The following is a 56,350-nucleotide window of genomic DNA, read 5'->3' as shown; positions in this document are numbered from 1 at the left end:
GTGGTGTAGATGATGACGTTTTTGCCCAACGCACGGTCCAGCAGCACGCTCATGTAGTACTCCTTCGGCTCCGAAGCGCCGGGGTAGTACACGTCCTGCGCCACCAGTATTTTGTTTACCAAACGGCCTTCGGGGCCGGTTTGCTTGGTAACGAGCTGCATGCCGATGATGTCGGTGGCAATGTCCTTCACCTTGTCAATGCCTTTGGCGAGCTTCACTCCGCCCCCTTTGCCCCGGCCCCCGGCGTGGATTTGCGCCTTGATGACGTACCAGCTGGTGCCGGTGTCGGCGGTCAGTTTCTCGGCGGCAGCCACGGCCTCCTCGGGAGTATCGGCCACGATGCCTTCCTGCACGCGGACGCCGTATTTTTTCAGGATTTCTTTGCCCTGATATTCGTGAATGTTCATAAAAACGGGTAAGGGGTGGTTTTGAGCTACGCGACCTTGCGGTTGGTGGCACGAAAGTACGGCGGCCGGCCCTGATTGTAGCAAACGAATGCGCGTAGTGCGAACTTACTGCCCGTACCAGCGGGCCAAAACGGCCTCGGCGGGCTTGTGCTGGGGCGTGAAGTCGGCGTGGCGGCGGGCCGGGCCGTCGGCTTGCAGGCCCGGATACCACTTCCAGATGAACGTGCCCTTCAGCCACGGCAGGCCCCAGCAGGCCCGGAACAGCGCCTCATAGCAGCGGGCCTGCATGGCCTCGTCGGGCGTTTGCAGGGCGGCCGTGCGCTCGGGCCATTCCCAGGGCCGTGCGGCGGCATCGGGCGTGGTTTTGTAGCCCACTTCGGTGAAAACTACGGGCTTTTTGATTTTTTTCTGCCACCGGGCTAGCTTTTGCAAATGGGGCTGCCAGCCGCGCAGCAGCGTATCGAGCGAAGGGCTGGCAGTTGGGCTCAGCGGGAAATACGCCTGAATGCCCACGTAGTCCAGCGCGTCCCAGAATTTGATTTGCTCGTACTCGCCGCTCCAGTTGGCGGCGTAGGTGAGCGGGCCGTGGTACACCCGCCGAATCTGCTTGATGAGGCCGCGCCAAGCCTTTTCGTGGGCGGGTTCGGTGGCGTGCTGCAATTCGGTGCCAATGCACAGGCCGTCCAGGTGCGCCGCCTCGGCCAGCGCGGCGTAATGCAGCATAAACGTGGCGTAGCTGGCAAACCACGCATCCCAATCTTCGGGGCTGTTCATCTTAATATCACCGGGCCAGGTGCTGCGGCCCCGCACCCACAAGTGCGGCTTGAGCAGCGTGCGGATGCCGTGCGCCCGGGCCAGCCGGGCCGTGTAGGCCAGGCCGGCGTCGCTTTCGCCCCACAGGCCGAAGCGGCCACCGGGCCGAGCGGTGTGCAGCTGCACGGCCGGCTCGGCAGGGCCGGCCTGCCAGCCGAAGGGCATCTGCGCAATCCAACTGATGTGGTCGCGCAGCAGCGGGGCCAGCTCGGCGGCCGTAATGGAATCGCCGCCCACCCAGCTCACACCGCGCAACCGCAGGATGTCCGCCACCACCGTGCCCTGGCCGCGCGGTGCAAAGGCCGCCCCTAAAGCCGATGGAGCAGTGGCCAGCTCCCGAGCTTGCCGGGCGGTTTCGATGGGGCTGGCGGCACGGCGCGGCCAGCCCCAGAGGGCTAGTAGCGGCACCAAGGCCAGCAAAGCCAGCGGCCACCAACGCCGCGCCGAAGAAAAGGAAAGCGGCATGGAAAAGAAATGCGTCAATGCAAAGAATCGGTTTACGCTTAATTGGCTGGCTACGTATAGGACGCGGCACGGCACCGCCCGGATTGTGCGTAGCTTTGCCACTACTGCTTCATTCACGTCTATCGCTGCCCGCCGTTGCTGCAAGCTATCAACATTCATAAGAGCTACAATTCCCTGAACGTACTCAAGGGCATCGATTTGACGATTGAAAAGTCGGAAATCGTGAGCATTGTCGGTTCCTCGGGGGCGGGCAAGAGCACGCTGCTGCATATTCTGGGCACGCTGGACACGCCGGATTCGGGCGATATCCTGTTCGATGGCGAGTCGGTGAGCTCGCTGGGGCGCAACGATTTGGCCCGGTTTCGCAACCGGCACATCGGCTTCATTTTCCAGTTTCACAACCTGCTGCCCGAGTTCACGGCCCTCGAAAACGTGTGCCTGCCCGCCTACCTGGCCGGCCGCTCCGAAAAAGAGGTGCGCGTGCGGGCCCGCGAACTGCTCGGGATGCTGAACATGGAATTCCGGGCCGACCACAAGCCCAGCGAGATGAGCGGCGGTGAGCAGCAGCGCGTGTCCGTGGCCCGCGCCCTGATTAATTCGCCCGAAATCATCTTTGCCGACGAGCCCAGCGGCAACCTCGACACCAAAAACGCCCAGGAGCTGCACCAGATTTTCTTCCTGCTGCGCAAGGAGTTGGGCCAGACCTTCGTTATTGTGACGCACAACGACCAACTGGCCGAGATGGCCGACCGCAAGATTGTGATGCGTGACGGGCACATTCTGGAAGGGGGGTAGTTTTTCTCACCGCAGAGGGCGCAGACGCTTACGCAGAGGGGCCGCAGAGGAATTGTTCTTCTGCGTCCCTTCTGCGTAAGCGTCTGCGCCCTCTGCGGCAAAAGCTTCTCGGGCCATTTCGGCGTCAAAAGATTATATTATCCAATCTAATTAGCCACGCAATTTTTCATTAACGAATATAACACATTGATATACAAGGATAAAATTTACCAATATTTTTGGCAATTCTGGCACGTTTCTTTCTAGCTTTGGGTTATTAACCCGAACATCAGTTGGACACATTACTAAAGAACAAAGCCATGAACGAGGCCCTCAAAACCACCAAGGAAGTTACCAAAAAAGTTAAAGTCGAGAGCTACGACATTGCCCGCTCCGATGAAACGCTGGATTTGGCGAAGGACCTCGCTAAGTTCATCAAGGATAACAAGCTCACGACCAACGTACAAGGCAAGGAGTTTGTGAACGTAGAGGGCTGGCAGTACGCCGGTTCGCGCTTGGGCATCGTGCCCATCGTGGAGCACGTCATCAACGTGAGCAGCCCCGAGGAAATGAAGTACCAGGCCAAAGTGACGCTGTTTGACCTGCGCCACGGCACCACGGTGGGGGCCGGCTTCGCGGTGTGCTCCAACAAAGAGAGCGGCAAAAAATTCTACCAGGAATTTGCCATCATGAGCATGGCCCAGACCCGGGCCATCGGCAAGGCCTACCGCAACTGCCTGGCCTGGATTATTCGTGCCGCTGGCTACGAGCCCACGCCCGCCGAGGAAATGGACTATAACACCAATGCCCACGCAGTGACTGCCACCCCGGTTGCTGCCGTGGCCCCTGCCGGGCCAAGCTTGCCTGTGCCCACCATGCAGGTAGTGCCCGCCGAAGCCCCGGCTGAGACGACTGCTGCCGTGCCCGTGCAGTACGCCACGGCCTCGCAGAAGGAGGAAATTATTCGCCTGCTAAACCACCCGGTGATTACCCGCCCGGAAAAGACCAAGATGCTGCTCAACATCAATCGCCTCGATGAGGAGCGCGCCATCCAGGCCATCGCCAAGCTGCGCAAGGCCATTGATGACCGTGAGAACGGCGAGAAGGCGGCTGCTTAATTTTAATTCGCTTCTATTTCTGCCAGCCCGGTGCCGCAAGGTACCGGGCTTTTTTGTTGGCTATTGGCTTGCCCTTTTTATTGAAGCTGTTTAAAGCGATGGTATCGAAGCGGACAGCCGGCAAAAGCCGGCAACCCAGCTGGAAAGCCACCGAATCCGACTTCCTAAACTGCTTCATTAATTGAGAAGTGATAAAATGATTCCAGCGCTGTTATTACTGAATCCGAATCTTTCAAAAACCTACTGAGTTGCCTTGTAAGGAGGCATAAGCAGGCTGTCCTGGACTCCGCCTTGCCCATTGGGAGAAACAGTTAGCCCCCGCATTACCGGGTGGAAGTTGCGGTATTCATGTAGTGGTTGTCGCTGTCTTCGCCCAGTTCGACGGTGCCCTGCTTGTGTGGGGTGAGTTTGGTCACCTCACACAAGCAGGGCACGCCCGTGGCCGGCACGCCGTCAAGCTATTGCTCAAAGCCTGGCCTTTCTGGTTTGAACAGGTGACGGCGGACAGGGCAGCCACCGAACGGCAGAAACCTACGGCCTAGCCGGTGGGAAACTGGCGCTGGAAGTGCAGCTTAAGGATGGTGTCGACCTTCTCCTTGGTGAGGGGCTTGCTGACGAGCCCGGCGATGGGCAGGGCATCAATGCGGCCGAGGTCGACGGAGTTCATCGACGCGGTGTGCATCACGATGACGACGGCCTGCTGCTGGGCTTCGGGCAAGCGCTTGTACGCTTCGACGAAGGCCATACCGTCCATGCCCGGCATTTTCACGTCGAGCAGCACCAGAACGGGGCTGCTGGGGTTGGCCTCGGCGCTGAGCCGTTCGAGGACGACCAGGGCTTCGGCGCCATCATTGGCCGACAGGTATTGGTCGGCTACGCCGTGCTGCTTGAGCAGGCGCTCGTTGAGGTGGTTGGTGGCGGGGTCGTCATCGACCAGCAGCACGCTGGAGAGCTTAATCATGCGGGAAAGAGGTTGGGACAGCACATAAGCTGGCTACGCCCGGAAGGTTTTGGGAAAACAACAAGTCCCCAAAGGTACGGTCGCGCCGGACAGGTTGGGGGTCAGTCCGCAACCGGCACGAGGCCGGGCAGGGTTACGGTGAACGTGGTGCCCACGCCGGGCTGGCTGCGCACGGCGATGGTACCGCCGACGTTTTCCACGATTTTCTTGACGGTGTAGAGGCCCACCCCGGAGCCATCGACGTGGGTGTGCAGGCGCTGAAACAGGCCGAACAAGCGGGTTTGCTGGCCGGCATCAAGGCCGAGTCCGTTGTCCTCCACTTCGAGCACGATAGTCGCTTCCGAGGAAAAGCAGCGCACGTACACCACGAGCGGACGGGTCGGGTCGCGGTACTTGAGGGCGTTGCTGAGCAGGTTGTAGACGATGCTGCGCAGATTGCGCGGGGCAAAGGAGAGGTGGGGGCAGCCGGCCACGTCCACTTGCAGCCGGGGCTGGGCAGTGGCCAGCATGGGGGCCAGGTCGAGGCGGATGCCGTCGATGAGGGCGGCCAGGTCCACCGACTCGGCAGGCTGGTCCTGGGCGGCCTGTTCGCGGATGACGTCGGTGAGTTGGCCGAGAGTACGCTGGAAACGCTCGATGGCCCCCTGCATCAGGTCGAGCAGGGGACGCACGTCGGCGGCCTGGCGGGCGGCGGGCGGCAGCTGTTCTTCCAGGGCGTGCAGCAGGCCTTCGAGGTTGGCCAGCGGGGCGCTCAGGTCGTGCGAGGCGGTGTAGGTGAAGGCGTCGAGGTCGGCGTTGACGCGGGTGAGCTGCTGGTTAGCGGCCGTGAGCTCCTGGGCCAGGGCTCGGGCCTGCTGCTCGTTGGCCAGCACCAGCTGCCGGGCGCTCACCGGCTCGGTCACGTCGTGGGCGAACACGCGCAGGCCGTCGACGGCGCCCTGCTCGTTGCGGCGGGCCTGATAGGAGAAAGTCCAGAAGATTTCCTCCAGCGGGTCACCTTCGTGGCGGGCCATCATCAGGGGCATTTCCTGGGCCACGTAGGGCGCGCCGGTGGCGTACACCTGCCGCATGAGGCCGGGAATGGGCGTGTCGGCCAGCTCGGGCAGGGCCACGAGAAGCGGCTTGCCCACCAAGTCGCGGCCGGGAAAAATCTGCTGATAGGCCGGGTTCACTAGCTGAAATACCAACTCCGGCCCGTCCAGAATCACGATGGGGGCCGGGGCCTGCATAAACAACTGCTCCAACTCCAGCTGCTGGGCGGCGCGCTGCTCGCGGGCCCGCACTTCGCCGGTCACGTCGGTGGCGAAGATGGTGACGCCCGCCGTACGGCCGCTCTCTTGGTAGGCCTGGTAGGTGAAGGTGAAGTACGTGGTTTCGGGGGCTCCCCCGCCGGGCAGCACCAGCTCGAAGGCCACTTCGGGCTCGATGCGGGTTTCACCCTTGTTATACACGTGGTCGAGCCGCTCGACAAAGCCCTGTTCGGCCAGCTCGGGGGCCACCTCGGCCATGGTGCGGTTGATTAGCTCGCGGCCCGGCAGCAGCCGCTGAAAGGCGGGGTTGTGGTACTCGATGCGGTGACTGGGCTCGCGCAGCAAGGCAATGAGAGCGGGGCTTTGCTCGAACACCTGGTAGAAGGCCTCGCGCTCCTGCACCTGGCGGCGGGCGGCGGCCAGCACCTCGGCCTGGGCCGCTATGGCAGTGCGGGTACGGGCGACCACGCGGGCTTCGAGCTGCTCGTTCAGCAGCTGCAGCTGCTGGCGGGCCAGCACCTGCTCGGTTACGTCGTAGGCGAAGATGAGTACGCCGGCCACGGCCCCGGCGGCGTCGCGGGTGGCCTGGTAGGTGAAGTTGAAGTACCCGTCGTCGAGCCGGCCCGAATTGGTGCGGTCGAGGCGGGTGGGCACTTCGTTGCCGTAGAAGGTGTCGCCGGTGCGGTACACGCCGTCGAGCCAGTCGAAGAAAGACTGCCCGGCCAGCTCTGGAGCGGCTTCGCGGTAGGGCCGGCCCACCAGTTGGCGGTGGCCAAAGGCCTGACGGAACGCATCGTTGGCCAGCTCGATGACGTGGTCGGGCCCGGTGAGGCGGGCAATGAGGCCGGGAGCTTCATCGAACACGGAAAACAGGCGCTGGCGCTGGCGCAAGGCGTCGGCCAGGGCATCGCCTTCGCGGGCCTGGCTCTCGCGCAGGGCGGCCTCCACGCCGCTGCGGTCCTGGTCGGCAGTGTCATTAAAGCTTACCACCAGCAGCGGGCCGCTGCGCCGGGCGGCCAGGTGGTAGTAGTTATCGAGGCCGTCGGCCTGGTAGTTCACCTCGAAGCGGCCGGCCTCGCCGGATTCAAACACCTGGCTGTAAAAGCCGAAGACGCCCGTGTCCAGCGTGTGCGGGAAACGCGTGCGCATGGTGCCGCCGGGCCGCGCCGGCAAATCGAGCATCCGCTGGCCGGCGGGGTTCAGGTATTCGAGGGCGAAATCCACCAGCGCATCGCCGGACCCGTAGATGGGGCGCCAGAGCTGAAGGGCGGTGAGCGAGACGTCGAGCACGCTTTCGAGCAGGGCATCGGCGGCGGGCAGGGGAAGGCGGGGCCCCGTGGTGGGGGCGGCGGAGAGAAACTCCATAAGCAGCGCGTAACGTGCGCCAAAGGGGTAAGCGGGGCCAGGGAAGCAGCGGCAGAGTCTGCGGGCGGTGTGTACCGACGGCCGCGCTGAGGCGGTGGAGGGGCCCCCGGGGACGGGGGGCATGGCCGGACGGCTGTCCAAGCGGGGCCGGCTAAGCAGCTATACGGCGTGAGCCGGGTAGTGAACGGAAAGCATTGAAAATTAGGCAGATTTAAGGAGGTAATAAGCAGCTTAAATTATGCCTGCGCAGAGCTTAATGACCAAATAAAAACAAGAACGTCATGCTGAGCGTAGCCGAAGCATCTCTCCCGCAGTAGTAAACCAATTATCAGGGTTTAGTTACGCGGGAGAGATACTTCGGCTACGCTCAGCATGACGTTCTTTTATCGTGACGTTCTGGTTCGTTCAAACGGCTCCCCTTTCCTACGCCTGGCTAAAATGGGCTTGCATGATGTCGTTGACTTTGGCCGAGCTTAGAGGCTTGCTAAGGAAGCCAGCGACGGGCAGGGCTTCCAGGCGCTGGATGTCGCGCGGGTGCATGGAGGTGGTGAGCATCACGATGACAATGGCCTGCTGCCTGGCCAGGGGCAGCAGCTGGTAGGCGGATAGAAAGCCAAAGCCGTCCATGACGGGCATGTTCACGTCGAGGAAAATCAGGGCCGGGCAGGTGGGGCTGGCCTCGGTGCATTCGGTGGCCAGCACCTGTAGCGCTTCCTGGCCGTTGAGGGCCACTAGCACCTGCTCAGTGACTTCCAGTTTTTCAAGCAGCTTGCGGTTGAGGTAGTTGGTGGTGGAGTCGTCGTCGACTAACAGGGTGCAATGGAGCTTGGGCATGGCCGATGAACGCAGGAAGTGGGCCGTGGGTTAGCGGGGAAGCAGGCGGCGAAGGGGGAATGGGTCCTCGGCAACGCTTACCAGGCTGAACGCGCACGCGAATCCTGTCCAAAAATAAAAGCCCTCGCTTTACCAAAAGAGACAACGGTGCGCCTGCTGACACAAGCGAAGCCTGGCGCAAACAGAAAAGAAGGTGGTTGGCGTTCAAGCAGCTCGTTCCCCTGTTAAGGTTCGCAAAATTTCATTTTGGGGTTGAATTCCGTGAAGTCTCACCCAAAGCGTCTTCCCGGGCCCATGGCTATCGGGATGGACAATACAGGGGAAGCCAAATTTGCAACCATTGGTTAACAACACCCGGCCGTAACTTCGCCCCATGTCCTCCGCTCCTACCGAAACCTCGCCCCTGGTGCTGCTGCGCGAGCATTGGGGCCACACGGCGTTCCGGCCAGGGCAGGAGGAAATCATCAATTCGGTGCTGGCGGGGCACGATACGCTGGCGCTGCTGCCCACCGGCGGCGGCAAGAGCATCTGCTTTCAGGTGCCGGCCTTGGCGCGGCCGGGCATCTGCATCGTGGTGTCGCCGCTGATTGCGCTGATGAAGGACCAGGTGGACAACCTGCGCAAGCGGGGGTTGAAAGCGGAAGCCATCTACGCAGGCATGAGCCACCAGGAAATCGACCACGCGCTGGACAACTGCGTGTATGGCCGCAGCGTGAAATTCCTGTATGTGAGTCCCGAGCGGCTGCTCACGGAGCTGTTTCAGGTGCGGGTGGCGAAGATGAATGTGGGCCTATTGGCCGTGGACGAGGCCCACTGCCTCTCGCAGTGGGGGTACGATTTCCGGCCGCCCTACCTGCGCATTGCCGAGCTGCGGGAGAAGCTGCCGCCGGGGACGCCGGTCATCGCCCTCACGGCCACGGCCACGGCCCAGGTGCAGGCCGACATTGTGGAGAAGCTGAAGTTTGGGCCGGGCTCAGGCGTGTTTCGACAGAGCTTTGCGCGGCCCAAACTCTCGTATTCGGTGCTGCACACCGAGGACAAGCTGCGCCGGCTGCTGGAAGTGGTGCGCGGCGTGGGGCCGAACAAAACCGCCATCGTGTACGCCCGCACACGGCGGCAAACGGAAGACACGGCGGCTTTTCTGCAGCAGCATCGGTTTGCGGCGGCGGCCTACCACGCGGGCCTGCCGTCGGACAAGCGCACCCAAGTGCAGCAGGACTGGATTGCCGACAAAGTGCGTCTGATAGTGGCCACCAACGCCTTCGGTATGGGCATCGACAAGCCCGACGTGCGCCTCGTGGCCCACCTCGACGCGCCCGATACCCTGGAGGCTTATTACCAGGAGGCCGGCCGCGCCGGCCGCGATGGCCAGTACGCCTTCGCCGTGCTGCTGGCCGGGCCGAATGATGCCGACGAGCTGCGCCGCCGCACCAGCCAGTCGTTTCCGCCGCTGGATACGGTGCGGCGCGTGTACCAGGCGCTGGCCAACTACTCCAGCACAGCGGTGGGCGGCGGCGAGCTGGCGGCGTTTGAGTTCGATATTCAGCAGTTTGCCGAAACCTACCGCATCAAGGCGGTGGACGCGCACAACTCGCTGAAGATTTTGCAGCGCGAAGGCTTCGTGCAGTTGAATGAGGCCGTGAACCAGCCGGCGCGGGTGCATTTGATTATGAGCCACCAGGACTTGTACGCCTTCCAAGTGGCCAATGCGCAGCATGATTTGCTGATAAAGTCACTGTTGCGGCTGCACGGCGGCGAGCTGTTTTCCGATTTCCAGACCATTTCGGAGAATTCGCTGGCCACGCACCTGCGCCGTAGCGTGGTGGAAGTGCGCCAGCAGCTGCGCTACCTGCACACGGCCGGCATTCTGCACTACCAGCCCAAGCAGGAGTCGCCGCAGGCCATGTTCACCACGCCCCGCTTCGATGCGCCCAAGCTGCCCATCGACCAGGTGCGGATGACCGCCGCCCGCGACCTGGCCCGCGCCAAAACCCACGCCGTGGGCCAGTACCTGAGCGGCACCCGCTGCCGCCAGGTTCTGCTGCTCACGTATTTTGACGAGGCCGACCCGGCCCGCTGCGGGGTGTGCGACATCTGTCTGGCCGAAAAGAAAGCCGCGCAGGCCGCCGCCCAGGCCCCCTCGCTGCGCGAGCCGCTGCTGGCGCACCTGCGGCAGGCGGCGCTGTCGCCCCGGGAGCTGCTGGCCGCTTTTCCGCCCAAGGATGCGGCGGCCATTACGGCGGCCGTGCGCGAAATGGTGGACCGGGGTGAGCTGGCGTATGCCGCCGATGGGAGGTTACAAGTAAATGCCTAATTTTTCGGCAGGCTGTGTTGTGGGAAAGGCTGGTGCCGAAGTCTGATTTTACGCATAAAATTCTTTGATAGTCAGCCGGTTAATTTCAATTTATCAAGAATGTAATATCCGTTGTTGCCCACATTTGATTTGGGGCACCCGCAGCAAGCCCGCACCTTTACCGGACCAAGCAGCACCTGAAACGCTTCAGCTGTTGCTGCCGCCGCACCTTCCTGCCGCTGGTGGTTTACCCAACCTGCTACTACAATGACCGAACCTGCTGAATCGATTACCCAACGCCTGCAAATTGGCCAGGGCTACATCAGTGGCTATGCCTCTGTTTTTTTGGCCGTGCTGGCCATGTGCGCGGTGCTGTGTTTTCATTACCCGGAGTACCTCACCACGCCGGAATTTCGCGAGCTGTACACTGGTGAGATGATGAAAACGGTGCTGATGGCCGTGATTGTCGCGTCCTTCCTGTTTGCCACGGTCAGCTTCCTGCTGAGTCAGAAAAAGAAGCTTTCCGTCACGGGCATCGTGATTTCGGCCATGGCGGTGGTCACGGGCGGGTTTGCGGTGCAGGCCCGGGCGGTAGAAAAAACGGCGTGGCACGTGGGCCTCGACTGGCTGCTGATTGACCTGCTGCTCATGTCGGTGATTTTCATTCCCATTGAAATGGCGTTTCCCCAGAACAAGCGGCAGTCGCGCTTTCACGCCGAGTGGCGCACCGACTTGGTATACTTCACCGTGAGCCACTTGTTTGTTCAGTTTTTTGGCGTGATTACCCAGGCCCCAGCCAAACTGATGTTCGGCTGGATGGGGCTGGCCCCGTTTCAGCACTGGGTGCAGCAGTTCCCGTTTGTGGCGGGTTTCCTGCTGGCGCTGTTCGTCACCGACTTGTTTCAGTACATGGCCCACCGCCTGTTTCACTCGCACATGTACTTGTGGCGCTTTCACTCGGTGCATCACTCTACGCAGGCCATGGACTGGCTGGCGGGCTCGCGCACACACTTCGTGGATGTTTTCGTCACGCGCTCCATCTCGTTTATCCCGCTCTACGTCTGCGGTTTTTCGTCCCTCACCTTCAATGCCTACATCCTGTTCGTATCCATTCACGCGGTGCTGATTCACGCCAACACGAGCATCAACTTCGGCTTTGTGAAGTACCTGCTGGTCACGCCGCATTTCCACCACTGGCACCACTGCGAGGACCCGGCCCACTACGGCAAGAATTTCGCCATCCACTTTCCCCTGATTGACCGGATTTTCGGCACCTATTACCTGCCCGGCAAGGCCTGGCCTAAGGCCACCGGCGTGCGGGAAGGCTCCTACCCCAAAGGCTACTGGAAGCAGCTGAAACATCCCTTCACCAAGAGCCCTTTCGACAACGACCTGCAAATGGAGGAGCCCAGCAGCCGCTGAGCGTACGGCCAATAAGAACAGCCCCCCGGGCCAACCCAGTAAATCCTGGAGTGGCCCGGGGGCTATTCTTGTTTAACTTGTTAGGCACAACTTAAAGCGGATTCCGTTTGCTGGGCTAGGCTATTTCCCCTCAGCCGAATACTCGGTGAAGCCGCCCAGCAGGTTGCGCACGTTGCGGAACCCCTGCTGGGTGAGGTAGGCTTTGGCCTGCGAGGAGCGGGCACCGCTCTTGCAATGCACGATGACTTCCTGGTCCTTCCAGGCGTCGAGGTCGTCGAGCTTGTCGGGCAGGGAGCTAAGGGGGATGTTCTGGGCGGTGGGGATGCGGGCTTCTTCGTGTTCCCAGGGCTCGCGCACGTCGATGAGGTGGGGAGTTTCGCCGGCTTGCAGGCGCTGGCGGAGTTCGGTGGTGGTGATGTCGGCCATGAGGTGAGGCGGGGTGGATTGGTGGGAATTGGTGGGGCGAAAGTACGGCCGAAGTCTTCTTGGTTTCGTAATGCGCGGAGCCTCAGCCGCCCGGTTTGAATCCCTTATCTTTACTGCTTCCCTCTGCCCCCGTGCTTATTCACCATCCCATTATCCCCTTCTCCGGTTTCGTATGAAACAATTTTTCGCTTCGCTGCTGGTAGCGCTGGCCCTGGTGCCCGCCGCGCTGCAAGCCCAGGTTTTTCCGGCCGTGCCGGCCGCTCCGCCCACCAACCTCCAGGGCCAGGCCCTGCGCGACTGGCTCCGCACCAACTGGTACGACGGCAAGCGCACGGTGCTTTCCTACGCCGGAGCCCGGGCCAAAATGTATAATTACGCCGACAACTACAACAACTCGGTGACCTGCGTGTACTCGGGCTACAACACCCCGAACCCGCTCAACTTCAACAGCAGCAGCACCACGTCGGCGGCCAACATCAACTGCGAGCACACCATTCCGCAGTCGTTCTTTAGCTCGGGGGCCCGCATGGTGTCCGATATGCACCACCTCTACCCCACTTATATCCAGTGGAACTCGAACCGGGGCAACAACCCCTACGCCGACATTCCGGACGCTACCACCACCCTCTGGATGCGCAACACCAGCAGCCAGACCACCATTCCCACCACCAACATCGACGAGTACAGCGAGGACACCAACACCACGTTTGAGCCCCGCGAAGACCACAAGGGCAACGTGGCCCGCACGGCCTTCTACTTCTACACGATGCACGACACCCAGCCGGAGCTTATCGCGCAGGGCAAGCAGAACATTACCTCGGTGGCCCCGCTGGCCACCCTCTACGCCTGGCACCTGGCCGACCCGGTGGACGCCCATGAGATTGAGCGCAACCGCCGCGTGGCCGCCAGCCAGGGCAACTACAACCCCTACATCGAGCACCCCGAGCTAGTGGCCCTGGCCTACGGCCTGGCCCCGGCCGGCCCGGTGTTCACGTTTGCCAGCGCTACGGGTGCCATCATCGAAGGCAACACCGGCACCAGCACCTACACGTTTACCGTGAACCTGGCCCCGGCCGCTACCACGGCCACCACCGTGCAGGTGGCCTTCGATGCCATGAACTCGACCGCCACCAGCGGCACCGATTTCACCTTCGCCTCGCCCGCTACCGTGACCTTCCCGGCCGGTAGCACCAGCCAGACCGTGACCCTGACCGTGACCGGCGACACCCAGCCCGAAGCCGACGAGACGGTGGTGCTCAACCTGACCAACCCCGCCACCGGCACCAACCTGGGCGGCCCCAACGTGCATACGCTCACCATCACCAACGACGACGGTACGCCGGCTACGGTGAGCTTCGCCTCGGCGGCCGGCTCCATCATCGAAGGCAATACCGGCACCAGCACCTACACCGTGAACGTAGCCCTGACCGGCGCAGCCATCACCAGCGCCCTCACCGTGCCGGTGAGCGCGGACGTGGCCAGCAGCACCGCCACGTCGCCCTCCGATTATACCTTGAACACGGCCAGCGTGAGCTTTGCCGTGGGCGGGGCCACCACCCAGGCCGTGACCGTGACCGTGAACGGCGACGTAACCTTTGAGCCCAACGAAACCGTGCGCCTGCGCCTGGGCACGCCCTCCACCACCACCGTGCTGCTGGGCCAGCCCAATGCCCATGTCCTCACCATCAGCAACGACGACGCAGCCCCGGTGGGCGCGCCCTGCACCAAGCCCTACTTCACGCAGTACACCGAGTCGAGCACGGGCAACACCAAGGTGCTCGAAATCTACAACCCCACCAACGCGCCCATGCCTCTGGCCGGCAAGAGCGTGGTGCTGTACGCCAACGGGGCCACCACCCCCACCACCACCCAGGCCCTGACGGGTACCATTGCCCCCTACGACGTGTTCGTGATTGCCAACACCGGCGTGACCGATACCGGCGTGGCCGCCCAGACCGACCTGCAAAGCGGCGTAGCTTTCTTCAACGGCGACGATGCCATTGCCCTTTTTAATGGCACCGATACCCTCGACGTGATTGGCGTGATTGGCCAGCGCCCCACCGAATGGACGGTGGGCGGCAACGGCTCGACCCTGAACAACACCATGGTGCGCCTGCCCAACACCAACCAGGGCGGCCGCTGGAACGGCCCCTACGGTGCCGCCACTTGGACCGGCAACGGCGTGGACAACTACGCCGGCGTGGGCAGCTACACCAGCACCGCCTGCGGCCTAGCTACGGCCACCCGCACCGCTGCCGGCCTGCGCACGGCCCTCGAAATCTACCCTAACCCGGCCACCGCCACCGTGCAGGTGCGCCTGCCCGGCCAGTCAGCCGCCCTCTCTGCCACGGTGGAAGTGCGCGATATGCTGGGCCGCGCCGTGCGCCAGCGCACCGCTCAGCTCAGCGCCACCGAGGCCGCTTCGATGGACCTGCGCGGGCTGCCCGCCGGCCTCTACGCCGTGCGCGTGCGCTGCGCCGGCGTGGAGTACACCGGCCGCGTGGTGGTGCAATAGTCCCAGTGCTTTGCTTAGGAAAAGCCCCCGGCCGGTTGGTCGGGGGCTTTTTTTATGTCCAGAAGCCATCCAGCCCTATCCGATGCCCCCCGGAAACGTTCCGGCAGGCATCCAGCCCTGACGAAAGGCCTCCGTTGCGGCAACGACGGCCCCCCGGCCCTGACGAATAACTTCCCGCCTCAGGCCAGCAGGTCGGCGTACTCGGCGTGGTGCTTCTGCACGAAGCCGGCCATAAACTCGCAGCTGGTTTTCACTTTGAGCTTTTGGTCGCGGGCGTAGGCCAGGGCGGCGCGGGCCAGCTCGTCGGCCAGGCCCTGGCCGCGCAGGGCCTCGTCCACGAAGGTGTGGGTGAAGTCGATGACGCCCTCGGCGGGGCGGGTGTAGGCTAGCTTGCCGGTGTGGCCGTCCTGGCTGAGGGTGAATTCCTGGTTCTCGGTGTCGTGCTGAATGGGCATGGGCATAGGAAGATGAAGGGCGAAAAGCTGTGGGCTATACGCAAAAGCGAACGAGTGCCGACGGTTTGCGTACAGAGATTATGAGAGCGGGTTCGGCCCGCTTGGTTTTCACCTCCTCTTTTTTCTTCCCCAATGGACACGCAAAACGGTTCCACCCCCGACCAGGACTCCCGCCCCGAAGACCAGCAGGAGCGCGCCGCTTCGGCCCACCCCAACCCCAACGACCCCGCCAAAGATGCCCGCAAGCCCGACTACGGCACCTTCGGCCACGCCGATGATGCCGGGTTTACGGCCAGCAGCGCCGGCCGCAGCGGAGCCAACGACAACCCCGACGAGTTCAGCGAGTTCGCGGACCGCGAAGAGGAAGCCCAGAACTCCCCCGACAACCCCGAGGACCAGCCGGGCCACATCATGCAGAACCAGAACCCCGAGTTAGTGCGCGAGGTGCAGGCCGAAGGCGGCGACAACGAGACGCTGCGCAGCGCCTGGGCCGAAGACGACCCCCGCTACGCCGGCGGCGGCACCCACAACACCCGCGAGGAATCCGCCGACGCCGACTACCCCACCAAGGACGAATAAGCTGGCCCCGGCCGCATGTCTCCCATTCGATTTTTTCTCCCCCAACCATGTCCAATAACCCCAACGATACCTTCGACCAGGAACCTTCGGAAGACGGTGCCTCCACCCCCATGCTCGACGCGGCCACCCACGGCCAGGTGCTCGACAACAACAACGACTCGGGCCAGGAAAAAGCCGACGAGATGGACGACTCCCTGCGTTCCGACACCGCCGAGATGCACGCCGCCAACGGCCCCGCCCCCGCCTCCTCCGATAACCTGCCCAAGGAGCTGACCGACCCCAGCGACCGCGCCTTCACCCTGCCCGAAGAGCAGAGCTAGAGGCGCGTCATTGCGAATAACGAAAAGCCCCGTCACTACCTAGTGACGGGGCTTTTTTGTGTAGGGGCGGGGCTTGCCCCCGCCCATCGTTGCACGGAATCGTTGGTTTCGCCCTGGCACACGGGCGGGGGCGAGCCCCGCTCCTACCACCGCCAGCCTACCTGCGCCCCGCCGTACCACGCCCGCCCCGGCGCGGGCTGGAAATACCGCCCGCCGAAGGCGTTCAAGTCATTGCCCAGGCTGTAGCGGCGGTCGGTGACGTTATCAATACCCGCGTAAATATTGGTTTCGAGGTGCCGGCCCAGCGTGCGCCGCCACCCGCCCCGCGCCCCGAACACCCAGTAGCCAGCCGCCTCTTCGGTATTGGCATCGTTGAGCACGACGCGGGCCTGATGGCTCAGACTGGGGCTGAGGTAGAGGCCCCGGCGCTCGCTGAAATCCAGCCCCGCGCTCAGGGTGTGGGGCGTGGTGCCGGTGAGACGGTTGCCGCTCAGGTCGGCCCCGCCGCTGGCGTAACTGCCGAAGCGGAAGTCGTTGTAGGCGTAGCTGGCCCAGCCGCGCAGGCTATTTCCGGTGGTTTGTACGTCGTCGGGCGCATTGGGCACGGGCTTTACTTTGCGCCACAGCCAGCCGCTCAGGGCCGCTTCGAGGCCGCGCTGGTGCGTGCTGCCGGTGTTGCGGAACACCACGATGCCCTGGTCCGTGGTGCTGCTGACGATGGTTTGGCGCAGCTCCAGGTCGAAGATATTGACTTCGTAAGTCAGTTGGTTGTGAAAGAAATTGCCCCGTGCCCCCGCCTCGTAGCTGGTGCCGCGCTCAGCCTGCAAGTCGCCGTTGAGGCGGCCGTCGGAGGTCCGGATTTCATCGGTAGTGGGCGGCGAGAAGCCGGTACTCACGCTGGCATACACCGACAGGCTGGGGCTGAATTCGCGCAGCAGCGCCACGCGGGGCAACACCACGGGCCGGAAATCGCGGCTGAACTGGTAATCATTGGGCCGGGTGGCGGCGTCGCTCACCCGCGCAATGCGGTAGCGCAGGCGGTTGTAGCTGGCGGCCACGGTCAGCTGGAAATTGGCGGGTAACGCATAGTCAGCTTGGGCGAAGGCGAAGCCGGTGGTGGTAGTGATTTCGTCGTTATAGCGCAGCGCGCCGGGCGTGCCGCCGTTGTTCTGGTAGCTGCGCCCGTCGGTGAAGCCGCCCTGGAATTCGCCGCCGCCCTGGAGCCGCAGCACCCGGCCGGCCAGCGCCGTGCGGTAGCTCAGGGCCGTGCGCCCGCCCAGGCCCACGCCGGCATCCCGTTCGTAGTCGACCAGATACGGCGTCCGAATCACGGTCCCGCTGCCATATACCGTGGTTTGCAGCTCCAGCTTATCGCTGAAGCGGTACTCGTGGGTGAGGCCCAGCAGGCCCGTGCGCGAGGCGTAAAACGCCTGCTGCGCCACGGTGCCGGGCGCGGTGGCCGTGCCCGGCCGCGCCTGCCGGGGGTCGGCCGCGAACTGGGCGCGGGTGAGCCCGCCGGGCAGCTGGTAGCTGATGTCGGTGTAGAGCAGGTGGGCGGCCAGCGTGGTTTTGGGGCCGGCCACTGTGCGGGCATCGAGGGCGAAAACGTCGCGCTGCAAGCCGCTTTGCTGGCGGTAGCCGTCGAGGCTTTGGTGGGCGTACTGGGCGCGGAGGCTGCTGGTGGCGCTGCCCATTTCGGCCGTGATGGTGCTGCGGCGCAGGCCGTAGCTGCCCACCGTGGCCCCCACCGCCACCCGGCTAACCTCCGCCGCCACGGCCGGGGTGCCAAACAGCGCCACGCCGCCCGTGCCCGCGCCGTACACGCTGCCAGCCGGCCCCTTCAGCACCTCCAGCCGCCCGATTATAGCGGGGTCGAGCAGGTTGAGCGGCGTGCTGCCGCCGGCCTCAGTGAAGGGAATGCCGTTGTAATAAACCTTCACGTTGCGCACCCCGAACGGCGAGCGCAGCGTGCTGCCCCGAATGCTGAGCCGGTAGCTGGCCGTGGCGCGCTCCTCCAGCCGCACGCCGGGCAGCGTGTTCACGGCCTGCGTGAGGGCCGTGGGGCTGAACTGATTGATGACATTGGCGTCAATAACGCCCACGGCGGCGGCGGTGCGGCGCAGCGGCAGGCGCTGGCCGTAGCCGGTCACCGTAGCTTCGGGTAGGGCCACGGCGCGGGTGGTATCGGGCCGGGTTTGGGCACGGGCGGGCAGCTGGAGCAGGCCCAAAAACAACAGGTAACGGAGAAACATAAAGAGGCAGGGCAAACAGCACGACGCAGACCAGCGGAGTACGCGAATTGTTGCCGGATGGTGAAACCTAACGGCTATAGCTGGCCGCTCTGCTGCTCGTCAGCTAGCATACGCTAAGCCAGTTTTTGACGTTATTCGTTGTTCCCAACCCTTCCTTGCGATATGCTTCCTCACCTTCATATGCCGCGTCGCTATCGCAGGAAGCCGCTGTTTCCGCCGGGCATGCTGGCGCTGGCGTGGCTGCTGTGGCTTGGGTGCGTGGCAATAAGGCCGTGGCAGAAACAGTTGCAACCCCGATATGCGACAATCTTAACGCTTCCTCCTAAGCCCCAGTCAGATAATATTTACCAATCCATTGATATTAAGACCATACCCTTTCTCTATTCGCAACTCTCCAGCCTTTATGCTTGGCAAGATATTGAACTAAATGGCAGTCCTGCTCATGATTCATTTGCTATGCGGGCTATTTCGCAGTCCATCGAAACAATGCGAAATGACACCATCCCAAACTGTGGGGTGCGCGTCAGAATTCGTCCTTCAACACGGTACAAGGAATTAGTGGGTTTACTGGACTTGATGACTAAACGAAATCAAAAGAGATACCTACTCGACATATATCATAGCCAAACCACGCTTTATGTGCTGGTAGATTCATACGTTCCTCAGCCCATAGACTCAATCCCTGCCTATTTCAGTTGCGGCACCAGATACTATGAACTTCCCCCAATTCCTCCACCGCTTCCGCAGCAGTCCTTTGCTGACAAATGGCTCCAGCCCCTTCGGCAGCCACAGTGGCGGGCCTCGGTGTGGCTGCTGGCCGCTATCGTGGGCTTAGGTGGCTGGCGCATGGTGCGGCATTCATAAGCTCTACCGTTGCCGGCCATTAACATGGTGTCGATTTCGGCCGCGTCGGGCAGGCTGGCCACCTGAAAACCGTGCGCCGCACCCCCGGCGGCAAAGAGCTGATTGCGGGGGTATATGGACCCGGCGAGCTCTTCGGCTACCGGCCGCTGCCGGAGGCCACCATCCAGCTCGCACGCGATGACTATGGCCGCCGGGGGGGCACCGCCCCGGAGCCATTCATCCGCACCCCGAGCGAGTTCAAGCAGAGCGACTTGATTGGGCTGACTAGCCACGGCGTTACGCCATTACACCCCAAAAAGCTGCGCCAGCCCAACTGGCAGGCCCGCTTATGCCGGCACCACAATCAAGCGCACTTGCGCCAGGGGGATGGTTATTTGTCCCTGGCGTGGGGCCGGCACCGTGGTGGCCACCCACCCCACACCCCACCCCGCCGAAACCGTAGACGACACGAAAACCAGCTGCAGATGGTTGGCAGAAACTTGCATATGCCTGGCGGGCGAATTTCTGACACCCCCGCGTCAATGGATAAAACAGCGCCCGCCCGCCCGGCCCCGCGCCGAGGTGCCGGGCCGGGCGGCGCGGCCAGCCCGGTGAAGGCAGTTCCTAAAGTTGCCTCCTGCGGCTCGGATATTCCATAACATGCGTCACACCCATGGCTGACTTTTATCACTCGGCCCGCCTTAGTCGTGCGGGCGGGCCGAGAGCAGCAACACCGGCACTTTGGTGTAGCGCAGTACATGGTCAATCACGCTGCCGCTGAACAGCTTGTGCATCCAGCCGTGGCCCTGGTCCAGCAGCACCAGCAGGTCGGCGTGCAGGTCCTGCACCGCCTGCAGCACCCCCGACGCGGGCAGCTCGCTCAGCACCGGGCGCAGCTCGTTGCCGGGCAGGCAGGCCGCCAGCCCGCACGCTTGGGCCGCCGCGAAGCCCGCCCCCGTGCCGGCCGGCGCGCCCGGCGGCCGCACCGTCACGGGAATAATTTCGCACTCCAGGGCATGCAGCACCGGCACTACGGCCGTGGCCGCCGGCTCCAGGGTGAAGGCCTGGTCGGCCTCAAGGGCCAGCACTACGCGGCGGGGCGGGTGCATGGCGGCATCGGGCAGGTGCTCGGGCACGAGCAGCAGCGGGAAGCCGGTTTGATGCACCAAGGGCAGGGCACGGTTGCTCAGCCACTCATCGAGGTAGCCGCTGGTGGCCGTGAGACCGGACACCAGCAGCAGCGGGTGGTGCTCGCTCAGTGCCTGCTCGATGGCGCTGGGCCAGTCGGCTTCGAGCAGCTCGGCGGTAGCGTGTACGGGCATGGCATTGGCCACTTGCTGAAGGCTGCGCCGGGTGGCGGGCACGTACTGGGCGTCGAGCACGGGCAGCACGGTTCCGTATTCGGTGGTGATGGGCTGCGGCAGGAAGACGTGTATCAGGTGCAGGTCGGCCCGGAGGGGTGTGGCCAGGGCCGCGGCGTACACCCGGGCACGCTCGGCGGCGAGCGAGAAATCGGTTAGGACGACGAAGTTGGGTTGCATGACGAAGGGAGAAAAAGGTGGCAGAACAGCATCATGGGTGTCGTTTCCGCCGGGCCTTAGCTCATGCCGGGCATCCAGTCGGGGATTTCGGGAGCTTCGGCCGGCAGCAGCAGCACCGGCACAGGGGTGTGGCGCAGCACCTGGGCCGTGACGCTGCGGTGAAACAGCCGCCCCAAAAAGCTGCGCGTGCGGGCAATGAGCACCAGCAGGTCGATGCGCGGGCCGTAGAGCGCCTCCACAATGCCAGTGGCCGGAATGGGGTGGTGCGACTCCTGCAACACCAGCGACGTGGCCGGCGGCAGCAGGTGGCTGGCCCGCACGTCGGCCAGGGCCATGCGGCTGGAGAGGGCCAGCGGCTCGGGGGCGGCCGTGACATGCACCACGGTGTAGGAAGCGTGCCAGGCGGCCATAAGCGGGGCCAGGGCCTTGGCAGCGGCATTGAGCTCGAAGGGCTCGGCATCGACGGCGATGACCACGCGGCGCGGCAGGCGGGGTTCCGGCGCGCCTTCGGGCACCAGCAGCAGGGGGCGGTGGGTGGCCCGCAGCGCGGGCAGGGCGCGGTTGTGCAGCAGGTGGTCGAGGAGGCCGTGCTCCTCTCTCAGGCCCAGGGCCAGCAGCAGCGGGTGGTGCTGATGCACAGCCGTGGCCACGGCTTCGGCCAAGGGCTCCTGGGTGATGGTGAAGCCGGTGGGCGTGGGCAGCTGGTGGCCCAGGGCTTCCAGGGCCTGGGCGGTTTCGGCCGGGCTGTAGTGGGCGTGGAAGCCGGCCAGGGCCGCCGGCTCAGGGTCCGGCTCGGAGCCGTGGCAGAGGTGCAGCAGCTCAAGCCGCGCCTGGAGCGGGGCACTCAGCACAGCCGCCCACCGGGTAGCCTGCGCCGCCGAGTCCGACGGATTGGTGAGGACCAGAACAGATGGATTCATGACCGTGAGCCGAAAGAGTAACGTTTTTAATCCCCTGATTTCGCTGCGCAGCCTACTCCCCGGCGGGCAGCACCAGCACCGGAATGGGGCTTTCCTGAATGAGCTGCGCCGTGACGCTGCGATGGAACAGCCCCCCCAGCAGGCTGTGCCGCCGGGCCACCACCACCAGCATGTCGGCCTGCAGGTCGCCGGCTTGCTGTAGCACGCCGCCCACCACGGTGGGCTGCTGCACATGGTGCAATCGGCTGGCCTCTACTTCCCTCAACAGGCCGTGCTGATAAAGGCTGGCCAGCACATCCGGCGCGTCGTCGGGCGTAGGTTCGGTGATGACGTGTACCACATCGAGCGTGCCCTCATTGGCCTGAAGCAGGCGGGCCAGCAGGTGATGGGTTTCGGGCAGCAGGAAAGGCTGCCCATCCACGGCCAGCAGCAGCCGGCGGGGCGGGCGAACGTCCCAGCCCACGGTGGGCACCACCAGCAGCGGATAGGGCGCGTGCCGCAGCAGGTCCATGGCCGTGTTGGTCACGATTTCGGCCGGCATGGTGGCCGAGCCGGGGCGGCCCAGCACCAGCAGCAGCGGGTGGTGGCGGCGCACCACGTCCTCCACCGCTTCGGGCAGGAAGGCTTCCGAAATATCCACTTCGGTGGGCACATCCTGGCCGGCGGCCAGGTGCTTCAGCTCGCGGGCCGTTTGCCGCCCGGTGCTGGTGGCGTGGTGGCTGTACTCGGCCGGGGCCAGCAGGCCGTCGCGGCGCACATGCAGCAGCACTAGGTGGGCGTGCAGCGGCACCGCCAGCCCGGCCGCGTATGAAAGCGTCCGGTTGGAAACGGCAAAAAAATCGGTAAGGACGACGAGGGCGGGCGAATGATTCATGGCTGAGGCGAAGCAAACAGAGCAGGTAAAAAGCAGGCACGACCAAAGCACCGGCGGCAAACGGCCCGGTGGCCCGGCCGGAGCGGCCCCGTCCCAACGCGTTAGGCCGAGCCACGGGCACCGGCTGCCAGCCTCGCAGGGTCAGTAAGCCGGCCAGCAGCACCAAAGCAGCAGCAGCAGCGGTTGCATAGGCAGTCGTTTGGGGTTGGTGGCAAATTGGTTAGGCTGAGAGGGTGGCCTTTCAAATTTCGAGAAACGGCCGCGTCGCCGCCGTGACATTAGTCGCCTCATCGCATGATTTTTATCATCCGGCAGCGGGTGGCCAAACCCGGGCTAGGGCCGCAGCCCAAAAAGGGCCTGGCGCAAGGCTTCGTCGCGGTGGTACACATCGGCCAGGAAGCGGAGCTGCCCGTTTTCGGCGGTGCAGGTGGCGTAGCGCACGTACAGGGGCAGGGGGCGGGCCAGATGCACATCGCGGGCGCGCGGCATGCGAGCGCACTCGTCTTCGGTGGGCAGCTGCACGGGGCGGCCTTCGCGGCGCAGCAGGTAGGCCGCCAGCAGCATGGGGTTCTGCAGCCGGATGCAGCCGTGGCTGAGGGCGCGGCTGGGGGCTTTGAACAGCGCCCGCGCCGGCGTGTCGTGCAGGTAGATGGAGTACGGGTTGGCAAACCGGAACACAATATTACCTAAGGCATTATCGCAGCAAGCCGACTGCCGGATGGTGTAGTTAAAGTTTTCCGGCGTGACGCGGCTCCAGTCGATGTGCCAGGGGTTGCGGCCCCGGCCCTGGGCATCGGTGAGGCGATAGTTGTTGCGATATAGGTAGCCGGGGTCCTTTTTGAGCCGGGGCAGCATTTCCTTGGTGGCAATGGACTGCGGCACGTGCCAGTCGGGGGCCAGCGTGAAATAGCTGAGGCGGCTGCTGAGCGTGGGCGTGGGCGTTTCGGGCTTGCCCACCACCACGCGGTGGCGGCGCTGCACCGAGTCGCGGGCCACCACCACCAGCTCGTAAGCAGGCAGGTTGATGAGGATGTATTCGGCTTCCGGGATGCCGTCCCAGCGCCAGCGCTCCAGGTTAAGGGCCACTTGCTCGTACTGCACCCGGTGCCGGGCCGCCGAGTCGGGCAGCACGGGGGCGGCCAGCCACTGCGCCAGTGCCTGCTGCAGCTGGCGGTACTCGCGGTTGGCGGGCTGGCTGGCCCGCAGGGCGGCGGGCACGTTGTGGCCGGCCAGGGCGGCGCGCAGCACCGGGGCCGGCTGCCCGGCCGGCCCGGCGGCCCGCTCCCCCACCGATGCCGTGTAGGGCCGCAGCCGCCCGCGCCGCAAATCGCGCAGGAAGGCCAGCACCGCATCGCTGAGGTACACATCGAGGCGGGCCTGCTGGGCGGCGGCGGGGTGTCGGGTGCGGCCCAGCGAATCGCGCAGGGCCAGGAGCTGGTCCAGGTGGTAGTCGGCGGCGTTCAGGCCGTGCTCGGCGGCGCGGGCCAGCAGGGCCAGGGCGGCGCGGGTGTTGAGGCTGTCGGGGGCGCCCCCCCAGGCCGGGGCACAGTTGGCTCCGTAAAAGGCCCGCACGGCGGCCCCGGCCTGCAGGCCCCGGTGCTCATCGGCGGCGCGCAGGCTGCCCGCCGCCGTGGTATCGAGCAGCGCCTGAATGTGCTGGGATACGGACTCAATGGGCGGCGGGCTGGCAGGCTTGGTGACGGGCTTTGTGGCGGCCGGGCGCGGCTCCGGCACCTGCCAGCCGGGCACGGAGCCGCGCCCCGGGACCGTCAGGGCCAGGCACAGGCAAACCGGCAGGAAGTGGAGGGCAGCCATCGGAATCAACGGGCCTAATTCTTTATAATAGTAATTAATATATATTACTTCACCAAATTGATTATCGGGCTTTCGGGCGGGGACCGGGGCGGTAGTATAAGGCCAACCGCACCTCACGGAACATGATAAAAATCAGTCATTTTTGCTAACGTATTACAGCTGACCAACGTAGTACAGGCCGGAGCTTTGCCCTGCTTACTTTCACCAGCACTTTCCACTCATGACGGCCTCTCTGCTCATTCTCACCGACTTTTTCCAGGCCGCCAACCGGGCCCTGGACTACGCCACCAACCTGGCCCGGCCGCTCCATGCGCGCCTGGTGCTGCTGAATGTGCGCCGCGATTCCGTGCTCGACCCGGAAGCCCTCACGGGGGAGTTTTCCAACCTGAGCAAGGAGGCCGTGGCGCTGGCCCTCAACAGCGTGGCGCGCGGCCTGCCGGTGCCCGTGGTGGCCGAAGTGGGCTACGGCCGCGTGGAAGTGGCCGTGGCCGACGCCGTGGCCCGGCACCACCCCGCCCTGATAGTGCTGGGCCGCCCCGACCACTCGGCCTTGCCCGATGAGCTGGTGCAAACCACGTCGCTGGACCTGCTGCGCCACTCCCCCTACCCCATGCTGGTGGTGCCGCACCTGGTGGCCAGCACGGCCCCGCCCCGGCGTGTGCTGCTGGCCGTGGACGGGGAACCCTTCAGCCTGGGCGCGCACGCCGGCACCATGCAGGAGTTTTTCACGAACCTGAAGGCCGAGGTCACCGTGCTGAACGTGTCGGCCGGCCACCACGAGCTGAACCCCGCCGCCCTGGAATCGGTGCGGCAAACCGGCCTGCTCCTCGACCTGCCCCCGGCGCACACCCGCACCATCACCAATGCCAGCCCCGCCCGGGGCATTCTGCAGGTGGCCCAGCCCCACGACTTCGATTTGCTGGTGGTCATTGCCCGCGAGCGCAGCTTTCTGGGCAAGCTGTTCCATAACAGCGTGACGGCTGAACTTCTACTGGACAGCGCATTACCCATCCTGGTGCTGCCGGCCAAGTAGGCGCGCCGACTCCTTCCCGGCGCGGGGCGCGTAGTTTGCAGCTGAACCTCAGTTCGCGTAGCGCCTCCCCATGCCCGCCCTTTCGCCCGACCTTCGCAAAGCACTGTTTCAGCTGCCGCAAAAAGAAAAAGACCAGCTCCTGGCCCGCCTCGTGGCCCAGGACGCGGTGCTGACCGAACAGCTGGCCTTCCGCCTGCTCGAAGGCCCCGAGGCACTAGAAACCCGCCGCGCCGCGTTGCGCGCCCAGGTCGACGACCCGGTGCGGGGCTTCCACCAAACGCCTAACGACTTGCTCGTTATCCTGCGGCAGCTCCAGGCGCGGCTGGCTTACCACGCCAGAATCACCGACGATGCTTTTGGCGAAGCCGAACTCAGCTGGCGCTTGCTGGCCAACGTGTTCCGGCACCAGGCCGCCAGCACGGCGCGCCTGCACGGCCCCACCCAGCCCCTGCTCCAGCACCTAACCAAGCGCACTCAGGAAGCCCTGCGCCAAACCACCCGCCTCCACGAAGATTTCCACCTGGAGCTGGCCGAAACGGCCAACGCCGTGCTGGCGGCACTCTGGCAGTCGGGCGCGGCCCCGCTGGCGCGGGAGCTAGCACTGCCCCGCGCTTTGGGGGGCTAACAGATTTTACAGCGCCCGGAATACGATGGGCATGGTCACGCTCACCCACACGGGCTGGCCGTGGACTCTGCCTGGGGTCCACCAAGGCATGAGGCGCACGAGGCGCAGGGCTTCTTCATCGAGGCCGTTGCCCAGGCCGCGCACCACGCGGGGGTCGTGCAGGTGGCCGGCGGGGTCTACGGTGAAGCTGACGTGGACTTTGCCCGACAGGCTGCGGTCGAGCGCGGCGGCGGGATATTGCACCTTGCTGCTCAGGAACTTCACCAGTGCCGCATCGCCGCCGGGGAAGGCCGGCATTTCCTCAGCCGTGAAGTAAATGGTGGGGGCCGCCGTGGCAGCAGCGACCGTTGCAGCCGTGCCACCTTCGGACTGCGCCGGCACCTCCACCGAAGCCGTCTGGGCGCGGGCCAAGCTCGCCGAAGCCGCTATCAATCCAGCAAAAAGCGTGAAACGGCGAAGCATGAAGTATTCCGGCTAAAGTTCTATGGCACAAAGCTACCCGACCAAATTGCCGACCCAGCGACCGCAGAATTATCCTTTTGTTGTGGTAATGTTGGTAACATAGCCGGCGGGCCAGTTGCCAGCCCGCGCGGCATCCTTTCGGCCCCGGAAGCAGTACAATACCCTGCTAGCCCGCCACTTACTTCGCCGCTCATGGTACCCTCCCCTACTTCCGATGCGTCCACGCCGCGCGACCCGCAGCTTTCGGCCGCCAACCTGCGCCTGGCCCTCGATGAGCTGGATGCCAAAATTAAGACCCTGCACAACCGCGCCCACGCCACGGCCGCCGGCTCGGCCAATACCTACGAGGCTCACGCTGCTACCCTGGAGGCCAAGCGCACCCGCTTGGCGGCGCAGCTCACGCAGGCCGGCAGCCCGCCCACCGGCGCTGAGCCCGGCCACTGGCAGCAGCTGCGGCAGGACATCGAAAACCTGGGCCACGACGTACAGACGTTATTGTAGCTAATTGCTGCTGGTTAACGACTTGCTGCTTTCAGAATCATTTCCCGAACATACCCCGTTCCTGTCCTTCACCGCTATACTTTACCCTCATGCATAAGTTTTTTTCTCTGCTGCTCCTGGGCCTCGGCCTGGGCCTGACCATCCCGGCCACCGCGCAGTCGCGCCCCAAGGTGAAAGCCAAAAAGGCGTTTTCCCATACTTCCGAATCGAGCCGGGGCAAGAACAACAAGGCCCAGTTTCGTCACGAAAGCACCCGGCCGGTTATCGACCTGACACCCCACAAGCTGGAAACCTTCAAAACGTCCAGAGCCCCCAAGCATTTCAAGTATTACCACCCAAAATAGGCAGCCGACTGCTGGTGCCCTGCCCCGGCTGTTGCTTCGTACGGGGCAGCGACCGGGGCTTTTTTTTAGCCGGCCCAAGTCAGTCCGAACCGCTGGCAGCTACGTACCATTGTATCTTTAGCTAAGTAATCAACGGTTTGTTTTTGCCTGATGAAAAACACGTTACGCGCTTTATTTTTCTTAGTAATAGTTGGATTCAGCGGGCTGGCCGGGGCCAGGGCCGCGCCGCCCACCATCCCCGGCCGGCTGGTGCTGAAACTGCGCCCCGGCCAGACTCCGGCTACTCTCGAAGTCGCGCTGAACACCTTGGCCGCCCACGGCCTGCGGCAGAAGTTTCCGCACGCCCAGGCCCCCAGCGCTGAGCGGCCCGGCAGCGTGGATTTGCGGCAGATTTACCAAATTGAGCTGCCCGCCGCCATGCCTTTTGACCGCGCCCGGGCCGTGCTGCTGGGCACCGGGGCCGTGGAGTACGTGGAGCCGCTCTACATCCGCCGGCCGATGTACCAGCCCAACGACCCCCGGGCCGACTCCATGCTCACCAGTCTCACGGCCAGCCAGTTCTACCTCAAGCAAATCCGCGCTTACCGCGCCTGGGATGTGACCCGGGGCGACAGCAGCATCGTCATCGGCATCACCGACGGCGGCGTTCGCCTCACCCACGAGGACCTGCGCCAGCAAATCAAGCACAACTACGCCGACCCCGTGAACGGCCGCGACGACGACGGCGACGGCTACGTGGACAATTTCACCGGCTGGGACCTGGCCAACGACGACAACGACTGCGGCTACGACATCAACATCATCCACGGCTCGCTGGTGGCCGGCGTGGCCACCGCCCGCACCGACAACGGCCTCGGCATTGCCGGCCTGGGCAACCAGTGCCGGTTTCTGCCGCTGAATATCTATCCCAACACATCCACGGGCAGCTTTGCCGGCTACGAGGCCATCGTGTACGCCGCCGACCACGGCTGCCAGATTATCAACATGAGCTGGGGCGCACCGGGCGGCTACTCACGCTTCGAGCAGGACGCCATCACCTACGCCGCCGTGAACCGCGACGCCGTGGTGGTGGCCGCCGCCGGCAACACCAGCGCCGATATCCTCTTCTATCCCGCTTCTTACGACCACGTTTTGTCGGTATCGGGCGTGAGCAGCACCGACCAGAAAAGCCCCGCCGCCACCTTCAACCACCGCGTGGACATGGTGGCCCCGGGCCTGAGCATCCTCACCACGCAGGGCTACCACACGGTATCGGCCGGCGGCGTGGCCGATGCCGACTACGTGGCCGTGGGCGGCACCTCGTTTGCCGCGCCGCTGGCGGCGGCGGCGGCGGCGCTGGTGCGCTGGCGCTTTCCGCAGCTCACGGCCGCTCAGGTGATGGCCCGACTGCGCCAAACCACCGACAACATTGACGGCCTGCCCGCCAACGCGGCTTGGGCCAGCCGCCTCGGTACCGGCCGCCTCAACGTGCTGCGCGCCCTCACCGCTGACCCGAAGGAGGCCCGCGTCATCGCCAGCACCTTCGCGCCCGCCCGGCCCGCTTACACTCCCGGCGACACCCTGCGCCTGGCCGTGGACGTGCAGAATCTGCTGCGGCCGGTGGCCGGGCTCACGGTCACGCTCACCTCGCTCTCGCCCTACGTCACGGTGCGGCAGGGCAGCTTCGCGGTGGGCAACATGGCCACGCTGGCCCGCGCCACTAACTTCAGCTCGCCCTTCCGGCTGGCCGTGGCCGCCAGCGGCATTCCGCTCAACACCACCGCCACGCTGCGCTACCGCATTACCGACACGGGCGGCTTTCAGTATGACCAATACGTGGACTTCATGCTGAACCCCGACTACGTGGTGCTTGATGCAAACGACCTGGCCCTCACGCTCACCAGCCGGGGCAACCTGGCCTTCGACAACCTGGCCGGCACCGTGGGCGCGGGCCTGAGCTACCGCACCAGCGGCAATATTCTGAGCGAGGGCGGCCTGCTACTGGCCACCTCTCCTACCCGCGTATCGGACCGGCTGCGGACCAGTGGCGGGCAGTCGCGGCAGTCGTTTTTCAGCCTGCGCCAGGCCACCCGCCAGCAGCCCGGCCCCCGCGCCGACCAGGAAGCCCGCATCGCCTTTCAGGACACCATTCCGGTGGCCGGCAGCCGCGTCCGGAGTGTGGGCGTGGCCGTGCGCCAGCGGGCCTACGCCTGGGCCACGCCCGGCCGCCGCGATTTCGTGGTGCTGGAATATTCGCTCAAAAACCTTACTGCTGATACGCTCAAACCGCTTTACGCCGGCATTTTCGCTGATTGGGACCTGCCCAACCCCGATGGCGCGGCCCGCAACGCCGCCGCCTACGACACCGCCCGCGCCCTGGGCTACTGCTACGCGCTGGGCGGCCCGGCCGGCACCACGGCCCCGGTGGCCTACGCGGGCATCCGGCTGCTGCGCGGCGGCGCGGCGGCCGTGTATTCCATCGATGGCGGCGCGCCCGCCGGCTCCCCCATCCGCCTGGCCGACGGCTTTTCAGTAGCGGAGAAATTCCTGGCCCTGAGCAGTGGCACCGCCCGCGCCCAGCGCACCGCCGGCCTGCCCAACGGCACCGATGTGTCGCAAGTAGTGGGCACCCGCCTGGCCCGGCTGGCTCCCGGCGACTCGGCCACGGTGGCCTTCGCCGTGCTGGCCGCGCCCACGCTGGCGCAGCTCCAGGCCTCGGCCGATGCGGCGGCAGTGGTTTACGCCGCCGTGCTGCCCACGCGTTCAGCAGCTTTGGCGGCCAATGACTTGCGGGTGTACCCGAACCCCACGGCTGGCCCGCTACGGGTGGAAGTGCCTGTCGATTTTGGCCTCGTGGAAGTGCGGCTGCTGAACTCGCTGGGCCAGGTGGTGCGGCAGCAGGCGGCAACCGGCCATTTCCTCGATGTGCAGTTGGGTAACCTGCCAGCCGGCTGGTACGTGGTGCAGGCCGTGGGCCACCGCCAGATTTTGAGCCGGGCCTTAGCCGTTGAATAGAATTGAAAATGGGTTGATTAGCACCGCCACTCATTGGCTGGCTACCGTGTTTGTCCTCTTAAAAGGGAGCTGCTGTGCGGCTCCCTTTTACATTTACGCCCGGCGGCTATCCGCAGCGTTAATCCATTCTTTCCATTTTAACAACCAACGTATTAATGAAACACTCCTTTACTCGTCTGCTATTGCTGGTGCTGCTGCTGTGCGGCCCGGGCTTCACCAGGCTACGGGCCCAGGTGCTGGACCCTAATTTTCAACCCACGGTACTGAAAAACGGCTACTTGGGTGGCCTGCAAACGGGCGTGCAGCGCCTGGTGGTGCAGCCCGATGACAAGGTGATAACCGCCGGCGGCTTCGACTTTGTGAATGGGGTGCTGGCCAGCAAAATCCAGCGCCTCAATGCCAATGGTACTTCCGACGCGGCATTTAACCCCGGCGGCATCGGGGCCAATGGCTTTATCGCAGCGGTGGCGCTGCAAGCCGATGGCCGGATTCTGATTGCCGGCGGCTTCACCACTTACAACGGCACGCCGGCGCTGGCCATCGCTCGCCTCAATGCCAACGGCACGCTCGACCCCACCTTCGCGGCGCTCACGCCGGGGATGCTGCGCCAAATCGGCAGCTTGGCCATTCAGCCCGATGGCAAAATTCTGGTGGGCAGTACCAACAGCTTCACCGCCGGGCAGGCCGGAGCGCTGGTGCGGCTGAATACTGACGGCACGACGGATGCCACGTTCAGCATTGGTACGGGCACTGTTAATGGCCTAGTGAACACCATCGTGGTGCAAACCGATGGCAAAATTGTGGCGGCAGGCTCGTTTACTTCGTTCAGTGGGCAAACCGGCGGCCTCGTGCGCCTAAATGCCAACGGCAGTCTCGACACCACGTTCGGCCTGGGCACGGCGGGCGTGACCGGCACGGTCAACGTCGTGGTGCAACAGCCCGACGGCAAGCTGCTGGTGGGCGGCTCCTTCACGCAGCTGAACGGTCAGCCCTCGCCGTCGCTGGTGCGCCTGCTGCCCACCGGCACGCTGGATGCCAGCTTCGCGCCGGGTACCGGCCCCACCAGCGCCACCGGAGCCAACTCTTCGGTCCAGTCGCTGGTGCTGCTCAGCAACGGCAACGTGTTGATAGGCGGTTCTTTTGTGCAGTTCAACGGCGTGGCGCGGGGCCGGGTGGCTCGCCTGCTGCCCGGCGGCACCCTGGATACCAGCTACGCCGCCGGCACCGGGGCCAACAACATCGTGACCGCCCTCGCGCTGCTGCCCAGCGGCCAAGTGCTGGCGGTGGGCTCCCTCACGCAGTACGATGGCGTGAATAAAACAGGCGCGGCCCGGCTCACCGCGGCCGGAGCCGACGACGCCACCTTCGCCGTCCTCTACGAACGGCGCGGCACCGTCTCCAACGTGGCCCCGCTCACCAACGGGCAAATGCTGATAACGGGTTCATTCACTGAATTTAACGGAGCATCAACCGCCGGTGGCGGCGTGCGCCGCCTCAACGCCGACGGCACGCTGGACCAGTCCTATCTCACCAGCGGAGGTTCGCTGGCGGGAGCCCAGCCCGATGGCAGCTACTATAACATTACGTTTAGCACGCAGTACGAACTCACGCGCATCCTACCGTCGGGCGCGGTCGATAACGCCTTCGCTCCGGCATCGTTTGGGCCTTCTACCAATGGGGGTTTGTTTGGTGTGAAAATGCAGCCCGATGGCCGCGTCCTCGCTTATGGCGGCTTCAGCACTTTCGGCGGCGCGGCGCGTAGCGGCATTGCGCGGCTGAATGCCAATGGTACGCTTGATAACACGTTTGTGCCGCCCACCGGCACCCTGCCCCGCACGGTCAATAGCGCCTTCATCCAGGCAAGCGGCAAGATTGTGCTCACCTATTCCGAAACCGGTACAGGCTCTACACCCGGTTACACACTGGTTCGGCTCAATGCCGACGGCTCCCTGGATAATACGTTTGCAATTGGCACGGGAGCCGGCCCGGGGACTTTCCCGTCCCTGCTACAGCAGCCCGATGGCAAGTTGCTGATTAGCAACGTGGCCAGCTTCAACGGCCAGGCTGTGCCATTCAACATGGTGCGCCTGCTGGTTGATGGAGCCACCGACCCCACGTTCAATGGCCTCACCACCAGCTACACCCCCAACCTGGTACTGCCCGATGGCCGCATTCTGGCCACTACCCTGGGCCAATACGGGGCCACCACGCTGGTGCGCCTCAATGGCAACGGCAGCCTGGACAATGCTTTCGCGGCCGTGAGCACCCCGGCCCCCATCTTCATCGGCGACGATAGCACGCCCGGCTACGTGCTGCAGCCCGATGGCAAAATCATTGCTTACGGCAGCTTCCGAGCCATAGCCGGGCAGCCGCGCATCGGCTTAGCCCGCCTCACCAATCCCGTGGCCACGGCCATCCGCACTGGCGCGGCCACCCGGCCCCTGGTGGCCTATCCCAACCCCGTCAGCCAGCGCCTGACCGTGGTGCTGCCGTCCGTAGCGCCCGCCACGCAGGGCACCTTGCTCGACCTTACCGGCCGCGCTGTGCGCCGCTGGACCTTGCCCGCCCAGCAGGCCGAGGCCAGCTTCGACCTGAGCACGGTAGCCGCCGGCGTGTACGTGCTGAGGATTCCCGGCACGGCCGGCACCTACCAGCAAAAAGTGGTGGTGACGCATTAGCGGCACTCACTAGGTTCACTAAAAAGCCCTCCATCAGCATGACGGAGGGCTTTTTTGCTTATCCGGACTGCGTTGGCGTTGACCATTAGCCGCCTACCTATTGCCGCCGGGGGCCTACATAGTGCTTAATGGGGATTTCGCCGGGAAATATCAGCTATCCAGCGGTTTATTAGAATATGGCCGAATGAGCGCGCTATGTTTGTGGCGCACCTCGGTTCCGGCCGGTGTTGTAGCTGTAAGTAACGGACCTGCCGGACAATGCTCCGCCCCGCCGGGCGGCCCCAGGCCAGGAGCACGCGGCCGGCACCGGGCAACTAAACAACGACAACTCCCGAGTGCTAAAGAGAGAAGCAGTGTTAAAAGCATCCAATGATGCAACCATAACAATATTCAGGTGCCTTAGCCTCAATATCCGGCTCCGTTATTTGCTAAATTAATTAGCTATATGCCCCACCTCATCCTATCCATTACACAACAAAGTTTTATTACCCGGTCCACAACCTTCATGGGATAGTCATGCTGTAAATGTAAATTTGCGCAACTACTCATCGAAAAAGCCTAAATAAAATTCTTTCCAAATTTTTTAGTTTACCGTAATAATTGTATCTTTGGGTATGTCAAACGTCAAGCTCCCTACGCCGCTGCCCTTGCAGCAATTTGCCCGTTGCGTGAACGACGCGCAACGTCCGGCCGACTACGTTGGCGACTGGCCTGAGGCCGGCCGCGTGTACGCCGTGCGCGTGTTGCCGCACGTCCGCACGGGCCACCCGCAGGTACACGTCCTTGGTTTTTATGCCGAGCGTCCCTACGGGGCCTTTGCCGCCCACCGCTTCGAGCAAGTGGCGGATGTATGGTTGAACTAGGCCCCGCCGGCCGTTCGCCCGATGGTTTCATCCCTTAAGACCCCGCTGGCTTTGTCGCCGGCGGGGTCGGTTTGTTTGTAGCGTGGACTCTGCGAGTCCGCGCATGGGCAGCGAGGCCTTAACGGGGCGCGGACTCGCAGAGTCCACGTTACAATTTTACCGGCCGTAGATGTGGAAAATCCCCTTGTCGGAAGGGGTCCAGAGGCAGGCGCGCTGGCCGCTGGCTTTTAATGCGTTGTTGGTCCAGGTGTTGCAGGTGTAGAGGAAGCTGTAGACGCGGTGGGCTTCGTAAAAAGCATCATCGGGACCGTAGCTGTGGCCTGTGATGTGCTGGGCGCGGCCGGCTGCATCGAGGGCGAAGCTGCGCTGGATGTAGGCAATCAGGCGGGCGTATTCGGCGCGGCTGAGGTGGAGCGGGATGGTTTCGGGACCGGGTGCGAGGCTGTGGAAGTAGGTGGTGTGCATGGCCGAGGAACCCAGCCAGAACGCCGCCACAAAAGCGGTACTGAACTTAAGGTCGGCCCAGGTGGGCGTGTCGAGGTAAAAGCCCTTATCGCCCCAGCCAAAGGCGATGTAGCGCATGGTACTGTCCTGCGAGGGAATATTGGCGATGGGCAGCAACTGGTTCCAGTCAATCTGGGCCGTTTTGATGGGCAGCACGATGTCGGTATGCACGCCGTTGGTGTGCAGAAAAACGGTGACATCGGCCGGGGCGTTGGGGTCGGTTTTGGCCACCGGGATAGCGGATAGCGCTAGGGCCGAGCCCACGTAGAGCGCGGCCACACCGATGATGCCGCCAATGGTGTAGCCGGTGAATTTCAGGGTTTTGCGAAGCGTAAGCGGCATGGATTGGGGTAAGCGGGTTTATTGAGCAGCACCCACGCGCTGGCTGTCGCGGGTGTTTTTCTGCACGGCGATGGCCGCGAACATGCTCAGCAGAAACGACATGGCGTAGAAGCCTTTTTCGCTAAGGGTGAGCGTGGCGTTCCAGAGGCCAATGGTGAGCAGCAGAATGCACAGTACGGTAGAAAACCAGCTCAGGCCGTAATAAATGTTGGTCACGGGGATACCTTCGAGGCGGTCGCGCACGCTTTTTTGCAGGGAAATGGCCGAAAACAGGCCGTACATGAGCACCGTGAAGTAATAGCCTTTCTCGTTCAGCGGCATGGCGGCGTTCCAGAGGCCGATGATGAAGGCGGCCAGGCCGGCCAGCAGGGCCACCCAGGAAGCGGCGATGAAGGCGTTGGACGGTTGCGGTTGGGGGTTCATAGGGTGCGGAAATGGTTGGGTTTAACGCCGCCAAGTACGGCAGAAATCGGAGAAGCCACGGGCCGGGGCAACCGGCGGCAGCCTGTACTTTTGCCCGGCGGCCGCTAACTGCGGCGGCTCCTCCCCAGCACTTTCCATGTGGACTTCAACCTCCGAGCGGCTGGCCGCCCTCAATGCCGAATGGCGGCAACCCTCGGCCCGCTTTCGCAACTTTCCGCTCATTGCCCGCTACCACGCGGCGGTGCCGGCCGAACCCGCCTACCACCGCCTCGACCAGCAAACCTGGACCGACCTGAACGGCGATGAGTTGTTCGCGCTCCTGGATGGCACCGTGAGCCGCGTGGGCCAGCAGTGCCTCTACCACCGCCTGCGCAGCCCGCTGGCCGACGCGACGGCCCTGCGGGAGTTCGACGAAGCAGCCGGTTTCTTTGCGGCCCAGCCCCCTGAGCGCGGCCGGGTGCAGCTGGCCCTCAGCCGCCTCACCTCCACCGATGCCTACTACCTGACCGACCTGCTGGCCGGCGATGCCCTGCCGGAACTGTCCTGGACGGCGGCGGCCCCGGCCCTGGTGCTGCTGCTGCTGGCTACCGTGGTGGGCGGCTTTTGGGAGCCGGCGCTGTGGCTGCTCACGGCGGGGCAGCTGCTGGTGCATACGCTGTTGCACTTCTGGAACCGGGCGCGGGTGGTGGCCGGCGTGCGGCCCATGCTGCAGCTGGGCAACCTCTACCGCGCCGGGCGCGATTTGGCCCGACTGGGCCTGCCGGTACCGGCCCTGAGTGGGCTGGCCGCGCCGCTGGGCCGGCTGGGCTCCATCGTGCGTAAGGTGGCTTTTTTGCAGTTCGAGGGCCAGTTGCAATCCGACCTGGCGGCCCTGCCGTGGCTGCTATTGCAATACGTGAAGATTGTGCTGCTGCTCGATTTCATCGTATACCACCGCTGCCGGCACGATGCGATGCAGCATTTCGAGGCTATTCGGGCCGTGTATGAGGCGGTGGGCTACGCCGATTGCGCAGTGGCGGTGGCGGGGTTCCGGGCGCGGCACCCGCATTGCGCCCCGGTTTTCACCGCTGAAAAAACCGGCCTGCACCTCACGGCCGCCTACAACCCGCTGGTGCCCGGCTGTGTGCCCAACGACCTGGCCGTGACCGACGCCAGCGTGCTGCTCACGGGCTCCAATATGTCGGGCAAAACCACGTTTATGCGCGCCATCGGCCTCAATACGCTGCTGGCCCAGACCATTGCCACCTGCCCGGCGGCGGCCTACGCTGCCCCTTTCCGGCGGGTGGCGTCCAGCATCAACCTGGCCGATAACCTGCTCGAAGGCAAGAGCTACTACTTCGCGGAGGCCGAGGCGGTGCTGGGCTTTATCCAGCAGGCCGAGGCGGGCGGCTACCTGTTTATTCTCGATGAGCTGTTCAAGGGGACCAATACCGTGGAGCGCATCGCGGCCACGCAGGCGGTGCTGGCCCACCTGCAAACGCGCAGCCTGGTGGTAGCCTCCACGCACGACGGCGAGCTGGGCGCGCTCCTCGCCCCCGCTTTCACCGAATACCACTTCTCCGAAACCGTGACCGAGGCCGACTGGTACTTCGACTACCAGCTCAAGCCCGGCCCGCTCACCACCCGCAACGCCATCCGGCTGCTGGCCCGGGCGGGCTACCCGGCCAGCATCGTGCAGCAGGCCCTGGCCCTGAGCCGCACGCTGGATGCGGCCGGTGCGGCAGTACCGGGCACGGCCGCTGGCTAAGTTAAGTCGCAGTACCAGAAGCCGGTGTCGAACGGGCTGGAGTCGGAGTTGGCGGGGGCGCAATCGTAGTCGGCCGCATCGGTAGGCGGGGGCGCGGGCGCGGTGTATTTGCGGTACACGATTTCGCCCTTTTCAAACGGAATGGGCTGGCTGAACAGCGGCCCATCGAACACAAAGGTGTGGAATTCGCCGTTTTCGCCGCAGGGGTCCACATTAGCGGGCAGGTCGCGCAGGAAATCTTCGTCAATCACGCGGCCCACGAAGCTTTGGTCCAGAAACTTCTCGTTGACGCAGGTGGTGATGGTTTTGAAGCCCAGGCCGATGAACTCGCGGATGAGCTCGGCCGTGGGCACGCCCCAGAGCGGGAATACGGCCTCCAAGCCCAGCTCGGCCAGCTTGTTTTCGCGGTACTGCCGCAGGTCGGCCAGGAAAATATCGCCGAAGATGGCGGCCGTGGCGCCCGCGCCTTTTAGGTCCTGCATGGTGGCGGCCATGAGCTGTTCGTAAGCAGCCATGGTGGGCGTTTCGGGCAGCAGCAGCTTGCGGCACGGCAACCCGAGGGCGGCAGTTTGCCGGTCGAGCAGGGCCGTACGCACGCCGTGCATGGAAATGCGCTGGTACGGCTCGCTGATGGTGGTGAGCAGCGTTTGGACCTTGTAGTGCCCGCTTTGCCGCGTTTTGTGGAGCGCGAGCGCCGAGTCTTTCCCTCCGCTCCAGTTGAAAATGGCCGATTGTGTCATGCGCCGGCAAAGTAACCAAGGGCCGGGCATTCGGCAGGACCAAGGCCATATTGTTTCGCTTTACGGGCATATTGAGCGCCCAAAAGGTTCAAAAGGCAACTTTTCCGGCTTTCCCAACGAACACCTCGCCTATGCACTTCACCGTTATTACCCCCACCCACCAGCGCCGGGAGTTGCTACCCGAGGCCGTGGCCAGCGTGCGCGCCAGCATCAGCGCCCCCCTCGATTTCTCCTTTGAGCACCTGGTTTACGACAGCGGCTCACGCGATGGCACGGCCGCCTACCTGCGCGAGGCCGCCGCCCAGCCCGGCCCGCCGTTGCGCCACTGGCACTCGCCCGGCCGTCAGCTGGCCGGCGCGGCCCGCAACCGCCTCATCGCGGAAGCCGCGCCCGATGCCTGGGTTGTGCCACTCGATGACGACGACATCCTGCTCCAGCGCACCCTGCACAATTACGCGGCGCAGATTCAGGCCCACCCCGGCCGGCCGTGGTTCGTGGCCGATTTCCTACGGGTGGACGAAACCGGCCGCTACCTCCCCAGCGAGGATTATTACGCCTGGCAATTCGAGTCGCCCACGGCCATGCTGCACGCCATTTTTCGGGCTGAGCATTTCATTCAGGGCAACGTGTGCTACCGCCGGGCTTTTGTGGAGGAAGTGGGCGGCTACGACGGCAAGCTGGCCATGGCCGAGGACCTCGACCTCTACGTGCGCTTCCTGCTGGCCGGGCAGCTGCCGGTGGTGTGCCCGCACCTCAGCCACCTGCATCGCTTTCATGCCCGCAACGTGAGCATTGGGGTGGATGCGGAGAAGCACAACGCCGATTTGCGGGTGATTTATCAGAAATACGCGCAGCAGCTGAAAGCCTTGGGCGTGGTCGAACCAGGGAAGTAGCCGGCGGCTTATTTTTGGGCTTTTGCCCGCCCCATGTCTGCCCCCGTGCCTCCGGTTGCCGAAGAAGTGTACGCCATTCCGGCCGCCTACCGGAAGATGGAAAACACGCACATCCTGTTCTGGCTGCTGAAGGACATTGCCTGGTGCATGGTGTGGCGGCCGCTGGGGCTGCTGATGGTGCTGCCCACGCTGGGCATTGCCGTGGTCATTGCCTGGCGCACCCGCGCCTACGCCTCGGAGCTGGCCCACAACCTGGCCATCGTGTTCTGGATTACAGCCAACTCGTACTGGATGACCAGCGAGTTTTTCGGATTCGATGCGGTGCGGGTAGCTCCGCACGTCACGGGCAAGCACCTGGCACTGGTGCCGTTTCTCATTGGGCTGGGCATTTTGCAGTACTATTACCTGGTGCAGAAGCCCCGCGAAATCCGCGCCAGCCAAGTAGCTACGCTGTAAGTAGCGCGAACTTTTAGTTCGCGTCCCAGAATGACAACCAGTGCAACGGCGCGGGGACACGAACTAAAAGTTCGCGCTACATTTCACCCATGACTCCTGACAACGAACAACAAGCCCGTATCGAGCTCCGCGCCTGGCAGCAGCAGATGCAGCGGGCGCCCTCGTTTCTCAACAACTTTGCCCGGCGGGTGCAGGTGCGGCTCAATGCTTTCCTGCCCGAAAAAATGCACCAGGCCATCACGGCCGCCATCCGGCAGATGGTGCGCGGCGTGCTCTTCGGCTCGCAGCACACTACCGGCAAGGTGCTGACCCACGCCACCTTCGCCCAGCGCGAAACCGCCGTACGCGGCCAGATTCGCAACTACCGCACCATGGCCACCGCCGAAGGAGCCGTGACCGGCGCGGGCGGCTTCCTGCTCGGCCTGGCCGATTTCCCGCTGCTGCTCGGCTTCAAGCTCAAGCTGCTCTTCGACGTGGCCGCCGCCTACGGCTACGACGTGCATGACTACACCGAGCGCCTCTACCTGCTCTACGTTTTCCAGCTGGCCTTCAGCAGCCAGCAAACCCGCAACGCCACCTACCACCGCCTCGCCGACTGGGACGCCTACCGCCTCACCCTGCCCCTGAACCCGGAAGCATTCGACTGGCGCACCTTCCAGCAGGAGTACCGCGACTACATCGACCTCGCCAAAATGGCCCAGCTCCTGCCCTTCGTGGGCGCGGCCGTGGGGGCAATGGCCAACTACAAGCTCATTGAACAGCTGGGCGAAACGGCGCAGAATTGCTACCGCATGCGGCATTTCGCGGCCGAAGGCTTGCAGTCGCGGCCCCTGCCACCACGCTTGCCATAGTGCCACGGGTGCTTACCGACCAGGCGGCTGGGCTCGCCAGCACCGCTATGATGCTTGTCGGCCCGGCAGACATCCTTGTCAGGTCGGCTACTATGCTAACCAGTTCCACCGCCATCGTTGCCAGCCCGGCCGGGGTTTTCGCGCCCACGGCAGCAATGCTAACCGCCTCGGCAGCATGACATGACGTCACGGCAGATACTATTACCAGCCTGGCAGGCATCATCGCACCCCTTCCCGCATGACATGACGTCATTGCAGGGTCGATAACGGGGCTTGCTGTCCTCTCCCGCTGCCACAAGCTACTGGGGCCAGAACGAAATGGCCCCTGCTGGCGTGCGTCTGCGACTAGCTACAAGAGTGTATCGCAAACCCAATAGAAATCCGCTTGTACCAAGCGCACGGCTTCATCCATATCAAGTGTATGAAAGCTTTCGTACTCTTCAACCAAAGCTATTGTGCTGTGAGCCAAGTTGGGTTTCCCAAATCTTTCGTCATCGGATACACTCAAATCATCCATATCAAAAAAACCTGCTGGCAGATTTTTGAGGTCGAGAGGCGCACGGTATATATCCACCTTTCGCCACAGCGAAGCCTCCCTTCCGTCAGAATCCCCGTCAAAGCTTAGCCAGTATTCGAACAACTGCGTTTGCTGCCACACTACCTTCAGCACAACTACGGGCCGGTCTTCCATGCCGTCATCGTACGTATCGCCAAAATCTCCTTCATAACCTACCGTTGAAGTAGCAAATGCCTCTTGCTTAATCAACATCCGATGGGCTGGAATCAGCACTTCTTTATAGACGTGCTCCAATAGCGCCTCTAAACCATCTTTTGGACTTGGAAATAATGCCTCATTCAGTTCCAATAAATGGCTGGGGTTTGGAACCTTCTTAGCAAACAATGCGCGTATTTTTTCTTCAAAGTCGTCCATGGAGGTGTTAGAGTATTGTGTTCGTTAACAAAGTAACATCAACCAAAACGGCCGCCCCAGTTTCCTGAGGCGGCCGTTGTGACTTAAGGCTATTAGCTGACGGAAATTACACCGCCTGCCCGGCTTCTTTCAAGCGAATCAAATTCAGGGCCGAGCCGGCTTTGAACCACTCAATCTGCCCTTCGTTGTAGGTGTGGTTGAGGGTAATGAGGTCGGTGTCGCCGTCGGTGTGGTGCAGGCGGGCCTGTAGGGGCTTGCCTTCCTGGAAATCCGTCAGGCCGAGGATGTCGATGGTGTCGCCTTCCTCAATCAGGTCGTAGTCGGCCTTGTTGGCGAAGGTGAGGCCGAGCATGCCCTGCTTCTTCAGGTTGGTTTCGTGGATGCGGGCGAAGCTTTTCACAATCACGGCGCGCACGCCGAGGTGACGGGGCTCCATGGCGGCGTGCTCGCGCGACGAGCCTTCGCCGTAGTTCTCATCGCCAATCACCACGGAGCCGATGCCCGCGCTCTTATATGCGCGGGCCGACTGCGGCACGGTGGTGTAGCCGTCGCCCTGCACCGCGAAGTTACGCACCGAGTTGGCCTCGCCGTTGAAGGCGTTGGTGGCTCCAATAAGCATGTTGTTGGAGATATTATCGAGGTGGCCACGGTATTTCAGCCATGGACCGGCCATCGAAATGTGGTCGGTCGTGCATTTGCCCTGGGCTTTAATGAGCAGGCGCAGGCCCATCAAATCGGTACCTTCCCACGCCTTGAAGGGCGTGAGCAGTTCCAGACGGTCGGAAGTGTCGCTTACCAGCACCTGCACGCTGCTACCATCAGCGGCGGGAGCCTGGAAACCGGCATCCTCCACGGCAAAGCCTTGCGGGGGCATTTCCACGCCTTGGGGCTCATCGAATTTCACGGGGCCGTTTTTGCCGGGCAGCGTGTCGGTGAGGGGGTTAAAGGTGAGGTCGCCAGCGATGGCGAAGGCCGTCACGATTTCGGGCGAAGCCACGAAGGCGTGGGTGTTGGGGTTGCCGTCGTTGCGCTTGGCAAAGTTGCGGTTGAAGCTCGTGATGATGGAGTTCTTGCGCTTGGGGTCGTCGGTGTGGCGGGCCCACTGGCCGATGCACGGGCCGCAGGCATTGGCCAGCACCACGCCGCCCATGTCAGCGAAGGTGTCGAGGAGGCCGTCGCGGGCCACGGTGTAGCGCACCAGCTCCGAGCCGGGCGTGATGGTGAATTCGGCGGCCACGGTCAGGCCTTTGTCCACCGCCTGCTTGGCAATGCTGGCGGCGCGGGTGATGTCCTCGTAGCTGGAATTGGTGCAGGAGCCGATGAGGCCCACTTCCAGCTTCTCGGGCCAGCCGTGCTCTTTCACAGCGGCGGCAAACTCCGAGATGGGCCAGGCGGCGTCCGGCGTGAACGGGCCGTTCACGTAGGGCTCCAGCGTGTTGAGGTCGATTTCGATGAGCTGGTCGTAGTATTTGGCCGGGTCGGCATACACTTCCTCGTCGGCGCGCAGGTGCTGGCGCACGGCGGCGGCGGCTTCGGCGATTTCGGCGCGGCCGGTGCCGCGCAGGTAGTCGCCCATCTTCTCGTCGTAGGAGAATACCGACGTGGTTGCGCCAATTTCAGCGCCCATGTTGCAGATGGTACCTTTGCCGGTGCAGCTGAGGCTTTCGGCCCCATCGCCGAAATATTCCACGATAGCGCCGGTGCCGCCCTTCACGGTCAGAATGCCGGCTACTTTCAGAATCACGTCTTTGGCCGACGTCCAGCCGCTCATTTTGCCGGTCAGCTTCACGCCGATAACCTTCGGGAATTTTAATTCCCAGGCCATGCCGGCCATTACATCCACTGCGTCGGCGCCGCCCACGCCGATGGCCACCATGCCCAAGCCGCCCGCATTGGGGGTGTGCGAGTCGGTGCCAATCATCATGCCGCCGGGGAAGGCGTAGTTCTCCAGCACCACTTGGTGGATGATGCCCGCGCCGGGCTTCCAGAAGCCGATGCCGTATTTATTGGAAACCGAGGCCAGGAAATCATACACTTCCTTGTTTTCGGTGTTGGCTTCGGCCAGGTCGGCCGTTGCGCCGTCTTTGGCTTGAATGAGGTGGTCGCAATGCACTGTGGAGGGCACGGCGGCCGTGGGCTTACCGGCCTGCATGAACTGGAGCAGGGCCATTTGGGCGGTGGCGTCCTGCATGGCCACGCGGTCGGGGGCAAAGTCGACGTAGGAAACGCCGCGCTCGTAGGCCTGCTTAACATCGCCACCGTAGAGGTGGGCGTAGAGGATTTTCTCGGTGAGGGTGAGTGGGCGCGCCACGGCGGCGCGGGCCGCCTCGATGCGGGAACCCATGCCGGCATACACCGTGCGAATCATTTCCAGGTCGAAAGCCATAGGATGCGTGTTATTATAAGAGTGGTTGCGCAAATGTAGCACTCACGGGAAGTTGGACCTAGCCGAAAGCGGGTTTGGGCGGTAAGCTTTATGCTGGCACCGCAGGGCCGGTAGAATTAACGCAGGTTTGGGGGGCGGCGTTCGGTTGGCGCGCAACTCCGGGTTTGTGCTCAAGACGCTGAGGTTCGCAGACGCTGGCGGCAACCTATTGGCGAGGTCGCTGGTTTGTGGAGCTTGCGTTTGCATTTTTGCGCTTACTTATGAATACTCCCCTTCTCCGCCTGCTGGCTACGGCCACGCTGGGCCTGGGCCTCTTCGGCTGCTCATCCAATAATTCGACTTCCGAAACGGCCGCTACCGGCGGCACGGCGGCCCCGACGCTCACGCCCGGCCCCTGGCGCGGCGTACTGGCCACGCAGGGCCAGGAAATTCCGTTTTTGTTCGAGGTGAAAACCGAAGCCGGCCAGCCGGTAGTCTACCTTATTAATAAAGGCCTGAACGGCGAGGAGCGGCTGCGCTGCGAGGACATTAAATCGGCTGGCGACTCGACGACTATTAGAATGCACGCTTTTGATGCGGCGCTGGTGGTGCGGGCCGATGGCCAGGGCAAGCTAAAAGGAACCTGGGTGAAATATGATTCGAAGATGCCCTACCGCGTGCCAATGATGGCCACGGCCGGCGCGCAGGAGCTGTTCCCGGCCGCTAAATCGGCGGAAAAGACGGGCAGCTTTGGCGGCACCTGGCGGGCCAACTTTGGCGAAGGCGAAGAGAGCTACCCGGCCACGGGCGTTTTCACCCAGCAAGGCAACCAACTCACCGGCACCTTCCTCACCACCACCGGCGACTACCGCTACCTCAGCGGTGTGGTGAGCGGCCAGGACCTGCGCCTGAGCACCTTCGACGGCAGCCACGCCTTCTTGTTCACGGCCCACAACGGACCAAAGGAACCCGTGGACATCACCAAAGAATACGCCCCCAACACGCTGTTCGGCGACTTCTATTCCGGCAAATCCGGCCACGAAACCTGGACCGCCGTGCCCGACCCCAAGGCCAAGCTACCCGATGCCGACACCCTCGTTTACCTTAAAAAGGGCGAAAGCCGGCTGAATTTCAAGTTCCCGAATGTGATTGAGGGCGGCAGCATCTCCCCCACCGACCCCAAGTACCGGGGCAAAGTGGTGGTGCTGCAAATCCTGGGCTCGTGGTGCCCCAACTGCATGGACGAGACTAATTTCCTGGCCCCGTGGTACGAGAAGAACAAGGCGCGCGGCGTAGAAATCATCGGCCTCGGCTACGAGCGCCTGCCCGATTACAACGTATCGGCAGCCAAGCTGCGCAACATGCGCGAGCGGTTCCATGTGGGCTACGACGTGGCCTTTGCGGGCATTGCCAACAAGGATTCGGTGGCAAAGTCGCTGCCGCAGCTGGCAAAATTCCTGGCCTTCCCCACTACTATTTTCCTCGATAAAAAAGGCAACGTGCGGAAGATTCATACTGGCTTCGCGGGACCGGGCACGGGCAAATATTATCAGGAAGAAATCGACGGTTTCAACAAAACCGTGGACAAGCTGCTGAAAGAATAAGCGGCGGCAAAATCAGCGCCTATCCGAACAGGGCTTGTTATTCCAACGAAGGAGGACTCTGGATATAGTTTTGTCCGATTCTTCCTTCGTCGGGATATCAAGCCTTGTTTGATTTTGCTTTTAATGCTGGGCCGAGGATAATAAGGGAGCATTGCGTAGTATATTGTGATATGCTATTATTTCTACGGTCGGCACCCCGCGTGTTGGCTGGAGAATGCAGCAATTTCTCCTCACCTCACTCATTCCGGCCATGAAAAACATATTGGTTTGCACCGATTTTTCGCCCGAAGCCCACAACGCTTTTGAAGTGGCCTTGCAGATGGCCCGGCGCACGGGTGGCCGCGTCATGTTGCTGCACGTACTGGAGGAAGCCGAGGGAATATCAGGCGGTTTCAGCACGATGGGCAAGCCGACGGGCGGCCAAAGCATCGACCAGATTTTTATCATTAAGCTGCTGGAAGTGACCAAGCGGCGGATGCACGCCCTGCGCGACGAAGCCGCCCAGCTGGCCCCCGAAGTGCTGGTGCAGGACGAGGTGGAAGTTGCCCGCGTCGGCGACGGCATTCTGCACGCCATCAACCGCGACCACCCGGACCTGGTGGTGCTGGGTGCCCGCGGCCACGGCGCGGTGGAACACTTTTTCGTGAGTTCCACCACCGAGCGCCTCATTCGGCTGGCCCCCTGCCCGGTGCTCACGGTGAAGCACCCGCACACCGATTTCGACGTGCAGAACATCGTATTCCCTTCCGATTTTGCGGCCGATGCCGCCAGCGCCCTTGAGGGCCTGCGCCAGATTCAGGCCGATTTTCCCAACGCCACGCTGCACCTGCTGCACGTAGCAGCGGCCGGAAGCGGCCACGTAGCCCAGCAGCAAATGCAGGCTTTTGCCCAGCAGCATCACCTGCTCAACTGCCAAACGGCCGAGGTAGACGCGGAGCGCACCAGCCTCGGCATCGAAGAATACGCCCAGAACGTGGGTGCCGACATGGTGGTTATTCCCACCCACGCCCGCTCGGGCCTGAGCCGCTTCCTGCGCACCAGCATTGCCGAAACCGTGGCCACTCACGCCTTCCCACCCGTGCTGACGTACCATCTGGCGGCGTAGGCACCGGGCCGCTTTAGCTCATTGAAACGATAAAAAGAACGTCATGCTGAGCTTCTTCTTGGGTAGTGCTTAAAGCCAAACCCTCTACCCCCGCAGCCGCACCCGAAACCGCACCTGAAAATCATTTTTTGGGCGGAGGGTGACGAGCGGCTGCATGGCCACGGACGGCTGCCCGGCCACCCACTCGATGTCGAACTGCCGCAGCAGCTCCAGCGTCACAAGCTGCATTTCGGTGAGGGCGAACTGCATGCCGATGCACAGGCGCGGCCCGCCGCCGAAGGGCACGTAGGCATTGGCCTGCACTGGCTGGGCCGCGCCGGGCGCAAAGCGGCCGGGCCGGAACTCTTCGGGCGCGGGCCAATACCTCGGGTTGTGGTGGAGGCCGTGGAAGTACAGCGAAAACAGCGTGCCTTTGGGGATGCGCAGGCCGTGGTATTCGTCGTCGGCCAGGGCCACACGGTCCACCATCCAGGCGGGCGGGTAGCGGCGCATGGCTTCCTGCACGGCATTCAGGGCGGAGCCAAGGCGCGGCAGGTCCTCGAACGCGGGGGCGCGGCCGGCCAGCACGGCGGCCATTTCCTGCTGAATGACCACGGCCTCGGCCGGGTGATGGGCCAGCAGGTAGGTGAGCCAGGTGAGGGCGTTGGCACTGGTTTCGTGGCCGGCCACGAGCAGGATGAGGGATTCGTCGATGAGCCGGTCGGTAGGCATGGGCTCGCCGGTGTCCTCGTAGCGCACGTCGAGCAGCATTTGCAGCAGGTCGTCGGGGGGCGGGGTACTGCCGGGGCGGGCAGTGGCCTGCTGGCGCTGAGCAATGAGGCCACCCAGCAGCGCACGCAGCTCGGCGGCCAGCGCGTCGTGGTAGGCAAACCGGCCCCGCAGCCGGAACCACGGCTTGAGGTAAGGCTGCCGGATGGAGCGCACGAAAAACGCCTGAATCTCGGTAATCAGGCCCGCCAGCCGGTCCAGCTCGGCCTCCGGAAAATTGGTACTGAACACCGAGCGGGCAATGATGCGGAAGGTCAGGCGCGTCATCAGCTCGTGCGCGGCCACGGTGGCAGTGCCGCCCGCGCCCGTGGCCTGCGCCACCAGCGGAGCCAGCGTTTCGATGGTTATTTCCTGCATCAGGCCGGTGAGGCCCGCCACCCGCTGCCGGTGGAAGCCGGGCTGAATGAGCCGGCGCTGCCGCAGCCAGTCGGGTCCGTCATTGGTGAGCAGGCCGTGGCCGATGTAGCGCGAAAAGCCCCGCGTGAACTTCGACTTGGCATAGTTCCGGTTGTTCTTCTGCAACACATGCTGAATCAGGCCGGGGTCGCGGGTGAGGATGCTTTTCTCGACTCCGCCGATGAACAATTCCACCGTGTCACCGTGGCGGGCCAGCACCTGGTTCAGCACCGGCAGCGGGTCCTTCGCCAGCGCAAACGAGCGCAGCAGGGAGCGCCAGCGTGGCAACCGGGGCAGCCGAAACGTATTTTCCAGGGCTTTTTCGGGGGCTGACAACTCGCTCATGGCAAAGACCCGCACTTGGATGCGGCCCCAAAAATAACCCGGCGCGGCGGCCGGCTCATCTTTTTTCAAACCAGTCGCGTACAGCCAGCTAAGGCCCCGGCCCAACCCCACACTTTCTTTTCCCAAACGCCCGCTCCTTATGTGGATTCATCAGCAACCCAACGCTCCCGCCCCGCTCGCCGACCTGCAAGGCCGCACCGTCGGCCTCAAGTTTGAGTGCAAGCATTGCCACACCGAAGTCTTCACCGACCTCATCGGCGTGCCCGCCCCCAACGACCAGGCCGACTCGTCCGCCCACGCCGACAACCACGAAATTGAGCAGATAAAGTGCCCCGGCTGCGACATGACCCACACCCTGGAAGTCGACAGCTCCTTCGATGGCGTGACCTTCAAAGTGAGCGAGGTGAAGCCCGGCAGCGTGAGCTATCAGTTGTCAAAATAGGACCACGGATTTTGTAGTCGATTGCTAATTTTAGTCGACGATATTCACTACAATAAAAAAGCCTCTCGTGCGAGAGGCTTTTTTATTGTCCATTTCTCTAATTCAGAGGCCAGTAATAAAAACCAACAGTCGACTACAAAATCCGAAAAATCCGAGCGAATCCGTGGTTCTATTTTTCCCGCTCAATCGTGTAGTTAATCAGCGCTTCCAACGACGTGCGGCTGGGCGATTCCGGGAAGGTGTGCAGGATGGCAATCGCCTCATCGCGGTAGCGCTTCATGGTTTGTATGGCGTACTCCAAGCCGCCCGATTTTTTCACGAATTCAATGACCTGCTGCACCCGGTCGCGGTGGCCGTCGTTGTTTTTTACATTGAAAATAACCTTGCGCTTTTCCAGCCAGGAAGCCTGTTGCAGCGCATAAATAAGCGGCAGCGTCATCTTTTTTTCTTTGATGTCAATGCCCACGGGCTTACCAATTTCGGCGGTGCCGTAATCGAACAAATCGTCTTTAATCTGAAAAGCAATTCCAACTTTTTCACCGAATAAACGGGCACGCTCGATGACTTCTTTGTCGGCCCCGACGGAGGCCGCGCCCACTGCCGTGCAAGAGGCGATTAGCGACGCGGTTTTTTGCCGGATAATGTCAAAATAAACCTCTTCGGTGATGTCTAGCTTGCGGGCCTTTTCGATTTGCAACAATTCGCCTTCGCTTAATTCGCGCACGGCGTTGCTCACGATTTTCAGCAGGTCGAAATCGTCGTTTTCGAGGGCTAATAACAGACCACGCGAGAGGAGATAATCGCCGACTAAAACCGCGATTTTATTTTTCCAGAGTGCGTTGATGGAGAAGAAGCCACGCCGGTAATTGCTCTCGTCCACCACGTCGTCGTGTACCAGGGTGGCGGTGTGCAGCAGCTCGATGAGGGCGGCCCCACGGAAGCTGGCATCGGGCAGCGGGTCGCCGGTGGCGGGCTCCAGGCGGGTGGCGCGGGCCGTGAGAAACACGAACATGGGCCGAATCTGCTTGCCCTTGCGCTTCACGATGTAGCCCATTATCTTGTCGAGGAGCAGCACTTTGGTGCGCATCGACTGGCGGAACTTGTGCTCAAACTCTTCCATTTCGGCCGCGATGGGGGCCTGAATCTGGTCGAGGGATGAAGGAGAGTGTTGGGACATTGCGGCGACAATGATACGGCAGAACGGCGGAGGGGCCACCAGCGCGGCCCCAACCTTTTGGGCCGGCTACGAATTATAACCGCATCGGCGGCCAATTGGCTGCGCTTCGCTCCTACCTTCGCCGGATGCTCACTCACGCCTCCTTCCTGCTCACGGGCCCCGCCCACGGCCGGCCCTTCGAGGCCGACGCCACCTATCAGGCCACCGGCCTTGCGAAGCCCGTGCTGCTGTTCGTACACGGTTTCAAGGGGTTCAAGGACTGGGGGCACTTCCCGTTGCTGGCCGATTATTTCGCGGCGCAGGGTTTCGTGTTCGTGAAGCTGAACCTGTCGCACAACGGCCTGGTGGTGGGCGGCACCGGCGATTTGGAGGATTTGGACGCTTTCGGGCGCAATAATTTCAGCATTGAGCTTGATGATATCGGGCAGGTAATCGACGCGCTTTTTACAGCCGGGGCCACGCCCGTACCCGCCGCCGAGATGAATTTGCAGCGGTTTTTCCTGGCCGGGCACAGCCGGGGCGGCGGCCTGGTGCTGCTGAAAGCGGCCGAAGACCCACGCGTGCGGGCCGTGGCGACGTGGGCCGCCATTGCCGAAGTGCATCCGCAGTGGCCCCAAGCGGTGTTTGATGAGTGGCAGCGCACGGGCGTGCTGCACGTACCCAACATGCGGACCGGCGTGGAGCTGCCCATGCAATACCAGATTGTGGAGAACTACCACGCCAACCGCCATCGCCTCGATATTCCGCACAACGTGCGCCGCAAGCTGAAGCAGCCACTGCTCATCATCCACGGCGATGAGGACGAGACGGTGGGCGTGGCGGCGGCCCACAAGCTCCAGCAGCTAAAGCCCAATGCCGAACTGCTGCTGGTGCCCGGGGCCACGCACATGTTTGGCGGCGCGCATCCGTGGCGCGAAACGGAATTGCCCGCCCCTGCCCGGCACGTTGCGGAGGCCACGGCGGCATTTTTCAAACGGCAGGCATGAGCGGCGAACCCGTATTGGCCTACTTGCTGCTGGGCTCCAACCTGGGCGACCGCGCCGCGCTACTGGCGCAGGCCCGCGCCCGGCTGGCGGCCACAGCCGGGGAAATCATGGCCGCATCCGGCTTGTACGAAACGGCGGCGTGGGGCCGCGAAGACCAGCCGGCATTTCTGAACCAGGCGCTGGCCATGCGCACGGTTTTAGCGCCGGATGAGTTGCTGGCGGCCTGCCAGGTCGCGGAGCAACTCGCCGGCCGCCAACGAATGGAGCATTGGGGCAGCCGCACGCTGGATATCGACATCTTGTTTTTCGGGCCGAAAATTGTTGCCACGCCCACGCTGAGCGTGCCACACCCGCGCCTGGCCGAGCGCCGGTTTGCGCTGGTGCCGCTGGCCGAAATCGCCGGTTCGCTGGTGCATCCGCAGTTGGGTGAGACGGTGGCCGCGCTACTCCTGCGCTGCCCCGACCCCTTGCCCGTGCGGCGCTGGCCCGGGGAATGAAACCGGAGCCAGCGGCGGCACCCGGCGCAAATCCTGCGCCACATGCCCCGCCCGAAAGGCCAGCGCCAGCAGCCACAGCCCCAGCAGCCCCACGCCCAGCCCGCGCGGAGCCCGCGCCGGCCATGCCGCCAGCACCAGAATCACTATCGGCCCAAACAGCACGCTGGCGTAGCGCTCGGCGTCGTGAACGCCGGCCGCGCTCTGGGCAAATACCGTGAGCACGGCCACCAGCACCACCAGCGCCACGGCGCCGGCCCACAGGGCATCCCGCAACAGCTGCGTGCTGAAACTGAGGCCGTGCGTGGCCGGAAAGGCCGTGTTGGCCGCCTCCGCATCGGGGGTGACGGGTGGGGCCAGCGCCCCCGTTTGCCGCCACGGCCGCCGACGCGGCCACAGGGCCACAAACAGCCCCAGCAACACCGCCACCCAGGCCCATTCCGGTCCGCCGGCCCGGGCCGAGGCGGGCAGCGGCAGCAGCCAGCGCCCCAACACGAAGCCATAGTCGGCGGCCGAGCTCAGCAGCTGGCCCCAGCCCCGGGGTGGATGGTAGCGGCTGGGCGCAGCCACCGCAAACAGCACATATGCCTGCCACAGCACGCCACCCAGGCCGCTCAGCAGCAGGTGCAGTAGCAGCAGCCAGCGGCCCCGCACGGCCAGGTGCCGCCAGCTGCCCAGCAGCAGTGCCCCGCCCACCCCCGCCAGCAGAAACAGCCCCAGCGTGCGCTGCAACGGCAGCAGCAGGCCGGCTACCGTGGCCATCGCCATCCACTCGCCCCGGGCCGAGCGCAGCCATTGCAGCACCGCCGCCGCGTAGGCCGCCGCCAGCAGCGTAAACACGCATTCGGCCCACACAAACTTGCCCACCAGCAGCCCGGGCGTGCCCAGGGCCAGCAGCAACGGCAGCAGCAGCGCCCGCCGGGCTGGTAGCAGCTGCCGGCCCAGCCAGCCCCACAGCAGCAGGCTACCCAGCAGCGCCGCGCCGTGTAGCAGCCGGATTCCCGCCAGCGAGCCCGTCGCGGCCAGTAGTGCCGGGTAAAGCGGCGGCCAGAAGCGGTACAACGTGCCATCGGGATTGAGCAGCCGGCCGGTTTCGCGCAGCGTCTGGGCGGCGTAGAGGTAGTAGCGCGAGTCGCCGGTGCCGGCCAGGCCCGGGGCGGCTACGTAGGCGAACAACGCCAGCTGTACCAGTACCCCCACCGCCACCAGCCGCCCAATGAGCGGCCGGGGACGGCGGCGAGCAGCACGGGTGGGCCGGGGAGCGAGGGACATAGAATCGGAAGATGCAGCCGCTGGCTGGAGTTTGCTTCCGACAGCTACGAAAAACAGGTTGCCGGAGACGCACCAACCCGGGTACTCCGGACTTCAACTCTTTCCCTTGAGCACAAATCCAAAGGACGCTCGAGTGGCCAATTTAAACCCGGAATACCCGCGCCGTTACCTCATTGGTTGCTAAAAGCTGCCCACCGTGGCCGTGGGCACTATTTTCTTCACCAAGCCTTGCAGCACTTTGCCGGGGCCGCACTCCACGAAGTCGGTGGCCCCATCGGCGGCCATGCGCTGCACGAGTTGCGTCCAGCGCACGGGAGCGGTGAGCTGGGCCAGCAGGTTGGCTTTGATTTCGGCCGGGTCGGTGTGGGGCAGCGCGTCCACGTTTTGGTACACGGGGCAGCGGGCAGGGCTGAAAGTGGTTTTCTCGATGGCCTCGGCCAGGGCGGCGGCGGCGCTCTGCATCAGGGGCGAGTGGAAGGCCCCGCCCACGGGCAGCGGCAGGGCGCGCTTGGCACCGGCGGCTTTCAGGGCTTCGCAGGCCTGGGCCATGCCTTCGGCCGAGCCGGATATGACGAGCTGGCCGGGGCAGTTGTAGTTGGCGGCTACCACCATGTTGCCGCCAGCGCTGATTTCCTGGCAGATGCGTTCCACCGTGGCATCGTCGAGGCCGAGAATGACGGCCATGGTGCCGGGCTGCTCCTCGCAGGCGGCCTGCATGGCCTGGGCGCGGCGGGCCACGAGCGGCAGCGCGTTTTCAAATTTCAATACGCCGGCGGCTACTAATGCCGAGAATTCGCCCAGCGAATGCCCCGCCGTGCTGGCCGGCGCGAAATCGGGCCGCGCCACGAATTGCGCCACCGAATGCACGAAAATGGCTGGTTGGGTGACGTTGGTGCGGCGCAGGTCCTCCTCCGAACCGCTGAACATGATGTCGGTGAGGCTGAAACCCAGGATGTCGTTGGCGCGGGTGAGCAGGGCGCGGGCATCGAGGTGCTGGTCGAATAGCTCGCGGGCCATGCCGGGAAACTGGCTGCCCTGGCCGGGAAATAGCACGGATTGAGTCGGATTCATCGGAAGTCGGGGGTTAGCGGTTTTCGGGTGGTGGGATTTGGCAAATGCGGGCCGGCTGCTGCCTCAGCAGCAGTAAAGCGGGCGCAAGCTGCACAAAAAGCCGCATTGCCCAAAAAAAAGCGGAGCCGGCCCAATGGTCGTCTCCGCTTTAGCGCAAGGTGTCAATCAGTCTAAACCCGTGATTAACGGACGATTTCGACCCAACCCTTGTAGGTGCGCTTGGTGTTGGCAAAGTCGGCAAACTCCACCTCGGCCAAGTAGAAATACACGCCGTCTACGTTTTTCACCTTCGCGTTGGCTTCGCCCGTGGGGCCGCCACCGTCCCAGTTGATGAGGATGGGGTCATCAGCCGTGGTGGTGTTCTCGAAAACTTTGGTCCCCCAGCGGTTGAAGGCCTGGAAGTGGACGCGCCGCACCGGGCTGCTGTTCTTGGGCCGGAACTGGTCGTTGGAGCCGTCGCCGTTGGGCGTGAAGATGTTGGGCAGCTTGAAAAATACGCAGTTATCCTGGCAGGCCACATTGCTCGTGTCGCTCACCGCGCCACTGCTGGCCACGGCCTGGATGGCGTAGCAGCCGCCCGAAAAGGCCAGGTTGCCGTGCGCGTAGCTGGTGGTAGTGGTGGTGCCCAGCAGGGCAAAGCGCCCCGTGGGCGTGGGCCGGTAAAACACCTTATAGCTCACCGGGACGGCGTCGCAGCCGGCGGGCGTGTTGCCTACCGTCCAGCGCAGGCGGTTGATGTACTTCTCGTTTTGCCGTGGGAATTCGGGCAAGCTGGCTAGGCTGTCGCAGTTGGTGGTCAGCAATTTGAGCACCGGCGTGCAGGGCGGCGAGATAAGCGTGAGGCAGCGCTCCTGGCTGCGGTTCAGCAGCGAATTCAGGCTATCGAAACTGGCGTAGCGGCCATTCGTTTCCACGTAGTAGCAGTAGTCCTGGCCCTTCACCAGTGCGGGGTCACGGTCGGCGTAGGTGCCACCAGTAGTGGTGGAGGCCGCCGTGCCGACACGCACATATGCTCCGGCATTGCCAGTGCGGCGGTAGACGGTGGTGGGCTGCGTGGCATTGTCCCAAGGCACATTAAACGTCCAGTTCACCGTGATGGCCGTGGCGGCCACGTTGGCGGGCAATGCACTCACGCGCACGCTACTGGCCGTGGGCGAAAACTCGCTGATGGGCGTGGCCAAGAGCTGCACAAACTCCAGCTTGTAGGTGTATTGCTTGTTCTGGGTATCGAGGCCGGAGTCTAGGTAGTTCGTGTCGGTGAGCGCGGTAAATGGGCCGTGGGCCACCGGCACGAAGGCCGTAGCTGCCGGAGTCAATCCTTCGGCCCGCGACAGGTTGTAGCGCACCGGGCTGGTGAAGGTACCGCTCACCGGATGGGGCTGGGTCCAGCGCACATTTATCTGGCCGGTGGTGGCGCTGGTGGTGGCCACGTCCACGTTGGTGAGCATGGCCCCGCGCCCGGCCACCTGGGCGCAGGCTTCGTTCGAGGCCAGGCTCTCGCCGCCGGCCGGCAGCGGGAAGTCGGCATAAATGCGGTAGCAGTAGTTCTGGCCCCGGTCCAGGCCCCGGTTCACTTTCGTCACCGGGTCCGCGTTCAGGTCCGTGAACGTGGTCACGGTGGGGCTTACCGTGGCAATGCGCACGTAGCCCGAGGAGGCCGGAATGCCCGTTTCGCACGCCCCCGGCGCGGTTCCGGGGTTCACTTTGCGGTAGATGTAAATGTTGGCCGCATTGGCACAGGTGTAAGCATCCCAGTTCAGTACCATACTGTTGAGGCCGCCCGGGGCCACGGCGGGCGTGGCGCGCAGGTTCTGGGGTGCCGGCCCCACCACCGTGATGCGCCAGGTTTTCTCGTCAATCAGCGCCGGGTTGGTGGTGGAAGGTATGGCCGGGTTGTCCTGGGCCTTGAACACCACCAAGTACGGGGCTTTAGCCACATTGCTGCAGGCGGTTTGCCAGCTAAACGTGCCGGCGGCCTGCGGCGGGCCGGTCGTCGTTTGGCGGAAGGTGGCGGGCGGGATAATGCCGCTGTAAGCATATAGCGTGATGGGCGATTGCGGGCTGCTGGGCGACCCCCCGTCCACAGCCGTCACGGCTCCCGTAATGCGCAACCCGGCCACTACGCAAATGTCCTGCGGAATGGTGATGGTGGGACGGATATTGACCGAAGCCGTCACGATTATCTGCATGTCCCGAATCACGCGGCCAATGAGCCGCCGCCCCAGCGGCAAGTGCCGCCATTCCTCCACTTCAAAGGCCACATTGTAGAAACCCACCGCCACGGGCGCATTCCAGGTAATCTGGCCGGTGGTCACGTCCTGCACAAAAATGGCATCGGCCCCCGGCACCCCTATTGGCCCTCCCACGTAAGGAGGCACCCCTTCGTAGGCCACCTGCACGGCCCGGGGGTTGCCGGCGGTGATGGCCTGGTCGCTGGGAAAGTGAAAATTGGGCACGGGCTGGGCCACGGGAGAATTGGTACCGGTGCCGGCACCCAGCCCCGAGCAGGGAAAGCCCCCCACGGAACCCTTGATGCCGGCCGGCACCTGCTGGCTGGCCATCAGGTGAAAAGCCAGCGAATCATGGTCGGCATCGTAAGCCCCGGGGCTGTGCAAAAACACCTGGCTCGTGGCCGCTTTGTCAATGGCCGGGGCTGTGAAAATGGGCGAGTGGTTCAGCCCCAGCGCGGGGTCGATGGTGATGTAGGTACGGATGTAGAACGACTGATTTTTTGAGTCGCTCATATTTATCACGCCTTCGTTGCGGTTTTCGCCGATGAACTCCACATTGTAGCCCCCCACGGTGGGGTAAATATGTTCGAAGTAATAGATATTGACGCTGGTATCGGTGTTGCCCGGAATGGCCCGTTTTATGGCGCGCGGGATGCCATCGATGCAGCTGGAGGTGCCGTCGCCAAAGAAAATGGTGGCATTATCCTGGTTCACCGACGAGCTGTTATCCGTGTACAGCACCATCTTAAAGAAGATGCGGCGCGGGTTGGCAGGCATGGTGGTGTCCACCTTGGCCTGAATATCGCCGGCGCGCAGGTGCGAGGCCCGGGCCGCATCGGGGCGCAGGCCCAGCCCGGTCATTATGAGCAACAAGAGCAATGCCAGCCGCGCACCTGCCCCACCCCGGAGTAGAAGAAATTGTATCATATAATGTTGAACGAAGGAAAGAAAAGTCGTTAGCCTTACGCGGCAGCGGTTGCAAAAAGCAAGCCCTGCAACGCGAAGCTATACGAGAAGTAACAGGAGATGAAAAAGTTGCGTGGCCTTTGGCCGAAAGCGAATGCCGCTGCCGTACGCCCAACCGCGTTTCCAACCAGAAAGCCCCGCAAAAACCGCTCCGAGCAGAGTGTTTTTTTGCGGGGCTTCCCCTAATTATTTAACATTTGAGCCAAAACTGGCGGACACCAGCTACCGGACAATTTCGACCCAACCTTTGTACGTGCGTTTGGTGTTGGCAAAATCGGCGAACTCCACCTCAGCCAGGTAGAAATACACGCCATCAACCACTTTGGCGCTGGTTCCATTACCCGATTCGCCCGTGGGGCCGCCGCCGTCCCAGTTGATGAGGATGGGGTCATCGGCCGTGGTAGTGTTCTCGAAAACCTTGGTGCCCCAGCGGTTGAAGGCCTGGAAGTGGATGCGCCGCACGGGGCTGTTGTTTTTGGGCCTGAACACCGAGTTCTGG

The 56,350-nt window shown here is 63.5% G+C and carries 49 protein-coding genes (2 of these 49 running past the window's edge); 24 read left to right on the top strand and 25 right to left on the bottom strand.

Annotated features, from left to right (window positions below):
* Both sucC and ACVWYF_RS20445 read right to left on the bottom strand, forming a co-directional pair.
* Positions 1-407: the start of an ADP-forming succinate--CoA ligase subunit beta gene (sucC, locus tag ACVWYF_RS20450; RefSeq protein ID WP_457071576.1), read on the bottom strand. Its footprint begins 790 nt before the window's first position; 407 of the gene's 1,197 nt are visible here — the first part of the coding sequence; it begins with the start codon at positions 405-407; its stop codon lies off the left edge, out of view.
* A gap of 105 nt (positions 408-512) precedes the next feature.
* Positions 513-1,685 carry a glycoside hydrolase family 113 gene (locus tag ACVWYF_RS20445; RefSeq protein WP_457071573.1) on the bottom strand — a complete coding sequence of 391 codons (1,173 nt, stop codon included), beginning with the start codon at positions 1,683-1,685 and terminating at the stop codon, positions 513-515.
* A 135-nt stretch (positions 1,686-1,820) separates the two neighbouring features.
* Between ACVWYF_RS20445 and ACVWYF_RS20440 the strand changes: the two genes are divergently transcribed.
* Positions 1,821-2,480 (top strand): ABC transporter ATP-binding protein, encoded by a 660-nt coding sequence (locus ACVWYF_RS20440; protein WP_168673905.1) that lies wholly within the window; start codon positions 1,821-1,823, stop codon positions 2,478-2,480.
* Between the two features lie 272 nt (positions 2,481-2,752).
* Entirely contained in the window at positions 2,753-3,577 is an 825-nt protein-coding gene (locus ACVWYF_RS20435; RefSeq protein WP_457071571.1) for a hypothetical protein, read from the top strand.
* A 538-nt stretch (positions 3,578-4,115) separates the two neighbouring features.
* On the opposite strand, the gene ACVWYF_RS20430 is transcribed toward ACVWYF_RS20435, so the two are convergent.
* The 3 genes from ACVWYF_RS20430 to ACVWYF_RS20420 all read right to left on the bottom strand — a co-directional run bounded on the left by ACVWYF_RS20430 (position 4,116) and on the right by ACVWYF_RS20420 (position 7,987).
* Positions 4,116-4,538, bottom strand: a complete 423-nt coding sequence (locus ACVWYF_RS20430; protein WP_457071569.1) for a response regulator — start codon at positions 4,536-4,538, stop codon at positions 4,116-4,118.
* Between the two features lie 101 nt (positions 4,539-4,639).
* Entirely contained in the window at positions 4,640-7,153 is a 2,514-nt protein-coding gene (locus ACVWYF_RS20425; RefSeq protein ID WP_457071567.1) for a PAS domain-containing sensor histidine kinase, read from the bottom strand.
* 423 nt (positions 7,154-7,576) lie between these two features.
* A complete protein-coding gene (locus tag ACVWYF_RS20420; protein ID WP_457071564.1) occupies positions 7,577-7,987 on the bottom strand; it encodes a response regulator in 411 nt (136 codons plus the stop codon).
* Between the two features lie 373 nt (positions 7,988-8,360).
* On the opposite strand from ACVWYF_RS20420, the gene ACVWYF_RS20415 reads away from it, so the two are divergent.
* Both ACVWYF_RS20415 and ACVWYF_RS20410 read left to right on the top strand, forming a co-directional pair.
* Positions 8,361-10,301, top strand: coding sequence for a RecQ family ATP-dependent DNA helicase (locus ACVWYF_RS20415; RefSeq protein WP_457071562.1), 1,941 nt, complete (start codon positions 8,361-8,363; stop codon positions 10,299-10,301).
* 246 nt (positions 10,302-10,547) lie between these two features.
* Complete coding sequence (locus ACVWYF_RS20410) at positions 10,548-11,702, top strand: sterol desaturase family protein (RefSeq protein WP_457071560.1); 1,155 nt, start codon at positions 10,548-10,550, stop codon at positions 11,700-11,702.
* Between the two features lie 120 nt (positions 11,703-11,822).
* Here the strand turns inward: ACVWYF_RS20410 and ACVWYF_RS20405 are convergent, their stop codons facing one another.
* Complete coding sequence (locus ACVWYF_RS20405) at positions 11,823-12,128, bottom strand: rhodanese-like domain-containing protein (RefSeq protein WP_457071558.1); 306 nt, start codon at positions 12,126-12,128, stop codon at positions 11,823-11,825.
* A gap of 172 nt (positions 12,129-12,300) precedes the next feature.
* On the opposite strand from ACVWYF_RS20405, the gene ACVWYF_RS20400 reads away from it, so the two are divergent.
* Positions 12,301-14,643 (top strand): endonuclease, encoded by a 2,343-nt coding sequence (locus tag ACVWYF_RS20400; RefSeq protein WP_457071556.1) that lies wholly within the window; start codon positions 12,301-12,303, stop codon positions 14,641-14,643.
* A gap of 179 nt (positions 14,644-14,822) precedes the next feature.
* On the opposite strand, the gene ACVWYF_RS20395 is transcribed toward ACVWYF_RS20400, so the two are convergent.
* The gene (locus ACVWYF_RS20395) at positions 14,823-15,104 is read right to left on the bottom strand and encodes a GNAT family N-acetyltransferase (protein ID WP_457071554.1); all 282 of its coding nucleotides are present in this window, start codon (positions 15,102-15,104) and stop codon (positions 14,823-14,825) included.
* 126 nt (positions 15,105-15,230) lie between these two features.
* Here ACVWYF_RS20395 and ACVWYF_RS20390 point away from each other — a divergent pair, with 126 nt between their 5' ends.
* The gene (locus ACVWYF_RS20390; RefSeq protein ID WP_457071552.1) at positions 15,231-15,677 is read left to right on the top strand and encodes a hypothetical protein; all 447 of its coding nucleotides are present in this window, start codon (positions 15,231-15,233) and stop codon (positions 15,675-15,677) included.
* A gap of 47 nt (positions 15,678-15,724) precedes the next feature.
* Positions 15,725-15,997, top strand: coding sequence for a hypothetical protein (locus tag ACVWYF_RS20385; RefSeq protein ID WP_457071550.1), 273 nt, complete (start codon positions 15,725-15,727; stop codon positions 15,995-15,997).
* A gap of 143 nt (positions 15,998-16,140) precedes the next feature.
* Here ACVWYF_RS20385 and ACVWYF_RS20380 read toward each other — a convergent pair whose 3' ends face one another.
* Positions 16,141-18,249, bottom strand: coding sequence for a TonB-dependent receptor family protein (locus ACVWYF_RS20380; protein ID WP_457071548.1), 2,109 nt, complete (start codon positions 18,247-18,249; stop codon positions 16,141-16,143).
* Positions 18,250-18,411: 162 nt separating this feature from the next.
* Between ACVWYF_RS20380 and ACVWYF_RS20375 the strand changes: the two genes are divergently transcribed.
* Complete coding sequence (locus tag ACVWYF_RS20375) at positions 18,412-19,113, top strand: hypothetical protein (RefSeq protein WP_457071546.1); 702 nt, start codon at positions 18,412-18,414, stop codon at positions 19,111-19,113.
* Between the two features lie 326 nt (positions 19,114-19,439).
* Here ACVWYF_RS20375 and ACVWYF_RS20370 read toward each other — a convergent pair whose 3' ends face one another.
* The 5 genes from ACVWYF_RS20370 to ACVWYF_RS20350 all read right to left on the bottom strand — a co-directional run bounded on the left by ACVWYF_RS20370 (position 19,440) and on the right by ACVWYF_RS20350 (position 24,242).
* The gene (locus ACVWYF_RS20370; RefSeq protein ID WP_457071544.1) at positions 19,440-19,598 is read right to left on the bottom strand and encodes a hypothetical protein; all 159 of its coding nucleotides are present in this window, start codon (positions 19,596-19,598) and stop codon (positions 19,440-19,442) included.
* 195 nt (positions 19,599-19,793) lie between these two features.
* Positions 19,794-20,633, bottom strand: coding sequence for a universal stress protein (locus ACVWYF_RS20365; protein WP_457071542.1), 840 nt, complete (start codon positions 20,631-20,633; stop codon positions 19,794-19,796).
* A 56-nt stretch (positions 20,634-20,689) separates the two neighbouring features.
* Complete coding sequence (locus tag ACVWYF_RS20360; RefSeq protein WP_457071540.1) at positions 20,690-21,553, bottom strand: universal stress protein; 864 nt, start codon at positions 21,551-21,553, stop codon at positions 20,690-20,692.
* Positions 21,554-21,605: 52 nt separating this feature from the next.
* Positions 21,606-22,427, bottom strand: coding sequence for a universal stress protein (locus ACVWYF_RS20355; protein ID WP_457071538.1), 822 nt, complete (start codon positions 22,425-22,427; stop codon positions 21,606-21,608).
* Between the two features lie 333 nt (positions 22,428-22,760).
* Entirely contained in the window at positions 22,761-24,242 is a 1,482-nt protein-coding gene (locus tag ACVWYF_RS20350) for a L,D-transpeptidase scaffold domain-containing protein (RefSeq protein WP_457071536.1), read from the bottom strand.
* 220 nt (positions 24,243-24,462) lie between these two features.
* Between ACVWYF_RS20350 and ACVWYF_RS20345 the strand changes: the two genes are divergently transcribed.
* Positions 24,463-25,275 (top strand): universal stress protein, encoded by an 813-nt coding sequence (locus ACVWYF_RS20345; protein ID WP_457071534.1) that lies wholly within the window; start codon positions 24,463-24,465, stop codon positions 25,273-25,275.
* Between the two features lie 70 nt (positions 25,276-25,345).
* Entirely contained in the window at positions 25,346-25,900 is a 555-nt protein-coding gene (locus tag ACVWYF_RS20340; protein WP_457071532.1) for a hypothetical protein, read from the top strand.
* A gap of 6 nt (positions 25,901-25,906) precedes the next feature.
* On the opposite strand, the gene ACVWYF_RS20335 is transcribed toward ACVWYF_RS20340, so the two are convergent.
* The gene (locus tag ACVWYF_RS20335) at positions 25,907-26,362 is read right to left on the bottom strand and encodes an energy transducer TonB (protein ID WP_457071530.1); all 456 of its coding nucleotides are present in this window, start codon (positions 26,360-26,362) and stop codon (positions 25,907-25,909) included.
* Between the two features lie 192 nt (positions 26,363-26,554).
* Between ACVWYF_RS20335 and ACVWYF_RS20330 the strand changes: the two genes are divergently transcribed.
* The 5 genes from ACVWYF_RS20330 (at position 26,555) to ACVWYF_RS20310 (ending at position 33,742) form a co-directional block, all read left to right on the top strand.
* Positions 26,555-26,863, top strand: coding sequence for a hypothetical protein (locus ACVWYF_RS20330; RefSeq protein ID WP_457071528.1), 309 nt, complete (start codon positions 26,555-26,557; stop codon positions 26,861-26,863).
* An 89-nt stretch (positions 26,864-26,952) separates the two neighbouring features.
* A complete protein-coding gene (locus ACVWYF_RS20325) occupies positions 26,953-27,207 on the top strand; it encodes a hypothetical protein (RefSeq protein ID WP_457071526.1) in 255 nt (84 codons plus the stop codon).
* A 150-nt stretch (positions 27,208-27,357) separates the two neighbouring features.
* Complete coding sequence (locus tag ACVWYF_RS20320) at positions 27,358-30,201, top strand: S8 family peptidase (protein WP_457071524.1); 2,844 nt, start codon at positions 27,358-27,360, stop codon at positions 30,199-30,201.
* Positions 30,202-30,356: 155 nt separating this feature from the next.
* Complete coding sequence (locus ACVWYF_RS20315) at positions 30,357-32,879, top strand: T9SS type A sorting domain-containing protein (RefSeq protein WP_457071522.1); 2,523 nt, start codon at positions 30,357-30,359, stop codon at positions 32,877-32,879.
* A gap of 614 nt (positions 32,880-33,493) precedes the next feature.
* On the top strand, positions 33,494-33,742 hold the full coding sequence (locus tag ACVWYF_RS20310) for a hypothetical protein (protein ID WP_342296699.1): 249 nt from the start codon (positions 33,494-33,496) through the stop codon (positions 33,740-33,742).
* Positions 33,743-33,898: 156 nt separating this feature from the next.
* Here the strand turns inward: ACVWYF_RS20310 and ACVWYF_RS20305 are convergent, their stop codons facing one another.
* Together ACVWYF_RS20305 and yiaA are read right to left on the bottom strand one after the other, a co-directional pair.
* Positions 33,899-34,588 (bottom strand): TIGR02117 family protein, encoded by a 690-nt coding sequence (locus ACVWYF_RS20305; RefSeq protein WP_457071519.1) that lies wholly within the window; start codon positions 34,586-34,588, stop codon positions 33,899-33,901.
* A gap of 18 nt (positions 34,589-34,606) precedes the next feature.
* Positions 34,607-35,011, bottom strand: a complete 405-nt coding sequence (yiaA, locus tag ACVWYF_RS20300) for an inner membrane protein YiaA (protein ID WP_457071517.1) — start codon at positions 35,009-35,011, stop codon at positions 34,607-34,609.
* A gap of 136 nt (positions 35,012-35,147) precedes the next feature.
* Here yiaA and ACVWYF_RS20295 point away from each other — a divergent pair, with 136 nt between their 5' ends.
* Positions 35,148-36,758 (top strand): MutS-related protein, encoded by a 1,611-nt coding sequence (locus ACVWYF_RS20295; protein WP_457071515.1) that lies wholly within the window; start codon positions 35,148-35,150, stop codon positions 36,756-36,758.
* Here ACVWYF_RS20295 and ACVWYF_RS20290 read toward each other — a convergent pair.
* Complete coding sequence (locus ACVWYF_RS20290; protein WP_457071513.1) at positions 36,755-37,498, bottom strand: Dph6-related ATP pyrophosphatase; 744 nt, start codon at positions 37,496-37,498, stop codon at positions 36,755-36,757. The two genes, ACVWYF_RS20295 and ACVWYF_RS20290, sit on opposite strands and share 4 nt — an antisense overlap.
* Positions 37,499-37,629: 131 nt before the next feature.
* On the opposite strand from ACVWYF_RS20290, the gene ACVWYF_RS20285 reads away from it, so the two are divergent.
* The 3 genes from ACVWYF_RS20285 (at position 37,630) to ACVWYF_RS20275 (ending at position 39,698) form a co-directional block, all read left to right on the top strand.
* Complete coding sequence (locus ACVWYF_RS20285; RefSeq protein WP_457071511.1) at positions 37,630-38,391, top strand: glycosyltransferase family 2 protein; 762 nt, start codon at positions 37,630-37,632, stop codon at positions 38,389-38,391.
* Positions 38,392-38,424: 33 nt separating this feature from the next.
* The gene (locus ACVWYF_RS20280) at positions 38,425-38,847 is read left to right on the top strand and encodes a hypothetical protein (protein WP_457071509.1); all 423 of its coding nucleotides are present in this window, start codon (positions 38,425-38,427) and stop codon (positions 38,845-38,847) included.
* Between the two features lie 89 nt (positions 38,848-38,936).
* The gene (locus ACVWYF_RS20275) at positions 38,937-39,698 is read left to right on the top strand and encodes an EcsC family protein (RefSeq protein WP_457071507.1); all 762 of its coding nucleotides are present in this window, start codon (positions 38,937-38,939) and stop codon (positions 39,696-39,698) included.
* A 349-nt stretch (positions 39,699-40,047) separates the two neighbouring features.
* Here the strand turns inward: ACVWYF_RS20275 and ACVWYF_RS20270 are convergent, their stop codons facing one another.
* A complete protein-coding gene (locus tag ACVWYF_RS20270; protein WP_457071505.1) occupies positions 40,048-40,629 on the bottom strand; it encodes a hypothetical protein in 582 nt (193 codons plus the stop codon).
* Between the two features lie 106 nt (positions 40,630-40,735).
* Positions 40,736-43,015: an aconitate hydratase gene (locus ACVWYF_RS20265; RefSeq protein WP_457071503.1), complete on the bottom strand. Its 2,280-nt coding sequence runs from the start codon at positions 43,013-43,015 to the stop codon at positions 40,736-40,738.
* A gap of 260 nt (positions 43,016-43,275) precedes the next feature.
* On the opposite strand from ACVWYF_RS20265, the gene ACVWYF_RS20260 reads away from it, so the two are divergent.
* Complete coding sequence (locus ACVWYF_RS20260) at positions 43,276-44,598, top strand: peroxiredoxin family protein (RefSeq protein ID WP_457071501.1); 1,323 nt, start codon at positions 43,276-43,278, stop codon at positions 44,596-44,598.
* Between the two features lie 250 nt (positions 44,599-44,848).
* Positions 44,849-45,703 (top strand): universal stress protein, encoded by an 855-nt coding sequence (locus ACVWYF_RS20255; protein ID WP_457071498.1) that lies wholly within the window; start codon positions 44,849-44,851, stop codon positions 45,701-45,703.
* An 84-nt stretch (positions 45,704-45,787) separates the two neighbouring features.
* Here ACVWYF_RS20255 and ACVWYF_RS20250 read toward each other — a convergent pair whose 3' ends face one another.
* The gene (locus ACVWYF_RS20250; RefSeq protein WP_457071496.1) at positions 45,788-47,212 is read right to left on the bottom strand and encodes a cytochrome P450; all 1,425 of its coding nucleotides are present in this window, start codon (positions 47,210-47,212) and stop codon (positions 45,788-45,790) included.
* 139 nt (positions 47,213-47,351) lie between these two features.
* Here ACVWYF_RS20250 and ACVWYF_RS20245 point away from each other — a divergent pair, with 139 nt between their 5' ends.
* On the top strand, positions 47,352-47,654 hold the full coding sequence (locus ACVWYF_RS20245) for a hypothetical protein (RefSeq protein WP_457071494.1): 303 nt from the start codon (positions 47,352-47,354) through the stop codon (positions 47,652-47,654).
* Between the two features lie 169 nt (positions 47,655-47,823).
* Here ACVWYF_RS20245 and ACVWYF_RS20240 read toward each other — a convergent pair whose 3' ends face one another.
* Entirely contained in the window at positions 47,824-48,831 is a 1,008-nt protein-coding gene (locus ACVWYF_RS20240) for a polyprenyl synthetase family protein (RefSeq protein WP_457071492.1), read from the bottom strand.
* A gap of 125 nt (positions 48,832-48,956) precedes the next feature.
* On the opposite strand from ACVWYF_RS20240, the gene ACVWYF_RS20235 reads away from it, so the two are divergent.
* Both ACVWYF_RS20235 and folK read left to right on the top strand, forming a co-directional pair.
* On the top strand, positions 48,957-49,817 hold the full coding sequence (locus ACVWYF_RS20235) for an alpha/beta hydrolase family protein (RefSeq protein ID WP_457071489.1): 861 nt from the start codon (positions 48,957-48,959) through the stop codon (positions 49,815-49,817).
* Positions 49,814-50,314, top strand: a complete 501-nt coding sequence (gene folK, locus ACVWYF_RS20230; RefSeq protein ID WP_457071487.1) for a 2-amino-4-hydroxy-6-hydroxymethyldihydropteridine diphosphokinase — start codon at positions 49,814-49,816, stop codon at positions 50,312-50,314. The genes ACVWYF_RS20235 and folK overlap by 4 nt, the downstream gene beginning before the upstream one ends.
* Here folK and ACVWYF_RS20225 read toward each other — a convergent pair.
* The 4 genes from ACVWYF_RS20225 to ACVWYF_RS20210 all read right to left on the bottom strand — a co-directional run.
* Positions 50,261-51,583: a hypothetical protein gene (locus tag ACVWYF_RS20225; protein WP_457071485.1), complete on the bottom strand. Its 1,323-nt coding sequence runs from the start codon at positions 51,581-51,583 to the stop codon at positions 50,261-50,263. The genes folK and ACVWYF_RS20225 overlap by 54 nt on opposite strands.
* 180 nt (positions 51,584-51,763) lie before the next feature.
* Complete coding sequence (gene fabD / locus ACVWYF_RS20220) at positions 51,764-52,654, bottom strand: ACP S-malonyltransferase (protein WP_457071483.1); 891 nt, start codon at positions 52,652-52,654, stop codon at positions 51,764-51,766.
* 182 nt (positions 52,655-52,836) lie between these two features.
* The gene (locus tag ACVWYF_RS20215) at positions 52,837-55,812 is read right to left on the bottom strand and encodes a T9SS type B sorting domain-containing protein (protein ID WP_457071480.1); all 2,976 of its coding nucleotides are present in this window, start codon (positions 55,810-55,812) and stop codon (positions 52,837-52,839) included.
* A 261-nt stretch (positions 55,813-56,073) separates the two neighbouring features.
* On the bottom strand, positions 56,074-56,350 hold the end of the coding sequence (locus ACVWYF_RS20210) for a T9SS type B sorting domain-containing protein (RefSeq protein ID WP_457071478.1). 2,681 nt of this gene lie beyond the right edge of the window; 277 of the gene's 2,958 nt are visible here — the last part of the coding sequence; its start codon lies beyond the right edge, outside the window; it ends in the stop codon at positions 56,074-56,076.

It is taken from the genome of Hymenobacter sp. UYAg731, assembly GCF_054061335.1.
Note: the sequence above shows the minus strand (reverse complement) of the source record. Positions and strands in the feature narration are given on the sequence as shown.

Bases quoted from the DNA above. Each gene is read 5' to 3' on its own strand.
- ACVWYF_RS20395 (WP_457071554.1), bottom strand. From the start codon at position 15,104: ATGCCCATGCCCATTCAGCACGACACCGAGAACCAGGAATTCACCCTC.
- ACVWYF_RS20410 (WP_457071560.1), top strand. From the start codon at position 10,548: ATGACCGAACCTGCTGAATCGATTACCCAACGCCTGCAAATTGGCCAG.
- ACVWYF_RS20350 (WP_457071536.1), bottom strand. From the start codon at position 24,242: ATGGCTGCCCTCCACTTCCTGCCGGTTTGCCTGTGCCTGGCCCTGACG.
- ACVWYF_RS20260 (WP_457071501.1), top strand. From the start codon at position 43,276: ATGAATACTCCCCTTCTCCGCCTGCTGGCTACGGCCACGCTGGGCCTG.
- ACVWYF_RS20355 (WP_457071538.1), bottom strand. From the start codon at position 22,427: ATGAATCATTCGCCCGCCCTCGTCGTCCTTACCGATTTTTTTGCCGTT.
- ACVWYF_RS20385 (WP_457071550.1), top strand. From the start codon at position 15,725: ATGTCCAATAACCCCAACGATACCTTCGACCAGGAACCTTCGGAAGAC.
- ACVWYF_RS20380 (WP_457071548.1), bottom strand. From the start codon at position 18,249: ATGTTTCTCCGTTACCTGTTGTTTTTGGGCCTGCTCCAGCTGCCCGCC.
- ACVWYF_RS20365 (WP_457071542.1), bottom strand. From the start codon at position 20,633: ATGCAACCCAACTTCGTCGTCCTAACCGATTTCTCGCTCGCCGCCGAG.
- ACVWYF_RS20330 (WP_457071528.1), top strand. From the start codon at position 26,555: ATGGTACCCTCCCCTACTTCCGATGCGTCCACGCCGCGCGACCCGCAG.
- ACVWYF_RS20310 (WP_342296699.1), top strand. From the start codon at position 33,494: ATGTCAAACGTCAAGCTCCCTACGCCGCTGCCCTTGCAGCAATTTGCC.
- ACVWYF_RS20290 (WP_457071513.1), bottom strand. From the start codon at position 37,498: ATGACACAATCGGCCATTTTCAACTGGAGCGGAGGGAAAGACTCGGCG.
- ACVWYF_RS20240 (WP_457071492.1), bottom strand. From the start codon at position 48,831: ATGTCCCAACACTCTCCTTCATCCCTCGACCAGATTCAGGCCCCCATC.
- ACVWYF_RS20215 (WP_457071480.1), bottom strand. From the start codon at position 55,812: ATGATACAATTTCTTCTACTCCGGGGTGGGGCAGGTGCGCGGCTGGCA.
- ACVWYF_RS20245 (WP_457071494.1), top strand. From the start codon at position 47,352: ATGTGGATTCATCAGCAACCCAACGCTCCCGCCCCGCTCGCCGACCTG.
- ACVWYF_RS20335 (WP_457071530.1), bottom strand. From the start codon at position 26,362: ATGCTTCGCCGTTTCACGCTTTTTGCTGGATTGATAGCGGCTTCGGCG.
- ACVWYF_RS20420 (WP_457071564.1), bottom strand. From the start codon at position 7,987: ATGCCCAAGCTCCATTGCACCCTGTTAGTCGACGACGACTCCACCACC.
- ACVWYF_RS20375 (WP_457071546.1), top strand. From the start codon at position 18,412: ATGCTTCCTCACCTTCATATGCCGCGTCGCTATCGCAGGAAGCCGCTG.
- ACVWYF_RS20305 (WP_457071519.1), bottom strand. From the start codon at position 34,588: ATGCCGCTTACGCTTCGCAAAACCCTGAAATTCACCGGCTACACCATT.
- ACVWYF_RS20280 (WP_457071509.1), top strand. From the start codon at position 38,425: ATGTCTGCCCCCGTGCCTCCGGTTGCCGAAGAAGTGTACGCCATTCCG.
- ACVWYF_RS20265 (WP_457071503.1), bottom strand. From the start codon at position 43,015: ATGGCTTTCGACCTGGAAATGATTCGCACGGTGTATGCCGGCATGGGT.
- ACVWYF_RS20370 (WP_457071544.1), bottom strand. From the start codon at position 19,598: ATGCAAGTTTCTGCCAACCATCTGCAGCTGGTTTTCGTGTCGTCTACG.
- ACVWYF_RS20325 (WP_457071526.1), top strand. From the start codon at position 26,953: ATGCATAAGTTTTTTTCTCTGCTGCTCCTGGGCCTCGGCCTGGGCCTG.
- ACVWYF_RS20390 (WP_457071552.1), top strand. From the start codon at position 15,231: ATGGACACGCAAAACGGTTCCACCCCCGACCAGGACTCCCGCCCCGAA.
- ACVWYF_RS20295 (WP_457071515.1), top strand. From the start codon at position 35,148: ATGTGGACTTCAACCTCCGAGCGGCTGGCCGCCCTCAATGCCGAATGG.
- fabD (WP_457071483.1), bottom strand. From the start codon at position 52,654: ATGAATCCGACTCAATCCGTGCTATTTCCCGGCCAGGGCAGCCAGTTT.
- folK (WP_457071487.1), top strand. From the start codon at position 49,814: ATGAGCGGCGAACCCGTATTGGCCTACTTGCTGCTGGGCTCCAACCTG.
- ACVWYF_RS20225 (WP_457071485.1), bottom strand. From the start codon at position 51,583: ATGTCCCTCGCTCCCCGGCCCACCCGTGCTGCTCGCCGCCGTCCCCGG.
- ACVWYF_RS20255 (WP_457071498.1), top strand. From the start codon at position 44,849: ATGAAAAACATATTGGTTTGCACCGATTTTTCGCCCGAAGCCCACAAC.
- yiaA (WP_457071517.1), bottom strand. From the start codon at position 35,011: ATGAACCCCCAACCGCAACCGTCCAACGCCTTCATCGCCGCTTCCTGG.
- ACVWYF_RS20405 (WP_457071558.1), bottom strand. From the start codon at position 12,128: ATGGCCGACATCACCACCACCGAACTCCGCCAGCGCCTGCAAGCCGGC.
- ACVWYF_RS20425 (WP_457071567.1), bottom strand. From the start codon at position 7,153: ATGGAGTTTCTCTCCGCCGCCCCCACCACGGGGCCCCGCCTTCCCCTG.
- ACVWYF_RS20320 (WP_457071524.1), top strand. From the start codon at position 27,358: ATGAAAAACACGTTACGCGCTTTATTTTTCTTAGTAATAGTTGGATTC.
- ACVWYF_RS20285 (WP_457071511.1), top strand. From the start codon at position 37,630: ATGCACTTCACCGTTATTACCCCCACCCACCAGCGCCGGGAGTTGCTA.
- ACVWYF_RS20430 (WP_457071569.1), bottom strand. From the start codon at position 4,538: ATGATTAAGCTCTCCAGCGTGCTGCTGGTCGATGACGACCCCGCCACC.
- ACVWYF_RS20275 (WP_457071507.1), top strand. From the start codon at position 38,937: ATGACTCCTGACAACGAACAACAAGCCCGTATCGAGCTCCGCGCCTGG.
- ACVWYF_RS20235 (WP_457071489.1), top strand. From the start codon at position 48,957: ATGCTCACTCACGCCTCCTTCCTGCTCACGGGCCCCGCCCACGGCCGG.
- ACVWYF_RS20445 (WP_457071573.1), bottom strand. From the start codon at position 1,685: ATGCCGCTTTCCTTTTCTTCGGCGCGGCGTTGGTGGCCGCTGGCTTTG.
- ACVWYF_RS20270 (WP_457071505.1), bottom strand. From the start codon at position 40,629: ATGGACGACTTTGAAGAAAAAATACGCGCATTGTTTGCTAAGAAGGTT.
- ACVWYF_RS20415 (WP_457071562.1), top strand. From the start codon at position 8,361: ATGTCCTCCGCTCCTACCGAAACCTCGCCCCTGGTGCTGCTGCGCGAG.
- ACVWYF_RS20400 (WP_457071556.1), top strand. From the start codon at position 12,301: ATGAAACAATTTTTCGCTTCGCTGCTGGTAGCGCTGGCCCTGGTGCCC.
- ACVWYF_RS20340 (WP_457071532.1), top strand. From the start codon at position 25,346: ATGCCCGCCCTTTCGCCCGACCTTCGCAAAGCACTGTTTCAGCTGCCG.
- ACVWYF_RS20360 (WP_457071540.1), bottom strand. From the start codon at position 21,553: ATGAATCCATCTGTTCTGGTCCTCACCAATCCGTCGGACTCGGCGGCG.
- ACVWYF_RS20345 (WP_457071534.1), top strand. From the start codon at position 24,463: ATGACGGCCTCTCTGCTCATTCTCACCGACTTTTTCCAGGCCGCCAAC.
- ACVWYF_RS20250 (WP_457071496.1), bottom strand. From the start codon at position 47,212: ATGAGCGAGTTGTCAGCCCCCGAAAAAGCCCTGGAAAATACGTTTCGG.
- ACVWYF_RS20315 (WP_457071522.1), top strand. From the start codon at position 30,357: ATGAAACACTCCTTTACTCGTCTGCTATTGCTGGTGCTGCTGCTGTGC.